Source organism: Bacteroidales bacterium, from assembly GCA_031275285.1.
Lineage (GTDB): Bacteria > Bacteroidota > Bacteroidia > Bacteroidales > UBA4181 > JAIRLS01.
The window spans coordinates 1-55,037 of sequence record JAISOY010000072.1 but is presented as its reverse complement, the minus strand read 5'-3'; the positions used below and the strand labels follow the sequence as shown (position 1 = coordinate 55,037).

The following is a 55,037-nucleotide window of genomic DNA, read 5'->3' as shown; positions in this document are numbered from 1 at the left end:
TACTCGTTCCGGTTCTGGTAAAAGTCATGGGCGATTCGTTTCCCGAATTAAAAGCCCAGCAATCATTGATCGAACGTGTGATCAGGGAAGAAGAACAATCCTTCCTGCGGACGCTTGCTACTGGAATGTCATTGCTTGAAGGAATTATTGCAGAGGCCAATGAGAAAAAGCAAACGGTCATTAGCGGCAAATCTGTTTTTGAGATGTATGACACATACGGATTTCCACTTGATCTCACAGAGTTGATCCTTCGCGAACACCATCTGAATTATGACCGGTTACAATATGAAGTAGAGATGGAAGCCCAGAAAAACCGTTCCAGGGCTGCTGCTGCCATTGATACCAGCGACTGGGTGGAATTGTTGCCTTCTGAAGAATCACGCTTCGTTGGCTATGATTATACCGAAGCAGATATCCGGATCGTTCGATACCGGAGTGTCAAGGTCAAAGAAAAAGAACAGTATCAACTGGTATTTGATGTAACGCCGTTTTATGCTGAGAGCGGAGGACAAATGGGGGATGTAGGATATATTAAATCCGATCATGAATCCATTCCGATCGTCAGTACCAGGAAAGAAAATAATTTAAATATCCACATCACCGACCGTTTACCGGAGCATCTGGATGCTGACTTCCTGGCTGTGGTAGATATGGAAAAGCGCCGCGCCATCGAAGCGAATCATACGGCAACGCATTTACTGCATCATGCATTGCGTGAAATTCTGGGAACACATGTTGAACAAAAGGGTTCGCTGGTCGCATCCGATTACCTGCGCTTTGACTTTTCCCATTTTCAGAAAATGACAGATGAAGAGATCCGGAATGTAGAAAAAAGGGTCAATCAATTAGTCCGTGAAAATATTTTGTTGGACGAATGCCGGAATATTCCCATTGATGAAGCCAGGAAGATGGGGGCGATGGCACTTTTTGGCGAAAAATACGGTGAAGAAGTCCGTACGATACGGTTTGGTGACTCGGTTGAATTATGCGGAGGAACCCATGTGAAGGCAACAGGCCAGATAGGCATGTTTAAAATAGTTTCGGAAAGCGCCATTGCTGCCGGAATACGAAGAATAGAAGCCATCACTGCTGCGAAGATCGAACAACTCATTTATTCACAAATGGATGTGATCCAGCAGATACGTGACATTTTCAATAATTCCCCCACTTTCGTACAGGCCATCAAAAAAGCTGTAGACGAAAATAATCAATTGAAGAAAGAGGTTGAAGCGATCATGAGGGAACGGATGGAGGAATTCCAACATGGTCTTATCAATACAATAGAAGAAGTGAACGGATTGAATGTCGTTCGTTTTACCACTTCATTTGCTCCTGATTTGATCAAGGAGATCGCTTTCAGGATGAAAAACAAGTTTGAGCGTCTGGTTTTTATTGCCGGAAGTGATTATGGTGCGAAACCAACGCTGACCATCGCTTTGAGCGATGAGTTGATCAACGAAGGAAAAAATGCCTCTGTTGTAGTTCGTGAAGCGGCAAAAGAGATATCGGGCGGTGGCGGCGGACAGCCATTTTTCGCTACTGCCGGCGGCAAAAATGTGGAAGGATTGGAAAACGCTGTTGAAAAAGCATTCCAGATATTGGTCCGGTAAAAGTAAATATTTACTTCACGGGTCATTAATCAGGTCCGGATAACACCCGCATCACATTCAATTATTTCGCAACAATACGGATGCTGATTTCTATCCCGTCATTGACGAATGAATCTTTCATCTCTTTGAAGAAGCTTTTTGATCCGTAGTTGACTCCCCACTGGGTACGATCAATGGTAAAATCAGGGGTCACTGCTGTAACCGTTTTATTATCTATAGATACATCTGCCGGAAAAGTGATGCTTTTTTCGATCCCTCTCAACAATAGATTTCCGGTAATCTCCTGTCTTGTCCCTTCCTTTTTAGTGGTTGATGTAATGACAAACTCACAGGTCGGAAATTGTTCGACATGGAAAAAATCGATGCCTTTTAGATGATGGATCAATCGTTTATTACTGGTTGTATCCACCAGGTTTTCGCAAACAATAGAATTCATGTCGATGAAGAATTTTCCACCGGTTACTGCTCCGTCTTCTATGTTCAATGTGCCATCCTTCAGTAAAACAGTCCCATAATGTGCACCCCCTGATTTGAATCCTTTCCATCGGATCACCGATTGTGTGCTATCGATCTTCCAGTCACCAGGTTCCAGCTCTGATTTTTCAGTATTTATGGCCTCTTCTGTCTTTGCTTTATCGGCTGTAGGACGGGCACCACAAGAAAACAGGAATAATGATAAAATGAGAAAAAAGTACTGTTTCATTTGTATAATTTTTTTAGGTCAGATACGATATCCATATTTTGTTCATTATGGTTAGTGGACAGTCATGGACATTTCTTGTTTGATATTTAAATCAGTAAAAATCGGTATTACCAGCAAAAGCCGCCTAGGTGATACGGTTTTTTTCGAAAAAAGTTTCAAAAAACACAGGAATAATCAATAACTTGCGGTCAAATAACATGACATCTTGAAATCATCTAGTTTTTACCGGATTTTTCTGATTATAGGGATCATTACTGTAATCATTGTTATTTTTAATATAGGGATTACTTCTATATATGAGAACATCCTTAAAACCGGATGGTGGTTTTTTGCCATTATAGGTATCTGGGCGGTTGTATATTTGATCAATACTTTTTCATGGCACCTGATTGTCCGTGATAATGAGAAAAACTTTAAACGGGTTACATTCTGGCAACTTTATAAAATAACAGTCAGTGGTTTTGCTATTAATTATATTACTCCTGTAGCCGCTTTGGGCGGAGAACCATACAGGATCATGGAACTGAAAAAATATGTGGGCGTGCATAAGGCAACTTCTTCGGTGATATTATTCAGTATGATGCATATCGCTTCCCATTTCTTATTTTGGCTGGTTTCGACGATCCTCCTGTATCTTGTGTTCGATCCTTCCCCCGGTGTGTTTTGGTTGATGCTGATTACCGCACTGTTTTGTCTGGTAGCCCTGTATTATTTTTTCAAAGGGTATCGTTATGGGCTGGTAGCTAAGACCTTCCGGTTTTTTGGAAAGCTTCCGTGGGTAGGGAAGAAGATACGTAACTTCAATGAAAAACATCATGAAGATTTTATAAAGATCGATCAGCAGATCGCGCAACTTCATTCGGGCCGTAAAACAGCTTTCTATGGTGCATTGATGAGTGAGTTCACGGCCCGGGTGGTCGGATGCCTCGAAATATATTTTATCGCATTTGCTATCGGGCAACAAATCACATTTCTGGAATCTGTGATATTGGTGGCTGTTTCTTCTTTATTCGCCAACATCATGTTTTTCTCTCCCCTACAGTTAGGAACAAGGGAGGGTGGATTCTGGCTGGCGACCAAAGGGATCGCTATCGATACCGAATTAGGACTTTATATTAGCCTGATCACCCGCATAAGGGAGACATGCTGGATCATAGTAGGGTTATTATTGATGAAGAAACGGTAAGATCAACCTTTTGTTGATTTTCTTGCAATCAGGGATGTTTCAAAAACAACAGTCTGGGGTTTTTGATTTTCGTTATCGAGTTGTTTCAAAAGCAGCCGTGCAGCTTCTTTACCCATCTTTACTACCGGATGTTCAATGGAAGACAGATTGGGTTCTATGATCAGGCAATCCTTTTCATTGTTAAAACCGATGACTTTCACCCGGGAAGGGACCTGAATCCCATCCTGTTTCAGCGTAAGTAATACATTGATCGCAACATCATCATTGAAGCAGGAAATTCCGTCAGGGGGATCTGTCATGCGCATCAACCTTCTGACATGTTCCGGGGTATATTCCGGGTTGGTACCGTTTTCAACGACCAGTTCGGGAACAAAAGGCAACCCGTAAGTTTTTAATGCCCTTTGGTATCCTTTGATCCGGTTTTTGGCAATAGACAATACCTGAGGGCCGCTCAGATGGGCAATCCTCTTACATCCGTTCCTGATCAAATGCTCCACTGCAGTATAGGCTGCCAATTCATGATCGATGATGACCTTGGAACAGTTGACCTCATCACTGACCCGGTCGAACATTACCAAGGGAAAACGCTCTTCTGTCAACGTCTTTAGAAAGTCAATATGATGGGTTTTTCCTGAAAGCGACATGATCAATCCATCCACACGACTGGCAATCAGTTGCCTGACGACTTGATATTCCTGTTCTTCCGATTCGTTGGATTGTCCGATCAGGACGTTGTATCCCGCAGGAAGGACAACTTCCTGTATCCCACTGATGGCTGAGGAAAAATACTTATGTGCAATTTCCGGAACCACGACGCCTAAAGTAAAGGAGCGGCGTGTCTTCAATCCCCTGGCCTGTGGGTTCAGGTGAAATCCCCATTGTTCGGCCAATTGAAGCACTCTTTGCTTGGTCTTTTCACTGATCTGGTACGAGTCTTGTAAAGCCCTTGACACCGTGGATTTTGACAGATTCAATTCACGGGCAAGATCATCGATCGTTCTTTTCTTGGGTAACATGTTACATGCAATAAATGGATCAAGCAATAATTCACAAACATACTAAACTTTTGTATATGATCACACGTTTAAGGATTCGTTCATGCTTCCGGTCCGGTACCCTTGTAGGTCAACGGAAACGTATGTAAAACCGGTTTTCTTTATTCCTTCGTCAATGATCCGGCGCATTTCAGGAACCATTAATTGATCCATCTCCCCTGGGGCTACTTCTATCCTTGCCAGATTACCGTGGTATCTTACCCGGATCTGTTGGAAACCCAGATCAAAGAGAAATTTTTCAGCTTTTTCTATGGTGTTGAGCTTTTCCCGGGTAATGGGTTCTCCGTATGGAAATCTGGATGCCAGACAGGCAAATGAAGGTTTTTCCCATGTGGGTAAACCCATTTCCCTGGATAATTGCCGGATCTCTTCTTTTGAAAAACCACTTTCTTTTAGCGGGCTGAGCACTCCCAACTCTTTAATGGCCTTCATCCCGGGGCGATAATCTCCTGCATCGTCCGTATTCGATCCTTCGGAGAGATAGATGAATCCATGGTCTGATGCCACTTTTAAAAAAGTCCGGAACAGTGTTTTCTTACATAGGTAACAACGGTCCGGAGGATTCTTTATAAAACCATCTATCTTTAACTCATCAATATCGCAGATGATGTGCTGTATCTTATTTTCAGACGTGAATGCCCTCGATTCTTCCATCTCCCGGACGGGAAACAGTCCCGAACGTGCTGTAATCGCCAGTACATTATTTCCCAGAACTTCATGTGCCACCTTTAAAAGAAAAGTAGAATCAACGCCTCCTGAAAAGGCAACAGCGACACGTCCTTTTTGTTGCAGGAAAGACCGGAGTTTTCCTAATTTGAGATATATGTCTTCCATTTCTTTCATGAATTCATACAAAAATACGAAATAAGAAGACCTGGATAGCACATATAAAGGAGTTTTTTTGTATATTTGTAAAACACAGGAATTCGAACCTAACATCTTTACATGAACTAAATTACATTCATATGGGTATTTTATTATCGGTACTTGTCGGTGTACTGGCCGGATTTCTGGCCGGAAAAATTTTCAAAGGGCAGGGTTTCGGGTTGTTTGTGAACCTGATTGTCGGTGTAGTCGGAGGAATCCTCGGAGGATGGGTGTTTACTCTTTTAGGATTAACAACCAGCAATATTATCGGCGAACTGATCATGTCGGTTACCGGCGCCGTTCTCCTGCTTTGGATTATTTCATTATTTAAGAGACCGGCCGGTTAAATTGAAATTATATGGAGACAATGAAACATGAACCGGTGGATCACCATACTTCCTATGAACATGCTGAAGGTATTGGGCATGAACATCTTATGAATATGGACGAACAGGAAATTCCTGAAAAAAGCCACCAACATAAGATGGGGGGACATATGATGCACATGGGAAATCTGAAAAAGAAATTCTGGATTTCATTGATGCTTGCTGTCCCCATCATTATTCTTTCTCCTATGATGGGTATCGATCTGCCCTTTCAGCTGCATTTTCCGGGATCAGACTGGGTCGTTCTGGTATTGGCTTCCGTCTTGTTTTTTTATGGAGGGAAACCCTTCCTGAGAGGGGCGGTCATGGAGATAAAAGATAAGAGTCCGGCTATGATGACCCTGATATCAATGGGTATTACTGTAGCTTATCTATATAGCTTATATGCTTTTATATACAATCATATCCCTGGCCTGACAAACCATAAAATGGATTTTTTCTGGGAACTGGCAACGCTTATAGTGATCATGTTATTGGGGCATTGGATCGAGATGAATGCGGTCGGCAATGCAGGAAATGCTCTGCAAAAAATGGCTGAACTTCTCCCCGGAATGGCCCACTTGGTACTTTCAGAAGAAAAGACTGAAGATGTTCCATTGAAGGAAATCCGTATCGATCAGCAGGTGCTGGTGAAACCCGGAGAAAAAATACCGGTGGATGGAAGCATCATTTCGGGAAGCACTTCGGTAAATGAGTCTATGGTCACAGGAGAAGCCAGAAGGGTAAGGAAAGAAAAAGGAGATAAGGTAATTGGCGGATCTATCAATGAAGACGGAATGATCGTTGTAAAAGTTACGGGTACCGGTGAATCGGGATACCTTGCCCAGGTGGTGAAACTGGTAAGCCGGGCGCAACAGGAAAAATCAGCAGCTGAAAGTTTTTCGGACAAAGTGGCTAAAGCATTGTTTTATGTAGCATTATCTGTAGGTGTTATTGCATTCATCATATGGTTGTGGTTGTCACAGGATCTTAATACGGCTTTAGAACGAATGGTCACGGTGTTCGTGATCGCTTGCCCACACGCTTTGGGATTAGCCATACCCTTGGTCATTGCCCGTTCCACTTCCCTGGGGGCCAGCCACGGATTGTTATTACGGAACCGTAAAGTGCTGGAAACTACTAAGAAGATATCTGTAATCACAATGGATAAAACAGGGACACTAACCGAAGGAATCTTTCAGGTTTCTGATGTCCGGACCTTCTCATCCCATTATACTGAAAATGATATACTCACCATAGCAGGCGCATTGGAATCCGGTTCAAATCATCCTTTGTCTGCAGGGATCCTGCATGAAATAAAAAAGCAGGAACTGGTAATTCCAAAAGCAGAAGGAATAAGGCAGATCAGCGGCGTCGGGTTATCCGGTGTAGTAAATCAAAAAAAGGTGATGATCGTCAATGAGAACTATCTCAAAAAAAATCATCTGTCTTATGACAAAGATGGAACCATTCCTGCGGGGGAAACAGGTGATTCTGTGAGTTACCTGTTGGTGGATGATCAGGTAGTCGGACGAATAGCACAAAGTGACCGGATTAAACCGGACTCCCAGGCAGTCATTCATGAGTTAAAGAAAAAAGGAATACATCCTGTGATGCTTACCGGAGACAATGAAACGGCAGCCAATGGTGTTGCCCGGGAATTAAATATCGATGAAGTATATGCTGCTATGCTCCCGGAAGACAAGGAGGTAATGATAGAAAAATACCGGAAACAGGGAAAGGTCGTCATGATGGTGGGCGACGGGGTCAATGATGCCCCCGCTCTGGTACGTGCAGATATAGGTATTGCCATCGGTGCCGGAACAGATGTGGCTATAGATGCCGCAGATGTGGTGCTGGTAAAAAGTAATCCGTCCGACATACTACATTTCCTTTCATTGGCCGGAAATACAAACAGGAAAATGATACAGAATTTATGGTGGGGCGCCGGGTATAACATCATTGCAATACCGTTGGCAGCAGGTATTCTTGCTCCAATTGGTATTATGTTGAGTCCGGCCGTTGGTGCGGTACTGATGTCGGTGAGTACCGTAGTAGTGGCTGCCAACGCATTGACCTTACAGATGAAATAAAGAAATATCTCATAAAATCAATTATATAAACATTTAAATCTAAGCAATATGAAATCATTGAATGGAAAAGTAGCCATCGTGACCGGTGGCGGATCAGGATTTGGGAAAGCCATGTCTGAACTTTATGCAAAAGAAGGTGCAAAAGTAATTGTTTCCGATATTGTGCCAGAAGGAGGCGAAGAGACAGTGGCCAATATAAAAAAGTCCGGGGGGGAGGCGCTTTTTGTGAAAGCGGATGTCTCGAAACCGGAAGATTGTGAAAAACTGGTAAAAGAAGCGGTAAAGAACTTCGGGAAACTAAACCTGGCATTCAATAATGCAGGTATCGGAGGTGCCAGCGCTCCCATAGGGGATTATCCTGTCGATGCATGGGATAAGGTGATTAAAGTCAATCTATCCAGCGTATTTTACGGAATGCATTATCAGATCCCACAGATGCTGAAAGACGGTGGCGGAGTGATCGTCAATATGGCTTCTATCCTCGGTCAGGTCGGCTTTGCCGGTTCATGCGGCTATGTGGCTGCCAAACATGGGGTGATCGGTCTAACCAAAAATGTAGCATTGGAGTACGGAAAACACAATATCAGGGCCAATGCCGTAGGACCGGGTTTTGTAGATACACACCTGACACAGGGATTGACCAGTGATAAGGAATGTTATGATTTCCTGGTGCATAAACATCCGATGGGAAGACTGGGGAAAGTAGATGAGATTGTGGATCTGGTATTATGGTTGAGCAGTGACAGAGCATCATTCTGTAATGGCGGGTTTTATGCCGTCGATGGCGGATACCTGGCTAAGTAAAATGGGATATAACTTTTTCATAAAGTAGGTTTTGTCAGAGATGTCGGTCAAACCCATCTTCCTGAAGAATTATCTATAGTTGTTCTTCTTTTACTGGAACAGGGCCGGGTTCTGCCACTGTATATTGTGAATATACCAAATTATAGTAATTTCCCTTCTTTTCCATTAAGGAATCATGGGTTCCCACTTCTGCGACAAAACCTTTATTCAATACGATGATTTGGTCGGCATTTTTAATTGTGCTGAGCCGGTGCGCGACTATAACAACAGTCCTGCCTTTGAAAGCATCATTTAGGGCGGCTACAATTTTGCTCTCGTTTACGGCATCTAATGAATTGGTGGCCTCATCGAGTAAAAGGAAATCGGGGTTACGATATAATGCACGTGCTATGAGTAATCGCTGTTTTTGTCCTCCACTAAGCCCTCTGCCTATTTCGCCGATGACCGTTTCATATCCTTTGGGCATTTTGTTGATTTCTTCTTCGAACTGAGCCAGACGACAGGCGTTGCGGACATTTTCGTAGTCGACGCGTTCGTCGTCAAGTACAATATTGTTGAGAATTGTGTCACTGAATAATTTACCGTCCTGCATCACCACTGCGCACATTTTTCGCCATGTGCGCAGATTGATATTTTTTATGTTCATGCCTCCCATCGTAATATCACCGAATGATGGATTATAAAGCCTTAAAAGTAGCTTTAAAAGAGTTGATTTTCCACTACCGCTTCCTCCCACTATGGCAGTTACTTTATTTTGCGGAATGGTCAGATGAATATGTTGCAGCACCAAGGGCGAATTGGCATGATATTGAAAAGCGATGTTTTCCAAATGTAAATCCTTTTTTTCAGGTATGATACACGAACTGCCGACAGATAAGGATTCGTCCTCGTCGTTTAACTGACGGATTTCATTGATACGTAAAAAACTGATTTTTGCATATTGTGCCGATATAATGAAGTTAATATATTGGCTTAAAGGACCGTTTAACATGCCGATTATAAACTGAGTAGAAATCATCACACCGAAAGTAATTTCTCCTGCAATCACTGCTTTGGCGCAAAAAAATACAATAGACATATTTTTTATATTTTCAATTAATTGAGCGCCAAGATTTTGGGCGTTGGTCACAGATAATACCCGTTTGTTAACCCTGTAAAGCCGCGCCTGAATTTCCTCCCATTTCCAGCGTCGATGTTTTTCATAATTGTAGGACTTGATGTCCTGTATGGCCGATACCGTTTCCACCCAGTAACTCTGGTCTTTTGAAACAATTTCAAAATATTCCCAATCCAACTTTTTACGTATGCTTAGAAAGAGCAATACCCACAGCACATACAAAATGGAGCCGGAAAGAAATATTAAGAATATTACACTGTTGTATATCAATAGTATAATTCCGAAAATAACGAAAGTAAGGGTGGAAAACACCATTGCTAACGAGTTGTTCATGATAAAACTGCGTATCCTCTCATGGTCGCGGGCGCGTTGCAGTATATCGCCCAATATTTTGTTTTCAAAAAATGTGACCGGCAATTTCATTAACTTGATCAGATAGTCTGAAATCAACGAAATATTTACCCGCGAGGTGATGTGCATCAAAATCCAGTCACGTAAAATGTTGAATATTGTGATACTGAATAATATGGATATATTTCCTACCAAAATCATATTGATAAAACTGATGTCCTGCGTTTTGATACCTACGTCAATGACTGCTTTGGATATGAACGGCAACACGCCCTGTAAAAGTGTAACAACAAGCATAATGATAAATAGCAGGGAAAAGTTTCGTTTATAAGGTACAAAATAATTAAGCATACTGATAAAGCTTTTTGCATGTACCCGTCGTTCCTGAGTTGTTTGCTTAAAATCTGCCATTGGTTCTATTGCTAATAGAACGCCAGTCTTTTCGTTTTTCTTATACCATCCCTTTTTGAACTCCTTATGTGTATATTTGATTAAACCTTTTGAGGGATCGGAAACATAGACGTATTTTTTTGTTGTATGGTATACCACAACAAAATGATTATCATTCCAATGAATGATAGCAGGCAAAGGTACTTTGAATATGACATCTTCAAGCGTACATCTGATAGGAAGACTCCTTAAACCAATACATTCGGCCCCGATGGTCAGATCCGATAGAGAAACACCTTCCTTAGAGAGACCACATTTGTCGCGCAGGAACTGTAGAGAATAAAACCTTCCGAAATGCTTGGCGATTATCTTAAGGCTTGCAGGACCGCAGTCTTGAGAATCCATTTGGTATTCTACAGGAAACCGTTTCAATATCATGTTTTGGTATTTTCTTAATTATTGTTCAATTTGGTGTTTTTTGTGCTCATCGTTTGTAACGGAATATTTCAAGTTATCAAACAGCCGTTGAATTAATCGCTTGTTTTTTGTAATAATTTCAGCCATACCTTTGGATTCAAAATTCAAATCCAATTTAGCACCGTAATTGGTGGTACTTCCATCAGGAAATCCCACAATTACCCTGTACGCATCCACATTACCCTGATCGGTTTTTATTGTATTGGTTATGTGTGAAATGGATTTGACAATCCCTCTTATCGAACCGAACTCATCGTAAGGATAGTTGTTTAGTTTTACATTCACTTGTTGTCCTGTTTCTACCTTTCCCGAACCATACGAGGGAATCATCATTTCACCGATAAGTTCATTTTTCAGCGGGATAACTGAATACAATTCTTGTCCATTCTGCACGAAACTGTTTTGCCTCCAGAAATCCAAATATTCCAATCTGCCGTCAACTGGCGATATAGTTACAAAATTTTGCTTCCAAACTGCAATATGGTTGATCAATTCATTTTTGTTGGTGATCAATTCGAGCCAAAGTCTGTGGGCGTTTTCATTTTCTTCTGCATCCAATTGGCCTATGTCTATGGTATTCTTTTTTATTCTTGATTGGATGGACGACAATTCAGTCTGCAATCTCTGGTATGTTTCAATAGATGCGAGATGTTCGGCTTTTTGCCTGACATAGTCTGCTTCGCTCATCGCTTTTTGGGAAAAAATAATGCTATCTTTGAATAGTTGTTCTGCGGAAATTTTCAGTATTTCATTTCGGACAGATATTTCATTTTGGATATTACCTAATATTTTAGTGTCCATTTCTATCTGGCTTCTTAAACTATTCCGGCGTATTTCGTAAGTGTTGGAACTTATGAAATAGTGGTAGTGTTTATGGGCTACGTAAAAATTACTGTAAGCGGGGCTTAACTCGCCCAATTCTAATTGTTCATTCAAGGGAATTCCGGCAATTTTCGTAATATCGCAGGAATTTATGATGGAATCAACCATACATACATTATGGTAATCGGCAGGATTGTCAATAAAGGAAATAACTGTACCCTTCGTTATCGCAGTTCCGTCTTCATGTAGCAAATGCAGCCTTCCGTTGCTATTGGAAATAAGCCTTACCGGCGCATTTAAAGCTGTGATTGATATTTGACCGTCAACCGTATCATGATACCGCACTAGATAACCAATAGTAAAAATGATGGAAATCAGCATGATGATAATAAAAGCCACATATGTGGTTCCTTGGGTCGGCATACGGTCAATAATAACCTGTACTTCTTCACTCCGCTCCTCATTTTCGTCCCTGTCCATATTTTCTTGTTCAATTTCATTCATAGACCTGTTTGCTTAACTGTATAATTCCTTATTATATTTTTAATGGAGTAATGTTTCCGTTAACTCCTTATTTTCGACAAAATCAAACAAGGTTAAATTACGCAAACTGTAATACCCGTCCCAAACCTCTTTCATTGTTGCATAATACCTGTTCATGGAGGTAAATACTTCCTTCTGGGCGACTCCCAATTCGTAAATGGACAGTTTTCCCAAATTGAACTTATTAACGGATACCTCATATTGCTTTATAGCTAATTCAAAAGACGACCTGGCTATAGTCATCAGGTTTACGTTGTGGTTATAATTGTTGACTTGTTCCTTCAAATCGTTGTAAGAACGGACATATTCCCTTTCGATTTCCATCATGGAAATCTCATAGTTATTTTGTGCTATCTTAAAATGGTTTTTATTGATACCCCATTGCAAAACAGGTATTTGCAAGCCAATGGTCAATGATTGTTGCGATGCCATATTTTTATAAGCATCCCTGAAAATGGAAGCATACTGGTTGGTTCCGAAATTGAAACTGATGTTACTTGTAAACCGGTTTTGATGCTTGGCATTATGAATGTTTCTTTCAGCTTCTATTCTCTTTATCTGTTGCTCCAAAGCGAAAGGATTATTCTTTTCGACATATTCCATTACTATGCTGAAATCTAAAAAGAATGGAAGGTTAAACTCAGGATGGCCAATCATATAATTTTCATAATTGTCGGTCATACCAAAATAATCCAACAACCGGCGAAGAGAAATTTCGTATTCCTTTTTATAGTTTTCAGAAGCAAAATGGTCATTGATTGCCTGTATTTTCATTTGCAGGTACTCGTTCTCCGCCATTCGTCCATTATCGTACATTACAGTGCTTGCCTGAAGGAGAGTATCTGAAATGGCTTCGTTTTTAGAGGCAATATCCATAGAGACTTTGACCAAAATCAAATCCATGAAAAGCTTGACGGCTTCCCGTTGAATACCTGTGATACTGCTGCAATAATCTTTTGCTGCCTTTACGTTTTTTTTCTGTTCTATACTTCTTGAAAGTTTAAAATCTTTAGTTGTCCCGCCAAATAGCTTTTGGCTATACCCGATAGAGAACGGACTTGTACTAAAGCTTTTGCGATTGTCGTTTAATTCGTTCAACATGTTTAGGTTACTATTCATATTGATGCTGCCGCCCGTAATGCCTACTATTTGGGAAACCGATACTCCTATGCTACTATTGTTTGAAAAGTCATCGACATAAGAATAACTACCATCACTTGGGTTTTGTAACACTTTGAATGAATGGTTAAAATTGGCAGGGTTAAGATTAAATGCAACAGAGGGAAGAAATCTTTTTTTATAATTCTCGTAACTGTAATTCGCGTTTTCATAATTGAGTTTCGCTTTTATGGCTTCAGGAGAGACAAAACAATATTCTGCCAGTATTTTACTCAGGCTTATTTCAAAGGTTTGACAATATACAGTGTTGTTGAACAAAATCAGTATAAACTGTTGAATCATAAAAAAAATCCCGAATGATTTTGTCATGTCTAAACTTTTTATTTCCTTGCAAAGCGGGTTCACTCCAAAACCCCATTTTGGGTGATTTTGCTAAAATATATGGATATTAATCAGTCGTAATAGATAAAAAATATTTTTCTAAAGAGCCGTAAAGTTAGACATTTTTTTGATTCAAAATGATAAGCATATCCAAACTGGTTGATCATATTTTACCAAATACCTGTTTAGTAAATTCTCCGGGCTTATATCACGGGAAAGCAGGAATGTCCATGGCCCTGTTCGAAGCATCACGGTATTTGCAAAATGAAAATGTGGAGAACGAAGCATTTAAATTGCTTCAGGAGGCAATCATCTTCAACCCCGGGGATTTAAGCTTTGAGAACGGATTATCCGGAATAGGGTATATTGTTATGTGCCTGATAGATAAAAACTTCATAGAGGCTGATTTTGATGAAATTTTCGGCGAACAGTATGAAAAAATAGTAAAAAGCATTGTAGATGTTGAAAAAAAACCGGAGATGCTGTTAAATTCGATGAAGGTTATTTACTTTCTTTCTAAGGCAGCATGTATAAAACCAAAAGACGAACGGCTATCAAGAACCAAACAAAAAATCTTTGAAGGTCTGGAATTATTTTTAACACTTCAATTTCAGGATTTTTCTGACATTCACTGCATTAACGACAAAATGGCTGTTTTAAGGATTTATGAAGTTTATCTGAAATTAGTAAATTTTGCTGGTTACAAACACTTTTCGCATGTGTTATTAGAAAATTATGCCGTTTTGTATCAAACAGGCAGAGTGCTCAGTTCTCTTGCGATTGGATATGAGTTAGACATACTGGTACGGAGAAACTCAATCGCAGGATATGATGATATAGTTAATGAACAAATAGCGGACGGGACCAGAAATATACATTTTGCCCATCTTTCATTAAAAGAGAAAATAGATGTTGCAAAATTGCTTTCAGATATGGAACATAACGGGATTGCACTTCAAAACCAAGATGGAATGTTGAGAAACCTGTTTAAAGAAATCAACATCAAAGCTTCACCTTTAGATTACTATACCGGTTTGGCACGGCTTGTCATCTTATGTGTTAACCGGCAAACCGAACTTTTATAACCACTGCTTATGTGCGAAATGTCAGTCATTATTCCTGTATGTGACCATGAAAGCCATGTACACGACGCCATAAAAAGCGTACTGGCTCAATCTTTCACTAATTTTGAGATCATAGTTGCCGGTTACGGCGCTGCTGATAACACACTATCTATTGTCCGGTCTTTTGATGACCGGCGTATTCATATTATTTCCGGAAACGATTTTCATGATCGTATCAGTGCGTTGAATAAAGGATTGGAAACAGCTTCGGGTAAATATATCGCCATTATGCAGGCAAACCATATAATGCATGTTAACAGGTTAAAGGTTCAGCATGCTTTTATGGAAGCAGAACCTTCAATTGATGCCTGTAGTTGCTGTACAAAACAACTGGGTAATCAAAAGTCAATGGAAACTTCACAAAATCCATCCTCTGTACCCGGATCCGGTGGTTTGATAGAAAATCCATTACTCAATTTTTTACAGGGAAATTGTATCATATATTCGTCTGCGATGATTCGAAAAATGTTTTTGGAAAAACACCAATTACAATATGAAAACTATCCCGATGCTGAAGATTTTAAATTTTGGACTGAAATGGCCAAACATGGGGGGCAATTTTATGTGGATACGCAACAGTTACAATACTACTTTGCAACAGATAAGCGGAAGAACGGGCAAAAACAACAGTCTATTGAAAAGATCACTCATGAAATTGTTGTATTTTTGACTGAAATCAACGGGAAAAACTATCCCGAATTACCTGTCATTTTGGAAAACTTCAAAATGCTGCAAGAAAAAGAAATGATCACCCAACAGGATATAAACAGATTTTTCCATCATTTTTTTACGGTAAACAAGGATCAATTATCCATGAGGATATAAAGGAAACACATACGCATATAGGACAGTTGATACGTGACAGATTGTACGGATAGGCGTTCGATTGAATGGTTGACAGATCATCGAACCGTTGCTGCTTATGGTAAATCCTTAAAAAGATTTCATCAGGTTGGCCAATTTTGAAAATTTATGATTAACTTTAACAGTTTTGATTTTGACCTACATACAATTTTTAATTTATTTTACAATGAAAAAATTAACATTAACAAAAAAGAGCCTTGATGAATTGGCAAAAACGATGGATGTAATCCCTGAAAGTGAACGGGATAATTATTGGGGAATGTACGACGGGGATTGTTTTTGGAGATGTGTTGCTTATCTGAGTGGAGCGGGTATTTCAGAATCGGCCGCTGCATCTTATGCTACTGGTTATTATGCATCTCAATATAGTGGATCAGATGCAGAAAAAATAGCACAGGCAACATCGTATTTAGCTCAGAATGGAGCAGGGATGAATTTAGCTGATGCGAGGAATTATGCGCAAGCAAATATGGTAGGCAATAATAATCAGCAATTACTTTGGATTAATCCAGATAAATTTAATTACTATGGTGAAAATGGGTATGGAGCAATCGCCCCCAATGTTGGCCATTACGTTATTTTGACATTTAGCAACAACGGGAGCCCTATGATTGTTGATCCTCAGAATGGTGTGAGTTTCTATACTAGCTCATCAGAGATAAATCAACCAGGTGCTTTCAAAAGTGTTTGATTTTTAGGTCATAACTATTTTCTAAGTAAACATAAATTGTTATGATAGATATAGTAAGAGTAATGATATTTGTTTGTTTTTCCCAGCCTGTTTTTGCTTATTCGAAAAATTTGGAAAAAACATCAGTTGCAGATACGGTCAAACAGTACCTTGAAGAGGTTCAAATCATAAATGGACAGGTGAGAGATAGGGTAGCGATTGACGGTACATTCAAATGGCATCCGGAAGAGATCCACATTATGTGTTTAAATATGAAGATAAAATTTAAACTGCCTTACGAAAAAGACCAGTCGGGAGTTGCCAATTTGTTATTCCAAAGTAAGAAATCCGGTGAAATCCATCTACTTGACACCATCAGAAATAATAAACGTTATTATACTTGGCTGTCAGGAAAATATGATGCCATTCTTCTGTATAACAATGGAAAATATATAAAAAAAGACAATGTAATCTTTGAAAAAAATACTAGCACGGAAGTGGATCTGTGCAAAAACAATGTTCAGCCATCCGATTCAACATCTCTAAAATGGCTTACTTTAAGAACGTTTAATGCTGCTATCGAGGATAGGGTGATTCGTAAAAATTATACAACAGTTTCAGAAAAAAAAATCCGGGGTTATATATTCCATGATATAACCGGAGGCCCTGTTTGGGCATGGATAACAGCTATGGGCACAGATGGGATAAAAAAGGAATCCATTGCTACGAATACTAATGACGGGTATTTCGAATTTGACGTTGGAGATGATATCAAACAACCTCTGAATATTTTTGGTATTGGTTGTATAAATCAGGAAATAAATATAGCGGTAAACAGTGGATTAATTTATGTGTCGGAAGAGTATCCGGAACCTGTAAATCCGACTAGTGGACCTCTTCGAAAAGTGCAATAGTGAATTTGCTTTTTCACCCTTTTGACATCCGTGTCCCTTTTGTTCACTTCAGTGATAGGAAGATCGGAAATTGTGATCGTATTGCTATTGATAAGGCGCACCTTTAAAAAGATTTCATCAGGTTGGCTAATTTTGAAAATTTATGATTAAATTTGGCACTAACTTGATTTTGTTCTACAACCATTTTTAATTTATTTTACAATGAAAAAATTAACATTAACAAAAAAGAGCCTTGATGAACTGGCAAAAACGATGGATGTAATTCCTGAAGAGGAAAGGGATTGTTATTGGGGCATGTACGAAAATGACTGTTTTTGGAGATGTGTTTCGTATTTGTGTGGAGCGGGTATTTCAGAAGATGCAGCTGGATCTTTTGCTAATGCTTATTTTGCATCTCAATTTTCAGGATCTGATGCAGAAAAAATGGCGCAAGCAATATCATATTTAGCTCAGAATGGTGGTGATTCCTCAATAGATGGAAAAGCAATGTCAGGTTACTTACAGGCTAACAACATGATGGCAGGAAATAGTGCTAATAATCGAATGGTAGGAATGAGACACACAAATAATTTTGAATATTATAAAAATAGTAATATTCAGCCTTATGCAAATCACTGTCTTATAATACAAAGTGTCAATTCAGATGGTTCGTACAATATGTTTGATCCTCAAAATAATGTGACTTTTTCCATAACTTCTCAAAGTGAAAAAGATGCTCTAGTTCCTCTAAATTACTAAAATATAAAGCAATGTTATTTGTTAGTTGGCAAATATTCACTCAAAATAATTGATGATAATTAAATTTTAATGTGAAACTTTTGTAAGTTATTATTGATGAAAACCTTATTGGAATGTTATTATGGATATAAAAAAAATGCTATTAAAATCATTACATGTTGTAAGTATATTGCTGATAATGATGTTTATTGTTAATAATTCGATACTGGCAAATGGTCATCCCAAAGGCTCTCTGGAAGATACTTCAAATGTTTTTGTAAGTAAATGGCATCCTAAAATGTTCTATGTTGTATTGCCCGACTTAAGTTTGAGTTTTATGCTCCCTGACGAACCGGATCGGACGGGTGTGCATAATTTGTTTTTTATATCCAAAGAATCTTGTGACCCCCTATTGTTAGACACTATAAAATACAATGAGCGCTATTTCACCCCGTTTTCGCCAGGAAGCTGTTATGACGCCGTACTGCTGTACAATAACGGGAAATACGTCAAATGTAATGACATTGTCTTTGAAAATGGCGCCGAAGTGAACATGAGAAATCAGAAAATTCAACCATCTGATAATGTCTCAGAATATTGGAAAAAGACTATAAGAACTTTTGATCGAGAGTTAGGCAGAGATGATATGGTGTCGGAATTTATAATAAAAGGATATGTATTTCATGAAGTAAGTGGAAGTTCTTATGGAGCTTTTGTTCGCTTGATTGGAGCCGATGGGAAATGGAATGCTAGTGATGGATATTTTGAAATTGAAAGCAAAGATGATACAGAGCAAACACTTGTAGTTTCTAATGCAGGGAGTATTGCTTTTGAAAAATCTAATATAATAGCAAGTTGTGGATTTATTATTGTGTTGATCGAAAGTCCTGAAGCAAAACAATTCAGACTTCACCCAGAATTGTGGAAACCAAGAAAAGATACGCAATGAATATTATCTTCTTATCAAGATATGATGTTTCAGATATCAATAACTGGTCAGGCACTTTATTTCACATTTATCATCAACTAAAAAAGAGGCATAATGTTGAAGTAGTGGGGACAGAATTATTGAATCAACTCACGGCGTTTCGTAAAGGAAATTTTCAAAATGATTTTTTTGTAGATTCTTGCAGGTATGTAAAAAAAATAGGTAGTTTATTATCGGAGCGGATTAATTTACTTGATTACGATTTGCTTTTTTTTGGTGACTTGCTTTTACATCCTTGTAACATTAATATTCCTTTTGTTCATTTCAGTGATATGACTTACGATCAGGTGAACATGCACTTAAAAAAGTCAGACGAGAGAAATGTTGAATCTGCCATTCATCAGGAAAAATTTATACTTGACAATACATTCAGAATTATATATAGTTCGGAATGGATAAAAAGCAAAGCTATTGAGGTTTATAATATCAATCCTGATAAAATTGATGTAGTAGAATTGGGTGCGAACATACCAACGCCAACGAATTATACCGTTGATATTGGCATGGATGTATGCCGTTTGGTTTTTATTGGGAGAGATTGGGAGAAAAAGGGTGGCGATAAAGTGTTACAAGCCTATAGAATACTGAGCGCAGGAGGATTTCCATGTTCTCTTACGATTATTGGCTCCGAGCCAAAAGAATATCTTGAAGCAGATGAAAATATAACAATCATTCCATTTTTAGATAAAACAAAACCGGAACATTTGAAAATATTATGCAGTATTCTTTCTGTATCTCATTTCCTTGTTTTACCCACAGAATTTGATGCTTATGGCATTGTTTTTTGCGAAGCATCAGCCTATGCCGTTCCGTCTATTGCCGCTAATGTTGGAGGCGTTAGCCAGCCCGTGCGTGAGGGGAAAAATGGTTTTTTGCTCTCCGCTGATGCAACCGCGCTGGAGTATGCAGAAAAAATCAGAACTGTTTTTCAGGATCGGGAAAACTATATCCGGTTGCGTACATCTTCCCGCCATGAATTTGAGACACGGTTAAATTGGGATGTATGGAGTGAAAGGGTGAATAAAATACTGGAAGATACCGTAAAAGAGTGGAAAGAACATAAAAATCAATCAAACAAATAAGACAATGAGAATGAGAAGAACGATCATCGCTGGTTTGTGCCTAATGTTAGGCGTAACCATGACACAGGCACAGGTAAAACTGGCGTTTAAACCCGAAACGGGCTCAAAGTATACATATCAGACGGAAATAGTACAGGACATCAAGCAAAGTGCTATGGGGCGGGAACTTCCCATAGAAGAAACTGTAACCATGGGTTTCCTGATGGATATCCAAAACAGTAATGGAAAAGAAACCGGGGCACAGTTCTCCTTGCAAGATGTTTCCTATCTTTTATCCAGTCCCATGATGAAAATGAGTTATGATTCGAAAAAACCGACCGAAAATCCAAATGCATTAGACAAGATACACGAAAAAATCTTCGGAAGTGTTTTGGGTAAGTCCTATGTCCTATCCATAGCTCCGGATGGTTCGGTCAATTCGGTTACCGGCGTGGATGCTGTTATCGTAGGAATTGCACAGGCAGTTGCCGCTGACGGGGAGATGGGCGCACAGTTGAGTTCCTCGCTAACAAGTCAATGGCTCGGCGAAAGCGCAATAAAAGGAATGTTTGAGCAAACTTTCAGAGTTTTTCCTTCCAACGGTATAAAACCGGGCGATAGTTGGACGATAGAAAGCAATTATGGGGTTTCGAACAAAAAATCCGACATTAAGACTCTATACAGCTTGCAAGACGTAAAAGATGGTGTGGCTACCATTTCAGTGAAAGCAACTGTAGAGTTGAACCCGGGGGGAGGATTGGAAGGCACACTCACCGGAACACAATCCGGGATTTTGTTGGTCGATGCTAAAACGGGAATCCCGGTTTCATCGGATTTGACGCTAAACATTAAAGGACCTGTTAAACAGCAGCAGGTGGAAATACAGATGGAAATGGCCGCCAAAATGAAGACAACTGTTAAAGAAATAAATTGAAGCCAGAACACGTAAAATAAAATAGCATCACACTTTATCCTGCCATATCTGTAGTCATGCCTGTATATAATTACGGCAGTTTTATTAAGGAAAGCATCGACAGTGTACTCGCCCAAACCATGCCTGATTTCGAATTGATTGTGGTCAACGATGGCTCTTCGGATACCAGTAGTGAAATAGCACATTCCTATCATGACAAACGGGTGAAAGTAATTGATTTTCCTGAAAACAAGGGGTGTTATCCGGCTCGGAATACGGGTATGAGAGCTGCTAACGGTAAATATATCTGTGTGATGGATGCTGATGATTTGTGTTTTCCTGATCGTTTGGAAAAACAATACCGGTTTTTGGAAGAAGATCACCAAATCGGATTAATAGGCGGAGCTTATCAATTATTAAACAATCGCCTGCAATTTACTGGTTTTAGAGAAACTGATTATGAAACCATCAAATTAACATTGTTACTACATTGTTATCTTCACCATCCTACCTGTATGATACGTACTTCACTTGTCAGGAAGCATGGGTTATATTACAATGAATCATATAGATACGCATCTGATCATGATTGGGTGGTAAGGGCGTCTTCATTGTTTCCTATCAGCAATATCAATGATCCGGTGTTGTTTTACAGGCGGCATGCCCGACAAATATCGTCGAGTAATCTGCATGAACAAATTTCTTTTGGGGATCAAATTCGTATCAATCAGCTTGCATTTTTTGGAATTGACCCGACAGAAACTGAAAAAACACTTCATCTTGCGTTTATCAAAAGTGAAGCCAATGTTCATTTTGATGAAAAAACGATGGATAAATGGATCGAACGATTATTAGTATCCAATAAAAGAAACCAATATTATTCACAACAAAAGTTGCAGAATTTTTTGCACGCGCATCGTTATCTAAATCTTCACCGGAATTAATACGAGTATGCTAAATGACTCATATATAGCAATATTTAATTGTCGAGATATGTTTATTCGGCAAATCAAAAAAATAAGCGCACTTGTGCCTGGGATAGGTTTGATGTCCGGTAAAACCGGTATCGCCATCCTTTTATATCATTACGCACGATTCATGAATGAGCCTAAAATGGCAGAATCTGCAGACATTCTAATTGGTATTGTCATGCGGGAAATAAAACCGGACGTTGGGAAAGAATTTAATAATGGAATATCCGGGATTATCTGGGGAATTGATTATTTGATCAAACAGGATTTTTTAGAGGCTGAAGAAGATCTTTTTTGCGAAATAGATACTATTTTGTTTCAAGAGAATAAAAAAAAAATAAACCTGGATGATCTGGGATCAGAATCAACAAAAGGGATATACGCATGGAATAGATACAATACGGCCGGACTACTTACAAAAAATAAATGGTACCAACATCTCGAAAATTGTGTACATCATTTTTATGATATATTGGTGTCTAAATATACGAATTATATATTACCTGTATTTCCGTGTAAAATGCTGGTCTATTTTTTTCATTTCTGTCAAACAGTTCAACAATATGGTTTATTCCGACCAGAAATAGATGTGCTGTATGAAGAATTACCGGAAATTGTGAAAATTTCGTATCGGGAAGAAAAGAGCATTTCTGATAAATATATGTTGACATTGATGCTTCATGAAATCCCGATGTTAGAAAAATGTATTTCACGTGACGATGCTCCTCAAGCAATGACATTGTCGGATGTAAATAATTTTTATTTAACCCGATTGATTTTAGGTTGTAGTTTCCCGACGCCCGAAATAATCTGTAAAACGATTTTATCTATCGTAGAAGATCAAAAACAGATCAGTGAATTATTATATTCGTTGAATCCGTACAATGCAGGATTAGGAAATTATGTTGGCGGCTTTTCATGGGCAATGTTGCAATGTTGCATGGAATACGATCGTAAATAACAACAAAACATTAATTAGTAAAATATAACATTGCGAATGATTGATTAAGTGTTATGGGAAAGAAAAATAGAACCCTTGTTAAGGGTTCGTCAACATCTTCGACAAAACCTGCTCTAAAGGATTTTTAATAAAAAGTATGTAATGTATTGTTTATCAAATGTGTAATTTATCAATCGGTGTGTCATTTCTGTAGAAATATATTGTTGTCAACCAATATAAAAGTATTATTTTTATATGTTAAAATTACCTGGAATATACACTAAGTAAGCGTCTCTTTATAATATATTGAATTAATTGAGGTGTGTGTTTATCATTAATATAGCTATTTAAAGCCGGACTACAAATCCGGTACATCCTTCAAATTTGCATAATAATGCCAATTCATCTTCAAATAATGGATCAGGGGCAATAAAACTTACTTATATTGATTGGTCGTAATCCGGAGTAAGTGAAAATTATTTTGGGAATAATAGGTTTTATGTAGTAGTTGTTCTATTTTTGCTCATGGATAAGGTCAGTTGGCAAAACTGACCTTTAGTTCAATTTATGAGGGATCACCAATATCGTAGATACATAGGCTTTGCCGATAATACTATTAAAAGATGATGCATGAAGAAATACTGAGATATATAAATTATGTCATCAGTAAAGAGATGGAATATCAAACCAAAATGCTTGATTATGAAAAGATGGCATATACTTCCTGTGAGATGGGAATTACAGATCAACTTCATGGCAAGAATGAACTGATAGTCTCTTTGACCACCTATGGAAAAAGGATATACGATGTGGCTGTCGTCATCGAAAGTTTGTTTAGTCAGACGATCAAAGCCAATAAAATCATTTTATGGCTGGCAGAAGATGAGTTTTGTGAAAACAATCTTCCTGTTATTCTGAAAAGAATGCGGGACCGCGGTTTAATTGTTGAGTTTTGTAAAGACCTGAAATCCTATAAAAAACTAATCCCAACCCTGACCGCTTATCCTTCTGCCTCAATAATTACCGTAGATGATGATGTGATCTATGCAAGGGATTTTATAGAACGTTTTGTTCACGCCCATCTTGTTTCTCCTGATGTAATTCTATTTGGAAGAGGTCATAGGATATCTTTTACGGAAGAGGGATTACTAAAACCGTATGATGAGTGGGAGTCGGATATCCGTGAAGAAGATATTTCCCATTTAAATTTTCCCACAGGTATTGGTGGAATACTTTATCCTCCCCGATCCTTAAATACAGAGGTAACCAATGAGCAACTATTCATAAGGCTGGCTCCTTCAGCAGATGATATCTGGTTTAAGGCCATGGCTCTTTTAAACGATACGTCTGCTAAAAAGATCCGTATGCCTGAAAAGTTTGAAAATTATTGTACCACCATACAAAGATCACAGGACTTGTCATTGTTTTTCACTAATGTATACCAAAATGGGAACGATAGACAGATACAACAAGTATTTAACTATTATAAATTATGGGATAGGTTCCTGTGATAGAGCTATTTATTTGTTTTTGTTGCCTCCAGTCACAAAATCAAAAGAAACTGAACCAAATTTTGATTCAGCTTCTTTTAAGGCATTAACCCATCTAAAAAATGTAGTGGTTAATAATAACTAGACAAGGGGTAAAAAAAGTAGGTTAATGATGAAAAACACAGGATTCCTTTTCTGTTGCTTTGTGGGATACCGGGTTTTTTTTGAAATAATCGATACAGCGTTTCAGGTCGTCGATCATCAATTGGGCCATATCATGGCTGAATCCGTGCCGGATAAGTACCCTTTGGATCACCATGTCCTGACAATTGGCCGGGAGCGAATAGGAGGCGATCTGCCATCCGCGCATGCGCATCCTGTCTGACAGGTCATATAGATTGAATCCCGGATCAACTTCTTTTTTTAACATCCATGCCGCACCGGGGATGGCTGTTTTTCCATCATACAACAGATCAAACAGTCCCAATTTCTTTACTTCTTCCGCAATAAAGATCCCATGTTCCAGACAGGCCTGTTGGATACGCCTGTAGCCCTCTTTTCCGTTGCGTATCAGGTTATAATACTGGGCAACGATCTGGCCTCCGGGACGCGAAAAATTAAGGGCGAATGTGGGCAGGTTTCCTCCCAGGTAGTTCACATTGAAGATCAATTCTTCTGGAAGGTCAGCTTTTTCACGCCATACCACCCAACCAACTCCCAATGGGGATAGTCCGTATTTATGTCCTGAAGTATTGATGGATTTAACACGGGGTAACCTGAAATCCCATACAATATCGGGTTGGATAAAAGGAGCCAGGAATCCTCCGCTGGCAGCATCCACATGGATAGGGATGTCCAGGCCTTTTTCTTTCTGGTATTTATCCAGGGCATCGCTGATGGCCTTTACATCTTCATATTGTAGGGTAAAGGTAACACCAAAAGTAGGAACTACACCGATAGTGTTCTCATCGACCCTTTTAATGACTTCTTCCGGGGTCATCAATAGACGGTTATGCTCCATAGGGATCTCACGTATTTCCACATCGAAATAACGGGCAAATTTATGCCAGCAAATCTGTACCGGTCCGGTGATGATGTTGGGTTTATCAGTCGGTTTCCCTTCTTTTTGCCTTTTCTGACGCCATTTCCATTTCAAAGCAAGCCCGCCCAACATGGCAGCCTCACTGGATCCGGTGGTGGAACATCCGATGGTGGTCGCACTTTGCGGGGAATTCCACAGATCAGCCAGTATATGGACACAACGGTTCTCAATCTCTGCCGTCTGGGGATATTCATCCTTATCGATCATATTTTTATCGAGACACTTGTCCATAATGGTATGTATCTCTTCTTCGGCGTAAGTCTGGCAGAAGGTTGCCAGATTTTGTTTGGCGTTGCCGTCAAGCAATAATTCATCCAGGATCAGGTTTTGAACCACCTTTGCATCATTAGGTTGTTCACTCATTTTAAATTTCGGAATGGAATCTTCCGAAACAGGTTGTGCATATGCATCAAAAACGCTTTCGCTTTTGTCTGCTTTTACTACATGTAATGCCATAGTTTCAGTTTTATTAAAGTATCTTATAGTGTTTTTGCCAGCCTGTATTTCATGCTGTTGTCCCCGGTAATGACATTCCCATCCATATCCAATTGGGTGATGGCTCCTTCGGTGACATAATACTTATTGGGAGCGTCGGTAATATTCTCCAGTATGACCATACTTTGCGCATCGTCCCATTTGTATTTTCCTGTCACTTCAAAAACTTTCTGATCGCCTTTACCCAGATATTTGGTTTTTTTAATGAAAGTCTGATCCTTCTTCAATTCAATCTCGGTCTCTATTCCTTCACAATCTGCACATGGCAATATTCCTAAATATTTTCCATGATAATTGAACTCGGTTTTTGCTGTTTTTTTCTGATTTTCAGATGTCTTTGAACTGTTCTGAGACCGATTATTACAACCCAAAACCATCATTAATGCTACTGAAAGTACTACAACGATTTTTTTCATGATATTAAGCTTCTGGTTAAAAAATTAAATAATAAAATGTTGTAAGGTATTTCTGTTTCTGAACCTTTCAACAAGGAGATACAAATGTATGGAAAATAATATTAAGATGATCAAATATTTGAAAAATAATTGGATGTTTTCAAATCATATAAGAGTACCGGAATTTTATCTAAAATACTTTTATCTGTCAAAATTATTTAGGATACCATGAAAGATTTTGCCATGGAATTAAAATAATAATATATACTTTTACCTTGTGATTGACCGGAACTCATAATGAGTTAATTAAGTTTTTCCAATGAAACTAAATGATTTTAAGCACATTTATGTAAATGTTTCCGGAGTTGCATTAGAAAACAATGTGTGCTTTTAACCTGTTATGCCTGATTTTACAGAACACCAGATATTGAATCCCACAGCCCAGACGTGCCGTACATCACTGCACAATTTGAGGTGTTGTGTGGTTGCCCCTACGTACAACAATGCCCAGACAGTGAAGCAGGTGCTGATAGATACGTCTGCCTATGTTTCACATATCATTGTGGTAAATGACGGCTCTACCGATCATACTGCCGATATCCTGTCAGAACTTCAGGATACTGCATTTGAAAACCAGATGCATCTTGAAGTGATCCATCTAAAGAAGAATTCCGGTAAGGGATTTGCTTTAAGAACAGGTTTTGCAAGGGCCGTAGCTATGGGATTCCGTTATGCCATTACTATAGATACCGACGGGCAGCATTTTTCTGACGATATTCCATTATTCGCAGATTTGATCAGGAAATTTCCTGATAATTTAATTGTCGGGGTGCGAAATATGGAGCAGGAAGGGATACCTAAAAAGAGCAGCTTCGGGAACCGGTTTTCCAATTTCTGGTTCAAACTCGAGACAGGGGTTGCTTTGCCTGATACCCAATCCGGATTCCGGCTCTATCCTGTTGAGCGGTTGAAAAATATTCGTTTTTTTACTTCAAAATATGAGTTTGAAATAGAAGTGCTGGTCCGGGCAGCCTGGGCGAAAATCCGTATTAAGTGGATTCCTGTAAAGGTACACTATGAGCCTAAAGAAAGCCGGATATCCCACTTCCGTCCGGGACGTGATTTTTTTCGGATCAGTTTGTTAAATACGGTTTTGGTGCTGATTGCCTTTTTATGGATTAAACCCCGTGACCTGATCAGGCGACTGAACTGGGCCCGATTTAAGCGCTTTTTCCGTCGTGAGTTTTCCAACCGGGCAAATACCTCGTTGCGTATTGCTTGTTCAGCCGGGTTTGGTGTTTTTATGGGAATTGTTCCTATCTGGGGATATCAACTTATCGTGGGATTAACGCTTGCCTATATCATGAAATTAAATAAAACCATTGTTTTTATTGCTGCTAATATCAGTATTCCACCAATGATCCCTATTATTTTATATGGCAGTTTCCTTATGGGGGGATGGTTTATCGGGGAATACGCTTCACCGGTGACCATAGACACTATTTCATTTAGTTATGTGAAGCACCATCTTTTCCAATATCTGGTCGGAAGTATTGCTTTGGCCGTGGTTGCCGGATTACTGGTCTTTTTGTTTACCTGGGTAGCCGTATCATTTTGGCGGAAGAAACATTTTAGTCCACAACCCAGCCTGATTAATACGAATGGCGATATTTGAGAATTGAAAAGTGCTATTCGCAGACAAAATTTACTTTTTCATCCAATTTTTACTGTTAAATCAGTTATAAAAAACTTTTATGGTGACAGGCATGAATAGTAATAGGAAAAACTGCTATCAGGGATGGATTATTTTTTCAATCGGCCTAATCTGACAAAACAATATACTGCCAGGATCACAAAAAAGGTTGTGACAATAAAAGCCCATATATGAACAATACGTGATTCTGCAACGATGGTATAATCATCTGCAACCAACCGCATGGCATCGACTTTCCAGACCAGTGTGTCTTGTTTGGACAATGGCGCATTGGTATGGATAATTTTTCCCGGAATGATCAGTTCATATTCAATATGCTTATCAAATAAAGTATTGATCAGGTTTTCTATATATTTGACCTTTTCACCGCATACCTCTAAGATGGCTTTCTCATTTTTACGGCATAATTCGGAATAATAACCGGTATTCAAATGCCGGTCGAGGATTTTGGCAATATCAGAAAGCTCTATATCTAAATTTTCGATGCTGGTACCTTTATTTATATATATCTGGAATATATTTTCCTTGATTTCATTAAGTTTCGACAGGTACGGACTGTTACCCGACTGCTTGTCGAAACATACGATCGCATCGTAATAAGCTTCATACATATTGTAGGAATACCAGGTCCAGAATTTTTTCTCTATCTCATCCATCTCTTCTTTCATCTCAAACCCGTTCATTCCTGCAAATGTGGAAAAATCGCCCTGAAACCACATTCTTCGTTCTGCTTCATTCATGAACCTATCGATAGATACCGGGATTTTCCCGGAAATATTTGCATATATTCCTTTAAAGGAATAATAGGTATAAAACCATCTGAAATGTTTTTGGAGTGATTCGTCCGGGACCACTACCGGACGCAGGATTTCGTCAAACTGCAGTCCGGTTGGCAGATCTTTTACGGACAAAAAATTCTTGCTGATCTTCACATAATAATCTTTCTGATATGCTGAAACAGAATCGGTATTCATCGTTTTTACCGGTTCTATTCTCCAACCTGAATCGATATTGAACATATAAGGATTATGCGTCATATCCCCCGCCAGAAAGGCGGAATCAGCTTTTGCATATATTTCTCGTACCAGCGATCCGTCTTCGTTGATTCTGGTGGTCATCCTGTAATTGGTACTACATGACGACAGATAAATCCCCAAAATGGAGATCGCACATATTCTGAAAAAGTGATTGGTTTTCATCTGTATAAAATTATTTTTTTAGGTTACATTTAATGTCCGATTTTGTTCATCATGTTGGTATACCATTATGTTTATGGACATTTCATGGATTGATTATTTGATGTGTAAGGATGCATATATCTGTTTTTTTCTGGCTGTATTTTCCAGTTTGTCTTTAATGATCGACGAAATGATTTCCTTATTTTTCCGGGTGACTTTTTCCCCATCATCTTTTTCATGTATGCTCTGCACAATAAGATGGTCAGTTTTTTCAGTCTGGTACGGATAAATAACTTCCTGTATCAGCAGAAAAATCAGTAAAAATGCAGCTGCTCCCGATAGCCAGCCGACCGTACGCATGATGGTGATCTTTTTCCTGTTTCGGGACATGAAGGCAATTTTGTTCATGATTGCCTCACTGGTAACATCCGGGTCCTCAAATACCGGAGGTGTATTTTTCAGATGTTCTGTCAGTTTATCGTATGTGATTCTTTTCATGATAATGTATCTATTTTATTTTTGATATATTTTCTTGCTAAATAGAGGTTACTCTTGATTTTGGCCGCCGACATTCCTGTTATTTCTTTTATTTCTTCAGGCACCAATCCTTCGATATCCCAAAGTGTGAAGACAAGTTTTTGCTTGGGAGTGAGTTCATCTGTAAAATAAAGGATCCAATCTTTCAATTCTTTATTGATCAGGGAAGATTCAATATTTTCCGTGGAAGGGGGATCATTCGGAAGATCAGGTAAAGAATTTGCCCTTATCTGTCTTTTTATGGAACGAAGCCTGTCATAACAAAGGTTCCCGGTAATTTTATACAGCCATGTGGAGAATCGATATGCAGGATCATATTTGTTCAGATGCTTCCATATCCTGATGAAAGTTTCCTGGACCATATCCTTTGCTTCGTTTTCATCACATAGCAACCTGAAAGCAAGGCGAAAAACAAGGGGTTGGTATTCGATGACCAAAGTTTCGAACGCCTTTGTATCTCCTTGCTTACAGCGAGTGATAAGATATTGTATCTGATCCTGATTCATGACGAATAAAGGTAAGTATACTTAGTGATACGAAAAAATCTTCATCCGGTCGAATTTTTGGAATGATATGAGTAAATTCATTTTGCCGATCGGAAAAATCAAGTATTTTTGGGCGGATTTTTACAATTAAGTACTCAGTGCTATTTATTATTTTCTTAAATCGCATTGATCAAATAGATTACGATTATTGAATATGACACTAATTTATTAATATTACTTATATGATGAATATACGGTTTATTTTTCTTTGTGCTGTTTGGATGCTTACCTGTTCATCCTTTCCTGAGGTATTCGGTAATCAAACATCTGTTTCCAGGGATTCTATTTCCCGTAAGGGCCTTACATTGATTTTTATCAATAAGGATGCTTCCTTTGATCAACAGGTAAAACAAAAAATGGAGGAAACTTTCTTCGAAGTATATCCTCAACTGGTCAAAAGGTTCAATAGAAATGCTGTAAAAAAAGTGACATTTATCATTGATCCTGATTATAATGGAGTTGCAGCAACATCCTCGGACAGGGTAGTATATTCTTCAGCCTGGTTTAAGAAGAACCCTGAGGATATCGATGTGGTAACGCATGAAGTGATGCACATTGTCCAGGCTTATGGAAGGACTCCGGGTCCTATGTGGCTGACGGAAGGTATCGCTGATTATGTCCGTTATAAGTATGGTGTAAATAATGAAAAAGCCGGGTGGACGCTTCCGGATGTCAGGACCGGGCAACATTATACCAATGCCTACCGGGTCACTGCCCGTTTTTTTGTCTGGTTGGAGAAAAAGCACAAAAAGATCATCGATCAACTGGATATTGTGATGCGTGACCACACTTATACCAACAATATCTGGTCGGAACTGACAGGTAAAAATATTGATGATCTGTGGTCGGAGTATATGGAAAGTGAAGGTATCGTTATGCCGCCGGCTCCTCCGTTGACCTGGAAGGAACATTGGTTCGAACATGACCAGTTGGTAAAAAGGGTATATTATGATGATCAGGTTGCTGTTTATTATGACGATGATGTAGATACTTCCATGGACTGGCCTTTTTCTTTTGTCAGGAATGTGTGGACCTATACCAAAAAAGTATACGGATCCTTTGGCGAAGAGGGACGCTTATATGCTATTTTCCATACCGGAAAATATAGTGGGGGACATCCTGCCACCTATCTGGATGCCAGTCACGATCACAGGAATACGATTGATTGTGGTTCCCTGAACAAACAGGCCTGGATATCCAGGACAGGAAACGATATGGATATTATTATCCATGAAATAGGACACATTGTAGAAGGTGCCGGTAATGGTATCCGAGAATCTCCTGCTTTTCCTATATGGCGTGATAGTAAATGGATGGAGATATATATTTATGACGTATATGTCGGTCTGGGAATGAACCGGCACGCGAAACGCTGGTATGATATGATGCAGACAGGTTCTGATGATTTTCCCCAGGCAGGGACGCAATGGTTCAAAAACTGGTTTTATCCCATATGGGAGGATTATGGAAAAAGTGAGGTGTTGAACCGCTTTTTCAAATTACTGTCGGAGCACTTTCCAACCAAAATGGACGGAAATACCAAAGTGTATGACCGGAGAATGAACTGGGGTGAGTTCGTACACTTCTGGAGCGGTGCAGCAAAAGCTGATCTTGCTAGCCTGGCCGATAATGCATTCGGAAGCTCGGAAAGACGTAATCAACAATTGGAACAGGCCAGAAAAGATTTCCCTGGTATAACCTATTGATTTTGACTTGATATTACACCATATAAAAATAAAAAAGGAATCTTTTCAGATTCCTTTTTTGATGTGTATGCTGACTTCTTAAGTATCTACACCAGCTTTTTGACAAGTGTTTCTCTATCTCCATGTAACAAATCCATTACCGGTACTTCCGGCATGGTATATGCTCCCGGTCGTTGGCGAAGGGTTGCACGTCCACAGGCCACCATGATCTGTGCCGTAAGGGCAGGGTTATTGATTTTCATCCGGAATTCGAACAACTGGTTTTGCGTAATGCCTGAAACGCCTTTACGTTCCATCAATACTCCATGTCCCATATCCAGGAGGGCGTCAACACTATCTACCTGTGTAACTACTGTGTGATCACTGGCGAAATAAGCATCGGTTTTGATGGCATTTTCAACAGATGAGAAATCGACACCATCTTCCAGCTCGATATAAACCATACGGCGATGTACCCCTGTTCCCGTGGGAATAGTCATCGAAAGCGCGTTTTTTACGCCTTTTTTTGATTTTGCTGCCACTGTATGCCCCATACTCATGCCCGGCCCGAAATTGGTATATGTGATACCTTTAGGAGCCAGGGCTTCCATCAGTACCCTTACCACTGAATCACTGCCGGGATCCCATCCGGAAGAAATGATCGATACGGTATTGTGTTTTTTCCCGGCTTCCTCCAGTTGTTTGCGGAGGTTCCATAAGGCTTCACCATGAATATCAAAGCTATCGACCGTATTGATACCCATCGCAATATATTGCGTGGCTGTTTCAGGAATACTGCGTGTAGGGCCGCAAAGCAATGCCACATCCACCTTCCCTAATTCTTTTACATCAGCGACAACCGGGATTCCGGTTAATTCTACCGGGATGGCTGTTCCCAGTGAATCTTTACGACGTATTACTCCTGCCAGTTCCATATCGGGTGCAGCCTGGATCGCTTCAACCGAATATTTGCCTATATTGCCGTATCCTACAACGGCTACTCTAATTTTTGTCATAAATTATCTATTAAATCGAAAAGTTGAAAGCCAAAACGGCTTTCAACTTTAACGTCGTTATTACCTAAATTGTTTTATACGTAACCTTGTGCCATCATAGCATTGGCAACTTTTACAAATCCACCGATATTGGCTCCTTTTACATAATCGACATTTCCTGAAGCATCCTTACCGTATTTTACACAGGTATTGTGAATATCCCTCATAATACCCTTTAATTTAGCATCCACCTCTTCGCGTGACCAGGGTAAGCGCATTGAATTTTGTGTCATTTCCAGGCCTGAAGTAGCAACACCTCCTGCATTTGAAGCCTTACCGGGAGCATACAATATTTTTGCATTTTGGAATAATTCAACTGCTTCAGGAGTTGAAGGCATGTTGGCGCCTTCCGATACGCAGAAACAGCCATTGGCAAGCAATGTTTTTGCATCATTGGCATCTACCTCGTTTTGTGTTGCATTGGGCATAGCAACATCGCATTTCACACTCCAGGGACGTTGTCCTTCCATGTATTGGCATCCGTATTTTTCGGCATATTCTTTAATCCTTCCACGTTTTTCGTTTTTCAGTTCCATCACAAAATCAAGTTTTGCCCGGTCAATACCGGCAGGATCATAAATAGAACCATTGGAGTCGGATAACGTAACTACTTTTGCACCCAGTTCAATGCATTTTTCAACAGCATATTGGGCAACATTGCCGGAACCGGAAATGGCTACTGTTTTACCTTTGATAGATTCACCACGGGTTTTTAACATTTCCTCAGCAAAATAAACCGTACCATAACCGGTTGCTTCAGGACGGATCAGACTTCCTCCCCATTCTATGCCTTTTCCGGTAAGTACTCCTGTAAATTCGTTTTTGATACGTTTGTATTGACCATATAAATACCCTACTTCACGACCTCCGACACCGATATCTCCGGCAGGGACATCACAATCAGCACTGATATGGCGTGATAATTCCGTCATAAAGCTTTGGCAGAAACGCATTACTTCATTATCTGATTTCCTTTTAGGATCAAAATCGGAACCTCCTTTTGCACCTCCCATAGGAAGTGTGGTAAGGCTATTTTTCAACACCTGTTCAAAAGCAAGAAACTTAAGAATGCTCAAGGTTACAGTGGGATGGAAACGTATTCCGCCTTTATACGGACCGATTGCGCTGTTCATTTGAATGCGGTAACCGCGGTTGATTTCCAGTTCTCCTTTATCATTGATCCAGGGGACACGGAAAATAATTATCCGTTCAGGTTCAGTCATCCGTTCCAGAATTTTCGCATGTTTGTATTTGGGATTTTCTTCAACAAAGGGAATCAACGATTCCACTACTTCCTGAACTGCCTGATGAAATTCTGATTCTCCTGGATTTTTGGCTTTTACATTTGCCATGAACTTTTCCACTCTTGGATCCATTGTATAAAAATATTTATTAGTGATTATTAATTTTCTGGCACAAAGTTTCCATTTTTTAGTTTTTTATGCAAGAAAAACACAAAAAAAGATATGGAAAAATAAAATTTCGCGATAATAAAAAACATTTTTGTCAATTTTTATGATAAAGTGTGAAAAAATGACCTGTTAATCGGATGGTTTTCTTACAATTTTTCAGAAACGATCTTTTAGTTTCAGATTATCAGAAAATTAAAGATATCTTAAAATTATTATTATTTTAATGTAGTGTTATTTTTAAGAAAACGTTTACCAATCACATAAATCTTTATTAGCACTCAATGGTAATTCATACCGTATAAAATATTTTAATGTTGAAAATGATTTTTTAAATAAAAAAATATTTAGTGAAAAGCTTGATTTTCGACAGATAATCAATCAGAGGTCTATTTTTTATTGATAATAAAGTAAAAGTTCAATAATTTTACAGATATTTGTAACATAAGCATTAACTTTATTATTTAGTATTAACGGGGGAATTATTCATTGAATATTGAACGTCACATGGTTCCGGATACGGAATCAAAGGCAGAAAAAGAGTTGATTAAAATGTTAATCGACGGTTCGGAGTATGCCTTCGGCGAACTATATGCCCAATATAAAACACGCCTTTTATATTTCTGTAAACGTTTTCTTAAAGATAGTGTTGCTTCTGAGGACCTTATTCAGGATGTCTTTATACAAATCTGGAATACACGGGACTCTTTAACACCTGATTTATCTTTTTCGGGTTACATATACAAAATAGTTCAGAACCGCATATATAATACCCTGCGGCAGCATGCTGTTCATTCGAGGTTTGTCGAATATGTAAAAAATAATCAGGAGCAGACCGATTGCTTAACAGAATATCAGATTTTAGATAATGACTATACCAGAATACTGAATGAAGCAATTGATCAATTATCGCCACAGCAGAAAAAAATATTCAGGCTTAGCCGGGAGAATGGCTATACTTATAAAGAAATAGCAGAACAACTTCAGATATCTGTGCCAACCATACAGGAACATGCTTCTATTGCACTAAAAAAAATAAAGGCCTATTTAACACAATTTGGGGATATTAGCTTTTAATAGATAATTTTTTTCGTCCCATACCCCCTAGATACTATAATGTCAAATTGTATCTACAATTAGACACATAGAATGAACGGAAAAAAGTGAAAAAGAAGATTAGGAATTCGGCAAAAGATATTCATACCGCATGGGAGCGTTATTTGAATCATCAATCATCTGATGATGATTTATTTACGATCAGTGATTCGCTCAATGGTGAGGATCGTGCACTGTTTGACCGGATCTCAGAACGGGAGTGGGAGTTATCTGAAGATGCGAAGCTCAGGGATACTGAAGATATTCGAAATCAATACCGGGAAGAAGCGAAGAAACTGATTCGTAAGTACGAAAAACCAAAGATAGCCGATACCTCTCAGTCCCTAGGAAAACACCGGCGGTTACGTAAATATTTTTATGCTGCCGCATCAGTGGTAATATTAGCCATGCTTATTCCTGTTGGTTATTTGCTTTTTAATGGTAAAGAACAACAGCCGGATATCCGGTATATCACTATTTCCTCGGAAATGGGGGAGATAAAAGATTTTGTTTTACCTGATAGCACAAAAATTTCCCTGAATGCCGGAAGTATCGTTAAATATCCTTCGGTATTCTCTGGAGAAAAACGTATGGTTGAAATGTCCGGAGAAGTTTTATTCGATGTGGTCTCAAATCCGGCGAAGCCGTTTGTGGTATTAACTGATGGGATGGAAATAAAAGTCCTGGGGACTGTATTTGATGTCAAGGCATATAAAGAAGACGCTACTGCCCTGGTTTCGGTAGTATCAGGGAAGGTATCCGTTGACGTAAAAGACGGGCCTGTATTATTGGGGAAAGATGAACAGCTAAGATACGATAAGTCAATAATGGCAAAGGAGAAATTGACTATAGACGCAGAAAAATATTTGTTATGGAAAAGCGGGACTTTATACTTTCATCGTACTCCGATACAGGAAGTGGTGAATATGCTCAACCGTCATTATAAGGCGAACATTGCTTTACAGGATGGGACATATTTTAACCTTATTTCCGGTGAACACGATAATAAAAGCCTGGAGTCCGTTTTAACATCTATTTGTTATTCTACAAATTTGAAATACAAAAAACAAGGGGGAAAAATAGTACTTTATAAATAATGAAATGATCAAAAATTATGATGCCTATGGGAATATTTAAAAGAAAATAAAAAAGCAGCCATCTATTGACAGCTGCTATTTGTGGCTTTTTCCAGTGTTATCAAGAAAGTATTGGCGTGCTTATCGATAACCCTGAAACTATTTTAATGAAATTAATCAGTAAAACTTTACAAAAGTATGCATTTAAAAATATTTATTGTGCGTTTTTCGCTTTTTATTACCATTTGTCATTTGACAATTAGTATTGTTACGGCCGGAAACGTTCTTTCTCAGGGAAAAAACGAAAAAAACATCACTCTTTCACTTTCCGACCAGCCTGTTGCTGTTTTGTTTGAAGCATTAAGCAAACAAACGGGCTATAGTTTTCTTTATGATGAGTATGCTCTTTCCAAATTAAAAAACATCAATATCCATCTTGAAAGTGCGACAATCAATGAGGTATTGAATCAGATTTCCAGACAAACCCATCTTACTTTTCAGAAGATCGACGATACATATGCGGTTATTCCGCCTGCTGAAGTTAAAAATACGATAAAAGTACAGCAAGGTATCCGCATTACGGGGACTGTTTCGGACCATACAGGGGAATTACTTCCCGGAGTCAATGTCATTGTCCGTGGAAGTACATTGGGGACGAATACCGATATAAACGGAGAATTCACATTGAACGTACCCAGTGACACTTCTGTCCTTCAATTCAGTTTTATGGGTTACCATATGCAGGAAATAGTGGTGGGTAACCGGCGTATTATTGCAGTTACCCTTCGCGAAGAGTCATCTGAAATAGAGGAGGTTACTGTTGTCGCTTTTGGAAAACAAAAAAAAGAGAGTGTGATTGCTTCTATTACGACCATAAGTCCGACAAAATTGAAAGTTCCATCCAGCAACCTGACTACTTCTTTTGCGGGAAATATAGCCGGAATTATCTCATACCAGCGTAGCGGAGAACCAGGTCAGGATAATGCGGATTTTTTTGTCCGGGGGGTTACTACCTTTGGATATAAAACAAGCCCGTTGATCCTGATTGATGGGATAGAATTATCAACGAATGATTTAGCCCGGATCCATACGGATGATATTGCCAGTTTCAGTATCCTTAAAGATGCTACTGCTACTGCTCTGTATGGTGCCCGTGGTGCCAATGGTGTTATACTGGTCACTACCAAACAAGGAGTGGAAGGAAAAGCAAAATTAAACATCAGGATGGAGAATTCATGGTCTATGCCCACGCAGAATGTGAAACTGGCAGATCCTGTAACTTACATGCGATTGGCGAATGAAGCAGTATTAACTCGTGATCCATTAGGGATTACGCGTTATTCCGATAAGAAAATCGCAGGTACAGAAGCAGGCCTGGATCCGATATTTTATCCTGCCAACGACTGGCGTAAACTATTGTTCAAAAATTATGCGATGAACCAGCGGGTCAACCTGAATATACATGGAGGCGGAACTGTTGCGCGCTATTTTGTGTCAGCATCTTACAGCAGGGATAATGGAATTTTGAAAGTTGATGACCGGAATAATTTCAATAATAACATCAATTTGCAGAAGTATACATTACGTTCAAACGTGAACATCGATATTACCAAAAGTACGGAGTTGATCGTCCGCTTAAGCGGTAATTTCGATAACTATACCGGTCCGGTTGATGGCGGTAGTGAGATGTATAATCAGGTCATGCATTCCAACCCTGTATTATTTCCGGCTTATTATCCGGCTTCCGAACAGTACAAATATGTCAATCATATCATGTTCGGAAATTATGACCAGGGTCAGTACATGAATCCATATGCACAAATGGTCAAAGGATATAAAGATTACAATCGGTCTCAGATGATTGCCCAGCTGGACCTGAGACAAGACCTGAAAATGTTTACGGAAGGGCTTAGTGCCAGGGCGATGTTGAATGTGACTCGGGACTCATATTATGAAATATCGCGTGCCTATAATCCTTATTATTATGAATTGGCTTATTATGACCCACAAACAAAAGAATACCAGCTCAATTTATTGAATGAAGATACAGGGTCAGAATACCTGGGATGGGGACAGGGAGCAAAGACCGTTGATTCTGATATTTATGTGGAAGCTGCAGTAGATTATAACCGCACATTTGACGAAAAACATGGAATTAGCGGATTGTTGGTGTTTATTTTGAAAGATAAGATGATTGCAGATGCCGAAAATCTGCAGGAAACACTTCCATACAGGAATCTGGGAGTTTCCGGACGTGCCACTTATTCTTATGATAGCCGTTATTTTGCGGAGTTTAATTTTGGATACAACGGTTCGGAACGTTTCCATGAATCGCACAGATTTGGTTTTTTCCCTTCTGCCGGTTTGGGTTGGAGTATTTCTAACGAAGCGTTCTGGAAACCAATCAAAAAAACTGTATCCAATCTGAAATTAAGGGCAACATATGGGTTGGCAGGAAATGATGCCATCGGGTCGGCTCAGGACCGGTTCTTTTTCATGTCGATTGTGAACATGAATGATGCGAGTAAAAGCGCTTCATTCGGTGAGAATAACGGGTCTTATAAAAGAAATGGAGTTACGATAGACCGATATGCCAATGATGATATCACCTGGGAAGTTTCCGAAAAGAAAAATATCGCCCTGGAAATCGGACTTTGGAACAAAGTGAACATCATTGCTGAATATTTTACGGAATATCGTGAAAAAATTCTCATGGACCGTATGACCATACCTAATACTACCGGGTTGAACACTGCAGGAACGTATAGGATCCGGGCAAATACAGGAGAGGCGTCAGGAAAAGGGACGGATATTTCAATTGATTACCAGCAATCATGGCCCAATAGTTTATGGCTGACTGCCAGAGGGAACTTTACATATGCAACCAGTCAATATGAAGTATATGAAGAACCGACTTACGATGAATATTGGCGTTTTCACAAAGGGAATGCTTTATCCCAGAGTTTTGGATATATTGCTGAAAAGCTTTTTACGGATGAAGCTGAAGTGGCTAATTCACCTACACAGTTTGGAGATTATAAGGCAGGTGATATTAAATATCTTGATGTAAACAGGGATGGTGTAATCACGGAAGCAGATAAAGTTCCTATAGGGAACCCGACGGTACCTGAGATTGTATATGGTTTCGGATTTTCAGCTGGTTATAAAGGGTTTGACTTGTCTTGTTTCTTCCAGGGATTGGCCAATGAATCTTTCTGGATCGATTATGCGGCAACTTCTCCATTTTACAATGAAACCCAATTACTGAAGGATTATGCTGATAATTATTGGTCTGAAGATAGCCGGAACATATATGCGCTCTGGCCCCGGTTAAGTACAACTTTAATATCCAACAATAACCAGACCAATACCTGGTTCATGCGGGATGGTGCTTTCCTAAGGCTAAAACAGGTAGAGATCGGTTATACCCTGCCTCAAAAAATACTGGATAAATTAAGGGCAACCACATTGCGGATTTATTTTACAGGAACCAATTTATTCCTGCTGAGTAAATTTAAAATGTGGGATGTGGAAATGGGCGGAAGAGGATTAGGATATCCCTTACAAAAGACCTTTAACATCGGATTGAATGTTTCTTTTTAATTTTTAGAACAATCTCATAATGAAATATATGAAACATATGTTTTGCTTAAAAAAAGATCGAAAAAATACAGCAATATATAAAAAGGAACATGCTGTGTTTACCATATTGTGTTTCTGGCTGGTTTCGTTTAATTCATGTTCTGATTTTCTGGGTTTAATACCCGATAATGTAGCCACTATCGAACATGTTTTTGCTATGCGAAGCGAAGCGGAAAAGTTTTTATTTACCTGTTATTCTTATATGCCGAAGGACGGAAATCCCGGTCAGGATCCGGCTATGGAAGGTGGTGATGAAATATGGCGGCTGAACAATCAGGGGAGCCAATTTTTCAATATTGCCCGGGGATATCAGAATGTATCCAGTCCATATGGAGACAATTTGTGGGTGAGTATGTACCGTGCACTCAGGGATTGCAATATTTTTTTACAAAATATAGAACAAGTCCCGGATATGAGCGATATAGAAAAGAGCCAGTGGATTGCTGAAGTAAAAACCCTTAAAGCGTATTATCATTTTTACCTGGTCCGCATGTATGGACCGGTTCCGTTAATTAAGGAGAATCTTCCTATTGATGCTGGTGTAGAAGAAGTAAAATTATTCCGTCAGCCGGTGGACTCCTGTTTTAATTATATTGTTCGTCTTATTGATGAAGCCGTAAAAAACTTACCTTTAAATATACTGAATAAACAAAATGAGTCCGGACGTATTACCCAGACTATCGCTTTATCTTTTAAAGCAAAAGTCTTGGTTACTGCTGCCAGTCCGTTATTTAATGGAAACGAAGATCAGGCGGCACTCAAAAATCCTGATGGAACACAATTATTTAACCAATCATATTCCCAGGAAAAATGGAAGATTGCGGCGGTAGCATGTAAGAAAGCCATAGACTGGTGTGATTCCGTAGCTATCAAATTGTATATACATGAATCAAGATATCAGCAATTTAAACTTACTGATACGATCCAACATCAGCTAAGTTTCCGTAATGCTGTATGCAAACGATGGAATGATGAGGTAATCTGGGCGAATACACAGAGTTATTGTGCCATTCAAGCCAGTGCTATGCCTTTGATGGATGCTAGATATATTGAAAATCACACTATTCGTGGCGATTATTCCCCTACTTTGAAAATAGTTGAACAATTCTATTCCCGGAATGGTGTTCCTATTGATGAAGATAAGACCTGGGACTACAATAACAGGTACACTTTACGTGAAAGTACGGATCAGGAATCTTTACATGTCAGGAAGGGTTATACCACAGTGAATCTTCATTTTGACCGGGAACCGAGATTTTATGCATCTATAGGATTTGATGGTGGAATCTGGTATGGGCAGGGAGTGTACGATAATACTAAATCCGACGAGCTTTTTTATGTACAAACGAAGCGTGGACAACGGAATGCAGCCGGTAGCGACCGAAGTACGGTAACAGGTTATTTTATTAAGAAACTGATACACTTCGAAAATGTGGTGGGATCCGGAACTACTTATTCCGTAAACGGATACCCCTGGCCGATGATACGGTTAAGTGACCTGTACCTCTTGTATGCAGAAGCAGTAAATGAGTTGGAGGGACCCGGGGAAGAAGTATATAAGTACATCAACCTTGTCCGTGAACGAGCCGGATTACCTAAAGTAGAAGATGCCTGGACCCAATACTCCAATAGTCCGGATAAATATAAAAGCCAGGATGGTTTGAGGGAGATTATCCGGAAAGAAAGGTTAAATGAACTTGCGTTTGAAGGTCAGAGATTTTGGGATTTGCGTCGATGGAAAGAAGCTACCACAATATTGAATAACCCTGTGCAGGGGTGGGATAGGTTACAGGAAACAGCAGCAGCTTATTACCGGAAAGTTACCTTATTTGACCAGTCGTTTGGAGCGAAAGACTATTTCTGGCCCATCAAAGATGAAAATATTACTGTAAACAGGAATTTGGTCCAGAATTTAGGATGGTAATTGAAATATTCAGGAAAAATAATTCAACCATATCAATAGGTATAAATTGTAAAATTAAAAGATGAAATAATGAAAGCAAATGTTTATCTGATATTACTTATTACTATACTTGCCTATACCGGGTATAGTTGTAAAGAAGAAGGACATCATTCTTATCCGGGTGACGATGATTCTGTCCCCGGGCAGGTGGATAATATCAATGCCGTAAGTACTCCCGGGGGAGCCATTATCACATATAAATTGCCTAAAGACAAATCGTTGTCATATGTTAAGGCTGTATATGAAATACAACCGGGAGTAATTCGCGAAGCCAAATCTTCTTTCTATAAAGATACACTATTATTGGTCGGGTTTGGAGACACTCTTGATTATAAGGTCGAGATATACAGTGTCGGAAGAAATGAAAAAACGTCCGAACCGGTAACGATCAATGTAAAACCACTATTGCCTCCCATAAAAACTGTATTTGAAACATTGACGATTGATGCCACGTTCGGAGGTGTGAATATAAGTTATAAAAATGATTCCCAGGCTGATTTAGCCATATTCTTACTTGCCGATACCACCGGTAACGACTGGTTTCAGTTATCTGATTATTATACTTCCTCCTTGGCAGGAAAATTCAGTGTACGCGGGTTGGATCCGAATGAAACGAATTTTGCAGTATATATACGGGACCGATGGAATAACAAATCGGACACTTTACTCAAAACATTGGTTCCTTTATATGAAGAAGCAATTTCTTATCAATCCTTCAAATTAGTATCCTTAGCGAGCGATAAAAATAAGGGACAGGGAAAATATGTGGTGGCAAATTTATTCAACGGTAAAATTTTGGGTGCGGAAGACTGGTATAAATCGGAAGATGATACTTATCCCCAGTGGTTTACTATGGAAATGAGTCAAAAGGTGATATTCAGCCGCATGAAATTGTACCAGGCCATTCAATATCCTTATGTTTCTGACTGGGTGAAGGAATTTGAAATATGGGGTACCAACGAATTGGTGGATGACTGGGACAAATGGACTCTGCTGGGTCATTTTGAGTGTATCAAGCCATCCGGTCTTCCGGATCCCGATTATACTGCAGCAGATCTGGAATACGAAAGATCCGGTGGGGATTATGAATTCCCGGAAGGCCTTCCCGCGGTACGTTACATGCGTTTTAAAGTCAACATTAACCGTGGTGGCGGAGGAAAATTTTATGTTTTGAATGAATTGTCTTTCTGGGGACAAATTGTGGAAGAATAAAAAATAGAAATATGAAAAGTTTTTTTTATTTGATAGGATTATTGTTTGTGGTGAACTTTCTTCCTTCCTGTAAGGATATGGAAAGTACATATGAAGATTTTGTTGTTCCCGGTGGCTTGATCTATACGGGAAAACCAGAGAATCCTTCAGTGCATCCGGGATATAACCGTGTTGAAATATCCTGGATAAAAAGTTCGGATCCCAGCGTTACTTCAGCACGGGTATTTTGGAATAATTATCAGGATTCTGTGTTGGTAAACATTCCGGAAGAGGGGAGTAGTGTGAATGTATTTATTAATGATTTGCCGGAAAAGTTTTATTCTTTTTTTATAAAGACGTATGATGACGAAGGAAATTCATCAATTCCAACAGAAGTACTGGGAACCGTTTATGGGGAAAAATACCGGTCAGGCTTGTTGAATCGTCCTATCGTATCCAGTGAAATGAATGAATCCGGAAAAATATTTCTGGAATGGGGAACGGCCGATGTATCAGGCGGAGCATTTGCTGTTGATATTTTCTATCTTGACAGCAATGGGGAAAAGGTTATAGAACGCTTTGACATAGAGGATGAAACTACAGAGATGGATGGGGACCTGGATAAGGAATATTTCTTTCAGACTGCCTATTTACCCGACTCTATGGCTATAGATGTATTTTATACAGATCCTGAACCGTTGAAAATTCAGAATATCAACATTACGAATAAATATCTGAAAAATGCCAAACGACCTTTCCTCCGTACAGATGATTGGGATGGTTCAAGATATGGTATCCTGCAGGACTGGATAATAACAGATAATGTTAAAAATAAGCCGGGAGGATATGGTGGATATGACAATCTGAATGAAGGGCATAGTTTCGGTGTTGAACGTTGGAGTACAGAAGCTGCTATTGTTAATGGGAAAATATACCAGACTTTTACCCTTCCTGCCGGAAATTATCAGTGCGTCTTTTCTTTTGGGTCCGATAACCCGGGAGTGGGGAATACAGGAAATGATCCGAGGTATATAGTTGTAGCGGCCGGAAATACATTGCCGGACGTAGAAAATATAAATACGGCGCTGGCTTCGGTTTCTCTTGTAGGGGTCGGAACCAATGATTCCCGCACAATAGAATTTTCCATTAACGAATCAACGGGAATATCTTTAGGGCTTTTGGTAAACTTTACCTCGACAAGACAGAATATCAGGGGAAATCAGTTCCAATTGTTCCAGATTAATTGATATTGATAAGCTGTCCGGACGATTGAGCTTTTCCGGACAGCTTATCAATTTAGATATGTCAGTATTAAATAATGAAAATTTAGTTTAGGGTTGTTTCTTTAATATGTGTCCTTATTATAGATGCAGGATATAGGAGGAGAAACAAGAAAAATATAATCAAACATCATTGTTGCCTGTTACCGTATAAAGCGGAAGCATTTGATCATTTTATATTTAAGCAACCGGATCATATTTTTTCATTAATGTAATCATTAACTAAAATTTTATTCATTAACTAAAAAGGTGATTTTAACCTTAATATGAATTTGAAAATGATCAGATTATTTCCTACCGTATTTATTTTATTTTGTGCTTTATTCCTAGTGGATGCGCAACAGAAAAGCGTAAGCCAGTCTGTATTGGCAAAAAGAAAAGATGCAGAAATCGGAGCAAAACCCTGTCGGTATGACAATAGATCCCGTCCGGGCATTTTGGTAACACCGGAACGACTTTCCCTGGTTCGTAATGATATTTTACATAAAAAATCCGAAAGAAGATTGATATATGAAAAGTATGTGAAAGCTGATGCGGATCTTTGGTTAGATCGTTCTATAGATATTCCGGACATGGGCGGTTGGCTACATGACTATTTCTGTACGGAAGGAAGTATGTTGGAGATTCCTGCGGATAAAATATTCCGTGATGATGTGCCGAGTAAATGCCCTGTCTGTGGGAAAACATACATCAATGATAAGGTGTTGGCAGCCCGGAAATCAATTATTCATTACTGGCTTTGTGCAGCAGTCCGAAATTTGAGTTTAGTATATGCTATTGAAGGGAAAAAAGAATATGCAGAAAAAGCAATAGAGATACTTACAAAATATGCTGACGCATATCCACATCAAACCATATTGCGTCAAACATTGGAAGAGGCGGTTGTCCTGATACCGTTAGCCGAGGGATATGACTTACTTTTTGATGTAATGACCGAAAAACAACGGTCACATATTGAACAACATCTGTTATGGCCTGCAGCACAGATGTTGTCTAAATCAGGAATGGGAGGGAACTGGGGATCATGGCATTTATCTGCCGTAGGTGTGATCGGATATGCAACCCGCCATCAACGCTTTATTGATTTTGCCACAGAACAGTTTAAGTTACAGATTACCAATCAGCTTGGTGATGACGGCTTATGGCCGGAATCAGTGCACACATATCATTTTTATCCTTTGAATGGCTTTCTCTCCTTCGTAGAAGCGGCTACAAATAATGGGGATGATTTGTATCAATGGGAAGTAAAACAAGGAAAAGGAATAAAAAAGATGTTAACGGCTCCATTGAGGTATGTATATCCTGATATGCGGCTGGCAGCTATCAATGACGGATGGTATGACTCTTATCTGCCACAGGATCATTATACCGTAGGATATTATCGTTATCGGTTGCCAGAATTTGCATGGGCTGTTCAACAGGTTTGCCGGGGTGGGAAGAGCGGCATGCTTGGAGATATGCTGGATCCGCATTACCGGAATGTCCTTTATGGCGAAGAATTTCCCAGGCGCCTGCCCAAACCTATATTTGAATCCATCGATTTTCCTGTGCTCGGAATTGCTGTATTACGACAAGGTTCCGGCTTACCTATGGAAAAAGAAATGGTCATGACTTTTGACTATGGTCCTTTCCTGGGACATGGTCATCCTGATAAAATGGGCATTACCTTATTCGCAAAAGGAAAACTGTTGGTTGCCGATTACGGAACCACTGGATATGCTTCTCCTTCCAACGTCTTTTTGAAAAGCACACATTCACACAATACCATAGTGATAGACGGGAAGCGACATCCTGCTACCAAAGACAGGAATTTAACCGTATTTGAGATAACACCGTCTTTTAAATTAGCGTCTGCCAGTACCGTTGAGATCGCCGAAGGAACTCATTGGACCAGAACTGTAATGATGACTGGTGAATATGCGGTAATTTGGGATCGTATAGAGGGGGATAAAGAACATTGTTTTGATTGGTTTTTCCATGCAGAAGGCCAATCGGTTCTGCTCAACGGAAAAGATGTACCCCTTTCGGAAAAGGAATTTACATATCCTTCAATTACCGATGTAAGGAAACAAGATATTTCAGGCGAATCGGGTAAAGCGTATTGGGAAAACGAAGATCATGCTTTGGATGTCCGTTTTAAGAATATAACCGGACAAAAAGCATTTATTTCAAATATGCCTACAGGAGAAGAAACAAGACAGATACCATTACTGGTTTTAAGGCAGGAATCAAAAAAAGCGGAGTTTTTGTCTGTCATACGACCATTAAAAGGGAAAAAAGAGAAATCGATAGATTATAATATTCAGTTTCAACAGGAAGTGAATGGTGAATCATCTATTATCGTATCATCAGGAAAGGTAAAAGATAAGATTATCTTTGCAAAAGAGAGGGTAATTTATGAAAAGGACGGACAGAAGCCTGTCGAGGTAAAATGTAAATGAACCCTATGATGTATTGCTGTGTTTAATGATATGATGTAGAATTATTTTTTAACCATTAAAAAACCGATTAATGATGAATCGAAGGGGTATTATATCTTGTGGCAACTGGCTGATCGACCATGTAAAGATGATTGAATCATGGCCCGACCGAGGTAACTTAAGTACTATCCGTAGCGTATCGGATGATGTTTTGGGCGGCTGTTCCCATAATGTCCTGGTAGGGCTTTCACGCCTGGAGACCGGTTTACCTCTTTGGGCAGGAGGTATTGTGGGCAACGATGCCGACGGGCGCCTTATTCTGGAAGAAATAAAAAAACACCATATCGACCCCACGCATATGTCTGTCCGTAACGGCGTTACTACCTCTTTCACCGATGTGATGTCCGAGGCACAAACCGGCGTACGCACTTTTTTTCATTACCGCGGCTCCAATTCCCTGCTCGACTATCCCGATTTCGTAGATATCAATGTCCCGGCAAAGATCTTTCACCTGGGTTACCTGTTGCTGCTGGATAAGCTCGATTCTCCCGATCCGGAATACGGTACTGTTGCCGCCCGTGTACTTCAGTTACTCAAGGACAAAGGGTACCAGACCTCCATCGACGTCGTTTCCGAACAAGGCGACCGTTTCCGGAAAATCATCACCCCCAGCCTGAAATATGTAGACCATATGATATGTAACGAAGTGGAAGCCTCCGCGTGTAGCCATATTTCATTACGGGAATCTACCACCCTTTACACAGAGCGCCTTCCGGAAGTGGCCCGTTACCTGTTCAGTCAGGGTGTACACCAAACCGTGGTCATCCACTATCCCGAAGGTGGTTTTGCCATGCGCAGGAACGGCGAACAAGCCTATGTCCCTTCCTTCAGGGTATCTCCTGAAGATATCAAAAGTAGCGTAGGCGCCGGAGACGCTTTCTGTTCCGCCAGCCTGTATGCCATACATGAAGGCTGGTCCCTTGAAGATATGCTGACCCTGTCCAATGCCAATGCCCGATTCAACCTGTTCAGCGGGAGCAGCACCGGCGGGGCTGTCCCCTTAAGCCAGATACAAGAATTTATTCACCATCAAACAATAAAAAAATGAAAAGGAGCCAGATCAACCAATCCATCGATTTCGCCATCGACTTTTTTAAACAACACTCATTCCGTCTTCCCCCATGGGCCTTTCTCACGCCAGGAGAATGGGCAGGAAAGGGCCAGGCCTATCAGGAAATATGGCAGGCCGGTTTAGGTTGGGACATCACCGACTTCGGCAAAGGCCATTTCGGGCAGGAAGGCCTTACCCTTTTCACCCTTCGTAACGGTTATCAGGGACAAAACCCCTTCAAGACCTACTGTGAAAAAATCATGATTGCCGGACAATCTCAGGTCACACCGATGCATTTCCACTGGACCAAGATGGAAGACATCATCAACCGGGGCGGGGGAGACCTGTGCCTCGAACTATGGAAAGCCAATCAGGAAGAAGAAAAGACCAGTGAGGAATTCACCCTGAAGATCGATGGCGTGGTGCGCACCTTCCGGGGCGGAGACGTCCTCCGTCTGAAGCCCGGCGAAAGCATCAGTTTCGAGCCCTATGTCTACCATAGCTTTTGGGCAGAAGGTGGACCCGCTCTGGTAGGTGAAGTGTCCACCGTCAATGACGATAGCAACGATAACCGTTTCTATGAATCCCTGGGCCGCTATCCGGAAATCGAAGAAGACGAACCCGCCCGTTATTGCCTCTGTAACGAATACAACAGGAGTTGAACGGGATGAAGAAGCTCGTTCTATTCGGTGCCGGCAAGATCGGCCGTTCCTTCATCGGGCAGCTCTTCAGCCGTAGCGGATACGAAGTCGTGTTCATCGACAAGGACATGGAAATCATCAATGCCCTGAACAGGGATAAATCCTACAATGTTCATATCTGTGATGAACACGACACCATCATCCCCGTGACCAATGTAAGGGGTATCCCTGCCGACCACACATACGCCATCCTTCAAGAAATCAGCAGCGCCGACATCGTTTCGGTCTCCGTAGGCAAGAACGCCTTACCTCACATTGCCGGGCCACTATCCGCCGGCCTGCAGCAAAGGGAAAAAGACCATCCCGGAACCCCCGTAGATATCATCCTTGCAGAAAACATGCGCAATGCAAGCGAATATTTTTACTCTTTGCTGGAAAGATCCTTACCCGGCTACCCGTTAAGCGCACAAGTCGGGCTGGTTGAAACCAGTATAGGCAAGATGGTTCCCTTACTCCCCGTTTCCGCTAAAGATCCGTTGTCCGTATCAGCGGAAGCATACAATACCCTGATTGTCGATAAGAAAGCCTTCAAGACTCCCATTCCACGGATTGCAGGAATCGATGCCAAAGAAAACATGAAAGCCTGGGTGGACCGTAAACTTTTCGTCCACAACTTCGGACATGCCGTAGTCGCCTATCAGGGTTACCTCCGCCATCCGGAACACACTTACATCTGGGAAGTTCTGGAAGACTCTGCCATCCGGGAAGCGGCCAGGACTTCGATGCAGGAAAGTGCCACAATATTACAGGCGATGTATCCAGGAGAGTTCACGGAAACAGAGCTCACAGATCATATAGACGACCTTTTATCCCGTTTTGGCAACCGTAAACTGGGCGATACTGTTTTCCGTGTAGGCTGCGACCTGTACCGCAAGCTGTCCCATGACGACCGGATCGTCACCCCGCTGTTGTACGGTTACCGATATGAACTTCCGGTTGACAATATCCTGGATACCCTATGGACAGCGCTTCGTTTTAAAGCTACGGGTACTGACGGCAGTATGTTCTCCGGGGATATTGATTTCCATACGGAATTGAACAGATATGGAACAAAATATATCCTGCAAAAAGTCTGTGGATTAGACGAAAACGTACTGAATAGGGTCAGACAAAATATTTCACAAAATTTTTATAAATAGGTTATGAACCACCCATCCGTTACCAAAACACTTCCTGTGTTCTTTGCTTTTTATGTAATGGGATTTGTCGACATTGTAGGTGTCGCCACAGGATATGTCAAACATGAGTTTGCATTGAGCGATACGCTTACCCAGTTCCTGACCATGATGATCTTTTTGTGGTTTGCTTTACTATCCATCCCTGTGGGGATTTTTCAGGATAAAAAAGGGAAGAAGGTTACGGTTAATCTCGGGATCATTCTCACAGGAATCGGCATGCTTATTCCGTTGATATGGTATTCTTATTATGGGATGCTGATTTCTTTCACTTTTCTCGGGATAGGTAATACCATCGTACAGGTATCTGCCAATCCTTTGATGCAGGATGTTTCTCCTCCATCGAAATTATCCCGGAATTTAACATTATCGCAATTCGTTAAGGCTATTGCCGGTACACTTGGTCCGGTGATCGCTGCTTATTGTGCTGCAAAATTCGGTAATTGGGTTTTTATTTATTGGGTATACCTGGGTATTTGTATTGTTTCGGTGATTTGGTTATCGGCAACGAAGATCAACGAAACAAAGGATGCACAGAATGCAACATTCATGGGTGCAATAAAGTTGTTGACAAACAAAAAACTGGCATTATTGGTTATAGGGACATTCCTGATGGTTGGATTTGATGTCGGGATCAATACCAACATTGTTAATTATATGAAAGGACGATTCGGGGTGACTCAGGAAGAGGCCAGTGTCAGCATCAGCATTTATTTTGCTGCTTTGATGATCGGAAGATTCTTAAGTGCGATTGTCCTTAATTGGATATCGAGCAATAAAATGTTTGTTTATTGTACCATATTATCTGTGTTCTCTTTTTTACTGATGTTTTTTATGCCTTCCGCGATTACAGGACAAATTGTTATTTTCTGCACAGGGCTGTTTTCTGCATCTATATTTCCCCTGATATTTGCCGTAGGATTACGATATATACCCGAAAGGGCCAATGAAATATCCGCTTTGATAATTATGAGTATTTGCGGAGGAGCGATTATTCCCCCAATCATTGGGATGATCAATGATTATCTCGGGTTAAATTGGGGGATGTTGCTCTTGGCAGGATGTCTGGCATATACCATATTCTTATCGCTATATGTGTTAAAAACCGAAAAATCTTCTAAATAAGGCTAAAATGAACGACCTTTTGGATCAAATAGCAAAATGTGTGGAATTCGGAAAGATAAACCGTGCTGCACAATATCCTCCGGAGATGAAAGGTGAGGATGGAGCTGATGAATTGACACAGCAGGCTCTTGAAAAAGGAATTTCACCCGGAAAAATCCTATCTGAGGCATTGATTATCGGAATGAACCGTATTGGTATGAAATTCCGTGAAAATAAGGTGTTTGTCCCGCATGTGTTGTTGAGTGCCAAAGCAATGGGAACAGCAATGAATCATCTTAAAAAATATTTTAACGATGGTACAGTACAGCATAAAGGAAAATTTATCATTGGGACTGTTGAGGGCGACCTGCATGATATTGGAAAAAACCTGGTGTGTATGATCGTTGAAGGAAATGGTTATGAGGTCATTGATTTGGGCGTCGATGCAGGGGTGGATAAATATATTGCGGCAATCAAAGAAAATCCGGGTTCTTTTGTCGGAATGTCGGCATTGCTGACCACAACGATGCTAAATATGGAGAAAATAAATGCTGCCATAAAAACATCATATCCGGAAGTAAAGACCTTTATAGGTGGTGCACCTGTGAATCATGATTTCGCAAAAAAGATCGGTGCTGATTACTATACGACCGAACCCCAGGCTTTGGTCGATATTTTAAATGAATTAACCACCTAATTATTCATACAATTATGAAATTGATGACATCCAGGGAAAGGGTATTAGCGGCGATAGCACATCAGGATACAGATAAGATACCTGTTGATTTAAGTGCAACCCCCAGTTCGGGAATATCTGCAATAGCTTATTCTAACCTGTTGAAAGAGATAGGAAAGAATAATCTTCCGGTTCGCATATATGATGTGGTTCAGCAACTGGCCCAACCTGACGACTCTGTTTTGGATATGTTCGAAGTAGATGTAATAGATATCGGAAGGATCTATAATAGAACAGATGATAAGTGGAAACCCACGGTAATGTCAAATGGAGGGGCAGCCTATTATCCGGATTGGTTTCATCCTGTCAGGCAGGAAGATGGCTCATGGCTGACATTTGATGATGACGGGAAAAGGGTATTGGCCAAGATGCCTGCAGGAGCTCCTTTTTTTGATCAGGTATATTTTCCTTATGAAAATGGCTACCCTGGTTCTTACAAGGATTTTGACAAAGAAAGAGAACGTGTGATGTGGGCGCGTTATCCCTTAAGTCCCTGGGATTATTCAGGAGAACCTGATTTTTACAAACAACTGAGGAAAGATATTTTGAATTTACGTCAGCATACAGATAAAGCTTTACTTCTCGGTATAGGATGCAATCTTTTCGAGTGGGGCGCTTTTATGAGAAGGATGGATAATTTTTTGATGGATCTGCTTTGTGACCAGGAAAATGTAGCGGCACTTCTGGATCAATTCATGGAAAGGCACATGGCTACCCTTGAAAAAGTTTGTGCTTCGGTAGGAGATATTGTAGATATCATAAAATTCGGGGATGACCTGGGAATGATAACCGGGCCGTTCATGGATACGGGAACCTACCAGAAACTGTTTAAACCCAGGCATAAGATGTTGTGTGACTATGTCAAGGCAAATAGTTCGATGCATACTTACCTCCATTCGTGCGGATCAATTTCAAGCCTGATGCCTGATCTGATCGAGGCAGGGATAGAAATATTCAATCCGGTGCAGACAAATGCTTACGGCATGGATCCTGTTTTCCTGAAAAAGGAGTTTGGTAAGGATTGTACGTTTTGGGGAGGAGGAATAGAAAATGTGGGTATCCTTAATAACGGAAGCAAACAACAGATAAGGGATCAGGTATTCGAGCGCATGGAAATATTTTCGGAAGGAGGGGGATATGTATTCAATACGATACACAACATATTGCCAGATGTTCCTGCGGAAAATATAATTGCCATGTTCGAAGCAGTGAATGATTTTAATAAATTACACTTAGAAAAGAACAAATCAAAAAAACAATCATGAAAATTCAAAAAATCATTTTAATACTTTTTGTTTTAATGATATCGTCGACTTTGTTTGGGCAAAAAGAGGAGGCAAAATACTGGAATACGGGTACCCCTATGGTTCCATTCAGATTACCACCCCCTCCGGTTGGCTATACGCCGGAATATATCGACCTTAACGGTGACGGAAAACCTGATGCGATCAAATCGGTTACATCCAACGGTTATCCCATTCTTTGGATAGATGATGACGGTGACATGAAAAAAGGCGACCTGGAAGGCGATACGGATAATGACTGCCTGCTCATCGACAGGAACAAAGACGGCAAATTCGGTTCCTGGGGCGACCTGGTCATAGATTGGGTGGATACGGATAATGACGGGAAAGCGGATCTTCAGGTAGTGGTGGAATATCCCGATAAAATTCCTGGTAAAGTTTGGCCCCACGGACACTATATGTGGGTATTGGATACCGACCATGACCAGGTATTCAATTATATCGACTGGAATACTATGAAACTACGCAATTGGGAAAGAATAGAAACATCTAATTTCTATACAGATTACAGTGGTAATTCGGCCTTTTTGAAGATACATGCTTATACCAATGGGATGGATGATCTTCGTTTGAACTGGGAAAATCCTTTCCTTTTCTATGATTATGACGGGGATGGAAGATCGGAAGTAGCTATACGTTTATGCGATTCTCCACGTGGCTATAGCGGTGAAGTGGAAGGACAGCCGGCAGAAAGGTTAAAGTTAAGCGGTAAGATCGACTGGGTTTCATTGGCTGTCGATATGGATAATGACAACGGTCCGGGTAACGACTTTGACTTCGACTTCACCATCAGTTTCCGTGGCCCTGGGTTCGATTATATGGACCAGGTGCACAAAATACCTAACCTGAGGGGGCTGCCCGAATCAGACAAATATTTTATGGACCCCCGCTTCCGCCAGTTGGAAGAGTTGATCTATCCCGATCACGATGCGGCAAAAAAGATGATCTTCAAAGGAGAGTGGAAGCAGGTATACTTTGTATATGATGAAGATGATGATTGTAAGAGATGGGAACGTGTGGAGTTGCTTGATCCGAAAGATATATTCCTTATCGGAACCGGAAAAGGGGGAATTGACAATAATTCACAGGCCGATGCTGCCGGTGACAGGGGTGAGTGGGACCTTGATGCCTCAGGCGGCGGTAAGTTGTACCTTGGTAATTTTGATGGGCGGTTACACCTGTTGGGAGCTGAATGGGGCTGTTGGCGTATCGACCAGAATGCCACAGCCTACCAGGGATATGACCGTCACTGGCTGAACAAGACGCCCCAGAAATTCTCCACAGTCAAATATACGGACAAGGACAATAACGGTTTCTTTGATTTTATCGAATACGACCTTGACGGCGACCAGGTTTTCGAACAAACGGTGGACCTGAAGAAGCTGGGTATAGATGACCGTTGTGAAGAGATTGATATTTCGGGCTATGAATACTCCGATTTCATTGCTTTAAAACGGAAGATGGCCGATGATATGTGGTCCAATGCCTTACTTGCGGAGAAAGTGGCTAAACATTATAACCTGAATGTCAGCTGGTATGCCAAGTTACATGAATCATTGTCCGTATATGAAAAGTATACCAACGGATAC

General features: G+C 40.0%; 45 protein-coding genes. 32 read left to right on the top strand and 13 right to left on the bottom strand.

Annotated elements, in window-relative coordinates; all coding sequences use genetic code 11:
• Window positions 1-1,610 (top strand): alanine--tRNA ligase (locus tag LBQ60_07560; GenBank protein ID MDR2037763.1); only part of this gene is annotated, 1,610 nt, incomplete at its 5' end.
• Between the two features lie 61 nt (window positions 1,611-1,671).
• Here LBQ60_07560 and LBQ60_07555 read toward each other — a convergent pair.
• Window positions 1,672-2,313 carry a YceI family protein gene (locus LBQ60_07555; protein ID MDR2037762.1) on the bottom strand — a complete coding sequence of 214 codons (642 nt, stop codon included), beginning with the start codon at window positions 2,311-2,313 and terminating at the stop codon, window positions 1,672-1,674.
• A 205-nt stretch (window positions 2,314-2,518) separates the two neighbouring features.
• Here LBQ60_07555 and LBQ60_07550 point away from each other — a divergent pair, with 205 nt between their 5' ends.
• Window positions 2,519-3,499 (top strand): flippase-like domain-containing protein, encoded by a 981-nt coding sequence (locus tag LBQ60_07550; protein MDR2037761.1) that lies wholly within the window; start codon window positions 2,519-2,521, stop codon window positions 3,497-3,499.
• Between the two features lie 2 nt (window positions 3,500-3,501).
• On the opposite strand, the gene LBQ60_07545 is transcribed toward LBQ60_07550, so the two are convergent.
• The gene (locus LBQ60_07545; GenBank protein ID MDR2037760.1) at window positions 3,502-4,515 is read right to left on the bottom strand and encodes a LacI family transcriptional regulator; all 1,014 of its coding nucleotides are present in this window, start codon (window positions 4,513-4,515) and stop codon (window positions 3,502-3,504) included.
• Between the two features lie 60 nt (window positions 4,516-4,575).
• Entirely contained in the window at window positions 4,576-5,388 is an 813-nt protein-coding gene (gene larE / locus LBQ60_07540) for an ATP-dependent sacrificial sulfur transferase LarE (GenBank protein ID MDR2037759.1), read from the bottom strand.
• 131 nt (window positions 5,389-5,519) lie between these two features.
• Here larE and LBQ60_07535 point away from each other — a divergent pair, with 131 nt between their 5' ends.
• Genes LBQ60_07535 through LBQ60_07525 form a run of 3 tightly spaced genes read left to right on the top strand, consistent with a single transcriptional unit; the run spans window position 5,520 to window position 8,683 of the window.
• Complete coding sequence (locus tag LBQ60_07535; GenBank protein MDR2037758.1) at window positions 5,520-5,768, top strand: GlsB/YeaQ/YmgE family stress response membrane protein; 249 nt, start codon at window positions 5,520-5,522, stop codon at window positions 5,766-5,768.
• Between the two features lie 11 nt (window positions 5,769-5,779).
• On the top strand, window positions 5,780-7,879 hold the full coding sequence (locus LBQ60_07530; GenBank protein ID MDR2037757.1) for a copper-translocating P-type ATPase: 2,100 nt from the start codon (window positions 5,780-5,782) through the stop codon (window positions 7,877-7,879).
• 48 nt (window positions 7,880-7,927) lie between these two features.
• Window positions 7,928-8,683 (top strand): glucose 1-dehydrogenase, encoded by a 756-nt coding sequence (locus LBQ60_07525; GenBank protein ID MDR2037756.1) that lies wholly within the window; start codon window positions 7,928-7,930, stop codon window positions 8,681-8,683.
• A 73-nt stretch (window positions 8,684-8,756) separates the two neighbouring features.
• On the opposite strand, the gene LBQ60_07520 is transcribed toward LBQ60_07525, so the two are convergent.
• From LBQ60_07520 to LBQ60_07510, 3 genes are read right to left on the bottom strand one after another with little or no spacing between them, the layout of a single operon-like run.
• On the bottom strand, window positions 8,757-10,979 hold the full coding sequence (locus tag LBQ60_07520; GenBank protein ID MDR2037755.1) for a peptidase domain-containing ABC transporter: 2,223 nt from the start codon (window positions 10,977-10,979) through the stop codon (window positions 8,757-8,759).
• An 18-nt stretch (window positions 10,980-10,997) separates the two neighbouring features.
• Window positions 10,998-12,344, bottom strand: coding sequence for an HlyD family secretion protein (locus LBQ60_07515; GenBank protein ID MDR2037754.1), 1,347 nt, complete (start codon window positions 12,342-12,344; stop codon window positions 10,998-11,000).
• A gap of 39 nt (window positions 12,345-12,383) precedes the next feature.
• The gene (locus tag LBQ60_07510) at window positions 12,384-13,871 is read right to left on the bottom strand and encodes a TolC family protein (protein MDR2037753.1); all 1,488 of its coding nucleotides are present in this window, start codon (window positions 13,869-13,871) and stop codon (window positions 12,384-12,386) included.
• Between the two features lie 269 nt (window positions 13,872-14,140).
• Between LBQ60_07510 and LBQ60_07505 the strand changes: the two genes are divergently transcribed.
• The 11 genes from LBQ60_07505 (at window position 14,141) to LBQ60_07455 (ending at window position 24,556) form a co-directional block, all read left to right on the top strand.
• Window positions 14,141-14,968 (top strand): hypothetical protein, encoded by an 828-nt coding sequence (locus LBQ60_07505; GenBank protein MDR2037752.1) that lies wholly within the window; start codon window positions 14,141-14,143, stop codon window positions 14,966-14,968.
• Window positions 14,969-14,977: 9 nt separating this feature from the next.
• Window positions 14,978-15,832 (top strand): glycosyltransferase family 2 protein, encoded by an 855-nt coding sequence (locus LBQ60_07500; protein MDR2037751.1) that lies wholly within the window; start codon window positions 14,978-14,980, stop codon window positions 15,830-15,832.
• A gap of 205 nt (window positions 15,833-16,037) precedes the next feature.
• Window positions 16,038-16,562 carry a hypothetical protein gene (locus LBQ60_07495; GenBank protein MDR2037750.1) on the top strand — a complete coding sequence of 175 codons (525 nt, stop codon included), beginning with the start codon at window positions 16,038-16,040 and terminating at the stop codon, window positions 16,560-16,562.
• A gap of 41 nt (window positions 16,563-16,603) precedes the next feature.
• On the top strand, window positions 16,604-17,455 hold the full coding sequence (locus LBQ60_07490) for a hypothetical protein (GenBank protein MDR2037749.1): 852 nt from the start codon (window positions 16,604-16,606) through the stop codon (window positions 17,453-17,455).
• Between the two features lie 201 nt (window positions 17,456-17,656).
• On the top strand, window positions 17,657-18,193 hold the full coding sequence (locus LBQ60_07485) for a hypothetical protein (GenBank protein ID MDR2037748.1): 537 nt from the start codon (window positions 17,657-17,659) through the stop codon (window positions 18,191-18,193).
• Between the two features lie 121 nt (window positions 18,194-18,314).
• Window positions 18,315-19,121, top strand: coding sequence for a hypothetical protein (locus LBQ60_07480; GenBank protein ID MDR2037747.1), 807 nt, complete (start codon window positions 18,315-18,317; stop codon window positions 19,119-19,121).
• On the top strand, window positions 19,118-20,242 hold the full coding sequence (locus tag LBQ60_07475; GenBank protein MDR2037746.1) for a glycosyltransferase family 4 protein: 1,125 nt from the start codon (window positions 19,118-19,120) through the stop codon (window positions 20,240-20,242). Before LBQ60_07480 ends, LBQ60_07475 begins: the two co-directional genes overlap by 4 nt.
• Before the next feature lie 4 nt (window positions 20,243-20,246).
• The gene (locus tag LBQ60_07470; GenBank protein ID MDR2037745.1) at window positions 20,247-21,155 is read left to right on the top strand and encodes a DUF6263 family protein; all 909 of its coding nucleotides are present in this window, start codon (window positions 20,247-20,249) and stop codon (window positions 21,153-21,155) included.
• Between the two features lie 26 nt (window positions 21,156-21,181).
• A complete protein-coding gene (locus tag LBQ60_07465; protein ID MDR2037744.1) occupies window positions 21,182-22,078 on the top strand; it encodes a glycosyltransferase in 897 nt (298 codons plus the stop codon).
• Between the two features lie 85 nt (window positions 22,079-22,163).
• Window positions 22,164-23,066 (top strand): hypothetical protein, encoded by a 903-nt coding sequence (locus LBQ60_07460; GenBank protein MDR2037743.1) that lies wholly within the window; start codon window positions 22,164-22,166, stop codon window positions 23,064-23,066.
• Between the two features lie 602 nt (window positions 23,067-23,668).
• A complete protein-coding gene (locus tag LBQ60_07455) occupies window positions 23,669-24,556 on the top strand; it encodes a hypothetical protein (protein MDR2037742.1) in 888 nt (295 codons plus the stop codon).
• 145 nt (window positions 24,557-24,701) lie between these two features.
• On the opposite strand, the gene LBQ60_07450 is transcribed toward LBQ60_07455, so the two are convergent.
• Together LBQ60_07450 and LBQ60_07445 are read right to left on the bottom strand one after the other, a co-directional pair.
• Window positions 24,702-26,093, bottom strand: a complete 1,392-nt coding sequence (locus LBQ60_07450; protein ID MDR2037741.1) for a glutamate decarboxylase — start codon at window positions 26,091-26,093, stop codon at window positions 24,702-24,704.
• Between the two features lie 23 nt (window positions 26,094-26,116).
• Complete coding sequence (locus LBQ60_07445) at window positions 26,117-26,548, bottom strand: copper resistance protein NlpE (GenBank protein ID MDR2037740.1); 432 nt, start codon at window positions 26,546-26,548, stop codon at window positions 26,117-26,119.
• A 379-nt stretch (window positions 26,549-26,927) separates the two neighbouring features.
• Here LBQ60_07445 and LBQ60_07440 point away from each other — a divergent pair, with 379 nt between their 5' ends.
• A complete protein-coding gene (locus tag LBQ60_07440; GenBank protein MDR2037739.1) occupies window positions 26,928-28,202 on the top strand; it encodes a DUF2062 domain-containing protein in 1,275 nt (424 codons plus the stop codon).
• Window positions 28,203-28,330: 128 nt separating this feature from the next.
• Here the strand turns inward: LBQ60_07440 and LBQ60_07435 are convergent, their stop codons facing one another.
• The 3 genes from LBQ60_07435 to LBQ60_07425 all read right to left on the bottom strand — a co-directional run bounded on the left by LBQ60_07435 (window position 28,331) and on the right by LBQ60_07425 (window position 30,462).
• Window positions 28,331-29,440: a hypothetical protein gene (locus tag LBQ60_07435; GenBank protein MDR2037738.1), complete on the bottom strand. Its 1,110-nt coding sequence runs from the start codon at window positions 29,438-29,440 to the stop codon at window positions 28,331-28,333.
• A 93-nt stretch (window positions 29,441-29,533) separates the two neighbouring features.
• On the bottom strand, window positions 29,534-29,917 hold the full coding sequence (locus LBQ60_07430) for a hypothetical protein (GenBank protein ID MDR2037737.1): 384 nt from the start codon (window positions 29,915-29,917) through the stop codon (window positions 29,534-29,536).
• Window positions 29,914-30,462 (bottom strand): sigma-70 family RNA polymerase sigma factor, encoded by a 549-nt coding sequence (locus tag LBQ60_07425; GenBank protein MDR2037736.1) that lies wholly within the window; start codon window positions 30,460-30,462, stop codon window positions 29,914-29,916. The genes LBQ60_07430 and LBQ60_07425 overlap by 4 nt, the downstream gene beginning before the upstream one ends.
• Window positions 30,463-30,683: 221 nt before the next feature.
• Here LBQ60_07425 and LBQ60_07420 point away from each other — a divergent pair, with 221 nt between their 5' ends.
• Window positions 30,684-32,207 carry a basic secretory family protein gene (locus tag LBQ60_07420; GenBank protein ID MDR2037735.1) on the top strand — a complete coding sequence of 508 codons (1,524 nt, stop codon included), beginning with the start codon at window positions 30,684-30,686 and terminating at the stop codon, window positions 32,205-32,207.
• An 86-nt stretch (window positions 32,208-32,293) separates the two neighbouring features.
• On the opposite strand, the gene LBQ60_07415 is transcribed toward LBQ60_07420, so the two are convergent.
• Window positions 32,294-33,202 carry a diaminopimelate dehydrogenase gene (locus LBQ60_07415; protein MDR2037734.1) on the bottom strand — a complete coding sequence of 303 codons (909 nt, stop codon included), beginning with the start codon at window positions 33,200-33,202 and terminating at the stop codon, window positions 32,294-32,296.
• Window positions 33,203-33,276: 74 nt separating this feature from the next.
• The gene (gene gdhA, locus LBQ60_07410) at window positions 33,277-34,617 is read right to left on the bottom strand and encodes an NADP-specific glutamate dehydrogenase (GenBank protein MDR2037733.1); all 1,341 of its coding nucleotides are present in this window, start codon (window positions 34,615-34,617) and stop codon (window positions 33,277-33,279) included.
• Window positions 34,618-35,139: 522 nt separating this feature from the next.
• On the opposite strand from gdhA, the gene LBQ60_07405 reads away from it, so the two are divergent.
• The 14 genes from LBQ60_07405 to LBQ60_07340 form a co-directional block, all read left to right on the top strand.
• A complete protein-coding gene (locus LBQ60_07405; GenBank protein ID MDR2037732.1) occupies window positions 35,140-35,727 on the top strand; it encodes an RNA polymerase sigma-70 factor in 588 nt (195 codons plus the stop codon).
• 86 nt (window positions 35,728-35,813) lie between these two features.
• A complete protein-coding gene (locus LBQ60_07400) occupies window positions 35,814-36,842 on the top strand; it encodes a FecR domain-containing protein (protein MDR2037731.1) in 1,029 nt (342 codons plus the stop codon).
• A gap of 177 nt (window positions 36,843-37,019) precedes the next feature.
• Window positions 37,020-40,424, top strand: coding sequence for a TonB-dependent receptor (locus LBQ60_07395; protein MDR2037730.1), 3,405 nt, complete (start codon window positions 37,020-37,022; stop codon window positions 40,422-40,424).
• A 94-nt stretch (window positions 40,425-40,518) separates the two neighbouring features.
• Complete coding sequence (locus LBQ60_07390) at window positions 40,519-42,387, top strand: RagB/SusD family nutrient uptake outer membrane protein (protein ID MDR2037729.1); 1,869 nt, start codon at window positions 40,519-40,521, stop codon at window positions 42,385-42,387.
• Window positions 42,388-42,456: 69 nt separating this feature from the next.
• The gene (locus tag LBQ60_07385) at window positions 42,457-43,638 is read left to right on the top strand and encodes a DUF4959 domain-containing protein (GenBank protein MDR2037728.1); all 1,182 of its coding nucleotides are present in this window, start codon (window positions 42,457-42,459) and stop codon (window positions 43,636-43,638) included.
• An 11-nt stretch (window positions 43,639-43,649) separates the two neighbouring features.
• Window positions 43,650-44,864 (top strand): DUF5013 domain-containing protein, encoded by a 1,215-nt coding sequence (locus LBQ60_07380; GenBank protein MDR2037727.1) that lies wholly within the window; start codon window positions 43,650-43,652, stop codon window positions 44,862-44,864.
• A gap of 311 nt (window positions 44,865-45,175) precedes the next feature.
• Window positions 45,176-47,338 (top strand): heparinase II/III family protein, encoded by a 2,163-nt coding sequence (locus LBQ60_07375; GenBank protein ID MDR2037726.1) that lies wholly within the window; start codon window positions 45,176-45,178, stop codon window positions 47,336-47,338.
• 70 nt (window positions 47,339-47,408) lie between these two features.
• A complete protein-coding gene (locus LBQ60_07370; protein MDR2037725.1) occupies window positions 47,409-48,425 on the top strand; it encodes a carbohydrate kinase family protein in 1,017 nt (338 codons plus the stop codon).
• Entirely contained in the window at window positions 48,422-49,090 is a 669-nt protein-coding gene (locus LBQ60_07365) for a D-lyxose/D-mannose family sugar isomerase (protein MDR2037724.1), read from the top strand. Before LBQ60_07370 ends, LBQ60_07365 begins: the two co-directional genes overlap by 4 nt.
• A gap of 5 nt (window positions 49,091-49,095) precedes the next feature.
• Entirely contained in the window at window positions 49,096-50,268 is a 1,173-nt protein-coding gene (locus tag LBQ60_07360; GenBank protein MDR2037723.1) for a hypothetical protein, read from the top strand.
• A gap of 3 nt (window positions 50,269-50,271) precedes the next feature.
• Window positions 50,272-51,429, top strand: coding sequence for an MFS transporter (locus LBQ60_07355; GenBank protein MDR2037722.1), 1,158 nt, complete (start codon window positions 50,272-50,274; stop codon window positions 51,427-51,429).
• A 7-nt stretch (window positions 51,430-51,436) separates the two neighbouring features.
• Window positions 51,437-52,105: a corrinoid protein gene (locus LBQ60_07350; protein ID MDR2037721.1), complete on the top strand. Its 669-nt coding sequence runs from the start codon at window positions 51,437-51,439 to the stop codon at window positions 52,103-52,105.
• A 23-nt stretch (window positions 52,106-52,128) separates the two neighbouring features.
• Window positions 52,129-53,409 (top strand): methyltransferase, encoded by a 1,281-nt coding sequence (locus LBQ60_07345; GenBank protein ID MDR2037720.1) that lies wholly within the window; start codon window positions 52,129-52,131, stop codon window positions 53,407-53,409.
• Window positions 53,406-55,037, top strand: a 1,632-nt coding sequence (locus tag LBQ60_07340) for a hypothetical protein (GenBank protein MDR2037719.1), incomplete at its 3' end; no start/stop codon positions are given. The genes LBQ60_07345 and LBQ60_07340, both read left to right, overlap by 4 nt.

Excerpts from the sequence above, each read along its gene's own strand:
- LBQ60_07555 (MDR2037762.1), bottom strand. The coding sequence starts at position 2,313 with ATGAAACAGTACTTTTTTCTCATTTTATCATTATTCCTGTTTTCTTGT.
- LBQ60_07545 (MDR2037760.1), bottom strand. The coding sequence starts at position 4,515 with ATGTTACCCAAGAAAAGAACGATCGATGATCTTGCCCGTGAATTGAAT.
- larE (MDR2037759.1), bottom strand. The coding sequence starts at position 5,388 with ATGGAAGACATATATCTCAAATTAGGAAAACTCCGGTCTTTCCTGCAA.
- LBQ60_07535 (MDR2037758.1), top strand. The coding sequence starts at position 5,520 with ATGGGTATTTTATTATCGGTACTTGTCGGTGTACTGGCCGGATTTCTG.
- LBQ60_07530 (MDR2037757.1), top strand. The coding sequence starts at position 5,780 with ATGGAGACAATGAAACATGAACCGGTGGATCACCATACTTCCTATGAA.
- LBQ60_07525 (MDR2037756.1), top strand. The coding sequence starts at position 7,928 with ATGAAATCATTGAATGGAAAAGTAGCCATCGTGACCGGTGGCGGATCA.
- LBQ60_07520 (MDR2037755.1), bottom strand. The coding sequence starts at position 10,979 with ATGATATTGAAACGGTTTCCTGTAGAATACCAAATGGATTCTCAAGAC.
- LBQ60_07515 (MDR2037754.1), bottom strand. The coding sequence starts at position 12,344 with ATGAATGAAATTGAACAAGAAAATATGGACAGGGACGAAAATGAGGAG.
- LBQ60_07510 (MDR2037753.1), bottom strand. The coding sequence starts at position 13,871 with ATGACAAAATCATTCGGGATTTTTTTTATGATTCAACAGTTTATACTG.
- LBQ60_07500 (MDR2037751.1), top strand. The coding sequence starts at position 14,978 with ATGTGCGAAATGTCAGTCATTATTCCTGTATGTGACCATGAAAGCCAT.
- LBQ60_07495 (MDR2037750.1), top strand. The coding sequence starts at position 16,038 with ATGAAAAAATTAACATTAACAAAAAAGAGCCTTGATGAATTGGCAAAA.
- LBQ60_07490 (MDR2037749.1), top strand. The coding sequence starts at position 16,604 with ATGATAGATATAGTAAGAGTAATGATATTTGTTTGTTTTTCCCAGCCT.
- LBQ60_07485 (MDR2037748.1), top strand. The coding sequence starts at position 17,657 with ATGAAAAAATTAACATTAACAAAAAAGAGCCTTGATGAACTGGCAAAA.
- LBQ60_07480 (MDR2037747.1), top strand. The coding sequence starts at position 18,315 with ATGGATATAAAAAAAATGCTATTAAAATCATTACATGTTGTAAGTATA.
- LBQ60_07475 (MDR2037746.1), top strand. The coding sequence starts at position 19,118 with ATGAATATTATCTTCTTATCAAGATATGATGTTTCAGATATCAATAAC.
- LBQ60_07470 (MDR2037745.1), top strand. The coding sequence starts at position 20,247 with ATGAGAATGAGAAGAACGATCATCGCTGGTTTGTGCCTAATGTTAGGC.
- LBQ60_07455 (MDR2037742.1), top strand. The coding sequence starts at position 23,669 with ATGATGCATGAAGAAATACTGAGATATATAAATTATGTCATCAGTAAA.
- LBQ60_07450 (MDR2037741.1), bottom strand. The coding sequence starts at position 26,093 with ATGGCATTACATGTAGTAAAAGCAGACAAAAGCGAAAGCGTTTTTGAT.
- LBQ60_07445 (MDR2037740.1), bottom strand. The coding sequence starts at position 26,548 with ATGAAAAAAATCGTTGTAGTACTTTCAGTAGCATTAATGATGGTTTTG.
- LBQ60_07440 (MDR2037739.1), top strand. The coding sequence starts at position 26,928 with ATGCCTGATTTTACAGAACACCAGATATTGAATCCCACAGCCCAGACG.
- LBQ60_07435 (MDR2037738.1), bottom strand. The coding sequence starts at position 29,440 with ATGAAAACCAATCACTTTTTCAGAATATGTGCGATCTCCATTTTGGGG.
- LBQ60_07430 (MDR2037737.1), bottom strand. The coding sequence starts at position 29,917 with ATGAAAAGAATCACATACGATAAACTGACAGAACATCTGAAAAATACA.
- LBQ60_07425 (MDR2037736.1), bottom strand. The coding sequence starts at position 30,462 with ATGAATCAGGATCAGATACAATATCTTATCACTCGCTGTAAGCAAGGA.
- LBQ60_07420 (MDR2037735.1), top strand. The coding sequence starts at position 30,684 with ATGATGAATATACGGTTTATTTTTCTTTGTGCTGTTTGGATGCTTACC.
- LBQ60_07415 (MDR2037734.1), bottom strand. The coding sequence starts at position 33,202 with ATGACAAAAATTAGAGTAGCCGTTGTAGGATACGGCAATATAGGCAAA.
- gdhA (MDR2037733.1), bottom strand. The coding sequence starts at position 34,617 with ATGGATCCAAGAGTGGAAAAGTTCATGGCAAATGTAAAAGCCAAAAAT.
- LBQ60_07395 (MDR2037730.1), top strand. The coding sequence starts at position 37,020 with ATGCATTTAAAAATATTTATTGTGCGTTTTTCGCTTTTTATTACCATT.
- LBQ60_07385 (MDR2037728.1), top strand. The coding sequence starts at position 42,457 with ATGAAAGCAAATGTTTATCTGATATTACTTATTACTATACTTGCCTAT.
- LBQ60_07380 (MDR2037727.1), top strand. The coding sequence starts at position 43,650 with ATGAAAAGTTTTTTTTATTTGATAGGATTATTGTTTGTGGTGAACTTT.
- LBQ60_07375 (MDR2037726.1), top strand. The coding sequence starts at position 45,176 with ATGATCAGATTATTTCCTACCGTATTTATTTTATTTTGTGCTTTATTC.
- LBQ60_07370 (MDR2037725.1), top strand. The coding sequence starts at position 47,409 with ATGATGAATCGAAGGGGTATTATATCTTGTGGCAACTGGCTGATCGAC.
- LBQ60_07365 (MDR2037724.1), top strand. The coding sequence starts at position 48,422 with ATGAAAAGGAGCCAGATCAACCAATCCATCGATTTCGCCATCGACTTT.
- LBQ60_07360 (MDR2037723.1), top strand. The coding sequence starts at position 49,096 with ATGAAGAAGCTCGTTCTATTCGGTGCCGGCAAGATCGGCCGTTCCTTC.
- LBQ60_07355 (MDR2037722.1), top strand. The coding sequence starts at position 50,272 with ATGAACCACCCATCCGTTACCAAAACACTTCCTGTGTTCTTTGCTTTT.
- LBQ60_07350 (MDR2037721.1), top strand. The coding sequence starts at position 51,437 with ATGAACGACCTTTTGGATCAAATAGCAAAATGTGTGGAATTCGGAAAG.
- LBQ60_07345 (MDR2037720.1), top strand. The coding sequence starts at position 52,129 with ATGACATCCAGGGAAAGGGTATTAGCGGCGATAGCACATCAGGATACA.